At 59.4% G+C, this 54,761-nt stretch carries 63 protein-coding genes (1 of these 63 running past the window's edge); 32 read left to right on the top strand and 31 right to left on the bottom strand.

Annotated features, from left to right (window positions below; all coding sequences use genetic code 11):
* Positions 1–791: the 5' portion of a LysR substrate-binding domain-containing protein gene (locus HX818_RS30415; protein WP_087692926.1), read on the bottom strand. The gene continues 133 nt to the left of window position 1, outside the view; only the first 791 of its 924 coding nucleotides appear in the window; its start codon is at positions 789–791; its stop codon lies off the left edge, out of view.
* A 196-nt stretch (positions 792–987) separates the two neighbouring features.
* Between HX818_RS30415 and HX818_RS30410 the strand changes: the two genes are divergently transcribed.
* From HX818_RS30410 to HX818_RS30390, 5 genes are all read left to right on the top strand, one after another.
* Positions 988–1,908 (top strand): ABC transporter permease, encoded by a 921-nt coding sequence (locus tag HX818_RS30410; protein WP_003207915.1) that lies wholly within the window; start codon positions 988–990, stop codon positions 1,906–1,908.
* Between the two features lie 7 nt (positions 1,909–1,915).
* Positions 1,916–2,779 (top strand): ABC transporter permease, encoded by an 864-nt coding sequence (locus HX818_RS30405; RefSeq protein ID WP_008433279.1) that lies wholly within the window; start codon positions 1,916–1,918, stop codon positions 2,777–2,779.
* Between the two features lie 62 nt (positions 2,780–2,841).
* Positions 2,842–4,422 (top strand): ABC transporter substrate-binding protein, encoded by a 1,581-nt coding sequence (locus tag HX818_RS30400; protein WP_003207917.1) that lies wholly within the window; start codon positions 2,842–2,844, stop codon positions 4,420–4,422.
* Positions 4,423–4,427: 5 nt separating this feature from the next.
* On the top strand, positions 4,428–5,933 hold the full coding sequence (gene argH / locus HX818_RS30395; protein ID WP_023659030.1) for an argininosuccinate lyase: 1,506 nt from the start codon (positions 4,428–4,430) through the stop codon (positions 5,931–5,933).
* Between the two features lie 11 nt (positions 5,934–5,944).
* On the top strand, positions 5,945–7,768 hold the full coding sequence (locus HX818_RS30390; RefSeq protein ID WP_003207919.1) for an ABC transporter ATP-binding protein: 1,824 nt from the start codon (positions 5,945–5,947) through the stop codon (positions 7,766–7,768).
* A 44-nt stretch (positions 7,769–7,812) separates the two neighbouring features.
* Here HX818_RS30390 and HX818_RS30385 read toward each other — a convergent pair whose 3' ends face one another.
* The 6 genes from HX818_RS30385 to HX818_RS30360 all read right to left on the bottom strand — a co-directional run bounded on the left by HX818_RS30385 (position 7,813) and on the right by HX818_RS30360 (position 13,147).
* Positions 7,813–8,109, bottom strand: a complete 297-nt coding sequence (locus tag HX818_RS30385; protein ID WP_003207921.1) for a DUF3144 domain-containing protein — start codon at positions 8,107–8,109, stop codon at positions 7,813–7,815.
* An 82-nt stretch (positions 8,110–8,191) separates the two neighbouring features.
* Entirely contained in the window at positions 8,192–9,484 is a 1,293-nt protein-coding gene (locus HX818_RS30380; RefSeq protein ID WP_177021317.1) for a sorbosone dehydrogenase family protein, read from the bottom strand.
* Positions 9,481–9,909, bottom strand: coding sequence for a DUF2231 domain-containing protein (locus tag HX818_RS30375; protein WP_177021316.1), 429 nt, complete (start codon positions 9,907–9,909; stop codon positions 9,481–9,483). The genes HX818_RS30380 and HX818_RS30375 overlap by 4 nt, the downstream gene beginning before the upstream one ends.
* A 123-nt stretch (positions 9,910–10,032) precedes the next feature.
* Complete coding sequence (gene proP, locus HX818_RS30370) at positions 10,033–11,535, bottom strand: glycine betaine/L-proline transporter ProP (protein ID WP_003207926.1); 1,503 nt, start codon at positions 11,533–11,535, stop codon at positions 10,033–10,035.
* A gap of 128 nt (positions 11,536–11,663) precedes the next feature.
* The gene (locus HX818_RS30365) at positions 11,664–12,554 is read right to left on the bottom strand and encodes a bestrophin family protein (protein ID WP_087692921.1); all 891 of its coding nucleotides are present in this window, start codon (positions 12,552–12,554) and stop codon (positions 11,664–11,666) included.
* An 86-nt stretch (positions 12,555–12,640) separates the two neighbouring features.
* Positions 12,641–13,147: a GNAT family N-acetyltransferase gene (locus HX818_RS30360; RefSeq protein ID WP_102605056.1), complete on the bottom strand. Its 507-nt coding sequence runs from the start codon at positions 13,145–13,147 to the stop codon at positions 12,641–12,643.
* Between the two features lie 101 nt (positions 13,148–13,248).
* On the opposite strand from HX818_RS30360, the gene HX818_RS30355 reads away from it, so the two are divergent.
* Together HX818_RS30355 and HX818_RS30350 are read left to right on the top strand one after the other, a co-directional pair.
* Positions 13,249–14,157, top strand: coding sequence for a bifunctional oligoribonuclease/PAP phosphatase NrnA (locus tag HX818_RS30355; RefSeq protein WP_177021315.1), 909 nt, complete (start codon positions 13,249–13,251; stop codon positions 14,155–14,157).
* 78 nt (positions 14,158–14,235) lie between these two features.
* The gene (locus HX818_RS30350) at positions 14,236–14,931 is read left to right on the top strand and encodes a tRNA (adenine(22)-N(1))-methyltransferase TrmK (protein WP_177021325.1); all 696 of its coding nucleotides are present in this window, start codon (positions 14,236–14,238) and stop codon (positions 14,929–14,931) included.
* 3 nt (positions 14,932–14,934) lie between these two features.
* On the opposite strand, the gene HX818_RS30345 is transcribed toward HX818_RS30350, so the two are convergent.
* Positions 14,935–15,789, bottom strand: a complete 855-nt coding sequence (locus HX818_RS30345; RefSeq protein ID WP_177021314.1) for an aldo/keto reductase family oxidoreductase — start codon at positions 15,787–15,789, stop codon at positions 14,935–14,937.
* A 71-nt stretch (positions 15,790–15,860) separates the two neighbouring features.
* Between HX818_RS30345 and HX818_RS30340 the strand changes: the two genes are divergently transcribed.
* Together HX818_RS30340 and HX818_RS30335 are read left to right on the top strand one after the other, a co-directional pair.
* Complete coding sequence (locus HX818_RS30340; RefSeq protein WP_023659027.1) at positions 15,861–16,493, top strand: TetR/AcrR family transcriptional regulator; 633 nt, start codon at positions 15,861–15,863, stop codon at positions 16,491–16,493.
* A 92-nt stretch (positions 16,494–16,585) separates the two neighbouring features.
* A complete protein-coding gene (locus HX818_RS30335) occupies positions 16,586–17,449 on the top strand; it encodes a DNA/RNA non-specific endonuclease (protein WP_008433300.1) in 864 nt (287 codons plus the stop codon).
* Positions 17,450–17,468: 19 nt separating this feature from the next.
* Here the strand turns inward: HX818_RS30335 and HX818_RS30330 are convergent, their stop codons facing one another.
* The 6 genes from HX818_RS30330 to HX818_RS30305 all read right to left on the bottom strand — a co-directional run bounded on the left by HX818_RS30330 (position 17,469) and on the right by HX818_RS30305 (position 20,982).
* Positions 17,469–17,648 carry a DUF1289 domain-containing protein gene (locus HX818_RS30330; protein WP_003207939.1) on the bottom strand — a complete coding sequence of 60 codons (180 nt, stop codon included), beginning with the start codon at positions 17,646–17,648 and terminating at the stop codon, positions 17,469–17,471.
* Between the two features lie 4 nt (positions 17,649–17,652).
* Positions 17,653–18,024, bottom strand: coding sequence for a hypothetical protein (locus HX818_RS30325; RefSeq protein WP_008433303.1), 372 nt, complete (start codon positions 18,022–18,024; stop codon positions 17,653–17,655).
* 366 nt (positions 18,025–18,390) lie between these two features.
* Complete coding sequence (locus HX818_RS30320) at positions 18,391–19,605, bottom strand: MFS transporter (protein WP_008438863.1); 1,215 nt, start codon at positions 19,603–19,605, stop codon at positions 18,391–18,393.
* Between the two features lie 5 nt (positions 19,606–19,610).
* The gene (locus HX818_RS30315; protein ID WP_008438861.1) at positions 19,611–19,940 is read right to left on the bottom strand and encodes a hypothetical protein; all 330 of its coding nucleotides are present in this window, start codon (positions 19,938–19,940) and stop codon (positions 19,611–19,613) included.
* Between the two features lie 2 nt (positions 19,941–19,942).
* The gene (locus HX818_RS30310; protein ID WP_177021313.1) at positions 19,943–20,506 is read right to left on the bottom strand and encodes an isochorismatase family protein; all 564 of its coding nucleotides are present in this window, start codon (positions 20,504–20,506) and stop codon (positions 19,943–19,945) included.
* Positions 20,507–20,532: 26 nt separating this feature from the next.
* The gene (locus HX818_RS30305) at positions 20,533–20,982 is read right to left on the bottom strand and encodes a MarR family winged helix-turn-helix transcriptional regulator (RefSeq protein ID WP_003214523.1); all 450 of its coding nucleotides are present in this window, start codon (positions 20,980–20,982) and stop codon (positions 20,533–20,535) included.
* Positions 20,983–21,081: 99 nt separating this feature from the next.
* Here HX818_RS30305 and HX818_RS30300 point away from each other — a divergent pair, with 99 nt between their 5' ends.
* Both HX818_RS30300 and HX818_RS30295 read left to right on the top strand, forming a co-directional pair.
* Positions 21,082–21,324 carry a hypothetical protein gene (locus HX818_RS30300; protein WP_177021312.1) on the top strand — a complete coding sequence of 81 codons (243 nt, stop codon included), beginning with the start codon at positions 21,082–21,084 and terminating at the stop codon, positions 21,322–21,324.
* A gap of 58 nt (positions 21,325–21,382) precedes the next feature.
* Entirely contained in the window at positions 21,383–22,492 is a 1,110-nt protein-coding gene (locus HX818_RS30295; protein ID WP_177021311.1) for a beta-eliminating lyase-related protein, read from the top strand.
* A gap of 13 nt (positions 22,493–22,505) precedes the next feature.
* Here the strand turns inward: HX818_RS30295 and HX818_RS30290 are convergent, their stop codons facing one another.
* The gene (locus HX818_RS30290) at positions 22,506–23,501 is read right to left on the bottom strand and encodes an AraC family transcriptional regulator (protein WP_177021310.1); all 996 of its coding nucleotides are present in this window, start codon (positions 23,499–23,501) and stop codon (positions 22,506–22,508) included.
* Positions 23,502–23,566: 65 nt separating this feature from the next.
* Between HX818_RS30290 and HX818_RS30285 the strand changes: the two genes are divergently transcribed.
* The 3 genes from HX818_RS30285 (at position 23,567) to HX818_RS30275 (ending at position 25,995) form a co-directional block, all read left to right on the top strand.
* Positions 23,567–24,799 (top strand): MFS transporter, encoded by a 1,233-nt coding sequence (locus HX818_RS30285; protein WP_102368492.1) that lies wholly within the window; start codon positions 23,567–23,569, stop codon positions 24,797–24,799.
* Positions 24,800–25,093: 294 nt separating this feature from the next.
* On the top strand, positions 25,094–25,492 hold the full coding sequence (locus tag HX818_RS30280; protein WP_087693746.1) for a glyoxalase/bleomycin resistance/extradiol dioxygenase family protein: 399 nt from the start codon (positions 25,094–25,096) through the stop codon (positions 25,490–25,492).
* On the top strand, positions 25,492–25,995 hold the full coding sequence (locus tag HX818_RS30275) for a DUF2867 domain-containing protein (protein ID WP_177021309.1): 504 nt from the start codon (positions 25,492–25,494) through the stop codon (positions 25,993–25,995). The genes HX818_RS30280 and HX818_RS30275 overlap by 1 nt, the downstream gene beginning before the upstream one ends.
* A gap of 28 nt (positions 25,996–26,023) precedes the next feature.
* On the opposite strand, the gene HX818_RS30270 is transcribed toward HX818_RS30275, so the two are convergent.
* Both HX818_RS30270 and HX818_RS30265 read right to left on the bottom strand, forming a co-directional pair.
* Positions 26,024–26,242 carry a DUF4287 domain-containing protein gene (locus HX818_RS30270; protein WP_177021308.1) on the bottom strand — a complete coding sequence of 73 codons (219 nt, stop codon included), beginning with the start codon at positions 26,240–26,242 and terminating at the stop codon, positions 26,024–26,026.
* Positions 26,243–26,327: 85 nt separating this feature from the next.
* The gene (locus HX818_RS30265) at positions 26,328–28,001 is read right to left on the bottom strand and encodes a M24 family metallopeptidase (RefSeq protein WP_177009652.1); all 1,674 of its coding nucleotides are present in this window, start codon (positions 27,999–28,001) and stop codon (positions 26,328–26,330) included.
* A gap of 77 nt (positions 28,002–28,078) precedes the next feature.
* Here HX818_RS30265 and HX818_RS30260 point away from each other — a divergent pair, with 77 nt between their 5' ends.
* Both HX818_RS30260 and HX818_RS30255 read left to right on the top strand, forming a co-directional pair.
* Positions 28,079–29,578, top strand: coding sequence for a PLP-dependent aminotransferase family protein (locus tag HX818_RS30260; protein WP_177021307.1), 1,500 nt, complete (start codon positions 28,079–28,081; stop codon positions 29,576–29,578).
* A gap of 77 nt (positions 29,579–29,655) precedes the next feature.
* Complete coding sequence (locus HX818_RS30255; RefSeq protein WP_177021306.1) at positions 29,656–30,870, top strand: MFS transporter; 1,215 nt, start codon at positions 29,656–29,658, stop codon at positions 30,868–30,870.
* Positions 30,871–30,882: 12 nt separating this feature from the next.
* Here the strand turns inward: HX818_RS30255 and HX818_RS30250 are convergent, their stop codons facing one another.
* The 3 genes from HX818_RS30250 to HX818_RS30240 form a co-directional block, all read right to left on the bottom strand.
* A complete protein-coding gene (locus tag HX818_RS30250) occupies positions 30,883–31,293 on the bottom strand; it encodes a hypothetical protein (protein WP_177021305.1) in 411 nt (136 codons plus the stop codon).
* A 178-nt stretch (positions 31,294–31,471) separates the two neighbouring features.
* A complete protein-coding gene (locus tag HX818_RS30245; protein WP_177021304.1) occupies positions 31,472–32,347 on the bottom strand; it encodes an HNH endonuclease in 876 nt (291 codons plus the stop codon).
* A 221-nt stretch (positions 32,348–32,568) separates the two neighbouring features.
* Positions 32,569–33,123: a GNAT family N-acetyltransferase gene (locus HX818_RS30240; protein ID WP_218173956.1), complete on the bottom strand. Its 555-nt coding sequence runs from the start codon at positions 33,121–33,123 to the stop codon at positions 32,569–32,571.
* A gap of 119 nt (positions 33,124–33,242) precedes the next feature.
* Here HX818_RS30240 and HX818_RS30235 point away from each other — a divergent pair, with 119 nt between their 5' ends.
* Genes HX818_RS30235 through HX818_RS30225 form a run of 3 tightly spaced genes read left to right on the top strand, consistent with a single transcriptional unit; the run spans position 33,243 to position 35,228 of the window.
* Positions 33,243–34,370, top strand: a complete 1,128-nt coding sequence (locus tag HX818_RS30235) for a saccharopine dehydrogenase NADP-binding domain-containing protein (protein ID WP_177021303.1) — start codon at positions 33,243–33,245, stop codon at positions 34,368–34,370.
* Between the two features lie 3 nt (positions 34,371–34,373).
* On the top strand, positions 34,374–34,847 hold the full coding sequence (locus tag HX818_RS30230) for a DUF2269 domain-containing protein (RefSeq protein ID WP_177021302.1): 474 nt from the start codon (positions 34,374–34,376) through the stop codon (positions 34,845–34,847).
* A 33-nt stretch (positions 34,848–34,880) separates the two neighbouring features.
* Positions 34,881–35,228 carry a hypothetical protein gene (locus HX818_RS30225; RefSeq protein ID WP_177021301.1) on the top strand — a complete coding sequence of 116 codons (348 nt, stop codon included), beginning with the start codon at positions 34,881–34,883 and terminating at the stop codon, positions 35,226–35,228.
* 8 nt (positions 35,229–35,236) lie between these two features.
* Here HX818_RS30225 and HX818_RS30220 read toward each other — a convergent pair whose 3' ends face one another.
* From HX818_RS30220 to HX818_RS30205, 4 genes are read right to left on the bottom strand one after another with little or no spacing between them, the layout of a single operon-like run.
* The gene (locus HX818_RS30220; RefSeq protein ID WP_177021300.1) at positions 35,237–35,605 is read right to left on the bottom strand and encodes a DoxX-like family protein; all 369 of its coding nucleotides are present in this window, start codon (positions 35,603–35,605) and stop codon (positions 35,237–35,239) included.
* Entirely contained in the window at positions 35,602–36,054 is a 453-nt protein-coding gene (locus tag HX818_RS30215) for a thiol-disulfide oxidoreductase DCC family protein (RefSeq protein ID WP_177021299.1), read from the bottom strand. Before HX818_RS30215 ends, HX818_RS30220 begins: the two co-directional genes overlap by 4 nt.
* A 24-nt stretch (positions 36,055–36,078) precedes the next feature.
* The gene (locus HX818_RS30210; protein WP_102368498.1) at positions 36,079–36,738 is read right to left on the bottom strand and encodes an aspartate/glutamate racemase family protein; all 660 of its coding nucleotides are present in this window, start codon (positions 36,736–36,738) and stop codon (positions 36,079–36,081) included.
* A 37-nt stretch (positions 36,739–36,775) separates the two neighbouring features.
* Complete coding sequence (locus tag HX818_RS30205) at positions 36,776–38,113, bottom strand: MFS transporter (protein WP_177009656.1); 1,338 nt, start codon at positions 38,111–38,113, stop codon at positions 36,776–36,778.
* A 366-nt stretch (positions 38,114–38,479) separates the two neighbouring features.
* Here HX818_RS30205 and HX818_RS30200 point away from each other — a divergent pair, with 366 nt between their 5' ends.
* Entirely contained in the window at positions 38,480–39,121 is a 642-nt protein-coding gene (locus HX818_RS30200) for a hypothetical protein (protein WP_256344133.1), read from the top strand.
* Between the two features lie 112 nt (positions 39,122–39,233).
* Here HX818_RS30200 and HX818_RS30195 read toward each other — a convergent pair whose 3' ends face one another.
* On the bottom strand, positions 39,234–39,476 hold the full coding sequence (locus HX818_RS30195; RefSeq protein ID WP_177021298.1) for a hypothetical protein: 243 nt from the start codon (positions 39,474–39,476) through the stop codon (positions 39,234–39,236).
* 609 nt (positions 39,477–40,085) lie between these two features.
* Between HX818_RS30195 and HX818_RS30190 the strand changes: the two genes are divergently transcribed.
* The 5 genes from HX818_RS30190 to HX818_RS30170 all read left to right on the top strand — a co-directional run bounded on the left by HX818_RS30190 (position 40,086) and on the right by HX818_RS30170 (position 44,221).
* Complete coding sequence (locus tag HX818_RS30190; protein WP_371315758.1) at positions 40,086–41,129, top strand: helix-turn-helix domain-containing protein; 1,044 nt, start codon at positions 40,086–40,088, stop codon at positions 41,127–41,129.
* A 111-nt stretch (positions 41,130–41,240) separates the two neighbouring features.
* A complete protein-coding gene (locus tag HX818_RS30185) occupies positions 41,241–41,696 on the top strand; it encodes a hypothetical protein (RefSeq protein ID WP_218173958.1) in 456 nt (151 codons plus the stop codon).
* Positions 41,697–42,017: 321 nt separating this feature from the next.
* A complete protein-coding gene (locus HX818_RS30180) occupies positions 42,018–42,668 on the top strand; it encodes an FMN-dependent NADH-azoreductase (RefSeq protein WP_177021296.1) in 651 nt (216 codons plus the stop codon).
* Between the two features lie 185 nt (positions 42,669–42,853).
* The gene (locus tag HX818_RS30175) at positions 42,854–43,282 is read left to right on the top strand and encodes a hypothetical protein (protein ID WP_177021295.1); all 429 of its coding nucleotides are present in this window, start codon (positions 42,854–42,856) and stop codon (positions 43,280–43,282) included.
* 705 nt (positions 43,283–43,987) lie between these two features.
* Complete coding sequence (locus tag HX818_RS30170; RefSeq protein ID WP_003214497.1) at positions 43,988–44,221, top strand: hypothetical protein; 234 nt, start codon at positions 43,988–43,990, stop codon at positions 44,219–44,221.
* A gap of 22 nt (positions 44,222–44,243) precedes the next feature.
* Here the strand turns inward: HX818_RS30170 and HX818_RS30165 are convergent, their stop codons facing one another.
* Positions 44,244–44,576, bottom strand: a complete 333-nt coding sequence (locus HX818_RS30165) for a DUF6124 family protein (protein WP_177021294.1) — start codon at positions 44,574–44,576, stop codon at positions 44,244–44,246.
* A 326-nt stretch (positions 44,577–44,902) separates the two neighbouring features.
* The gene (locus HX818_RS31360; RefSeq protein ID WP_256346389.1) at positions 44,903–45,031 is read right to left on the bottom strand and encodes a hypothetical protein; all 129 of its coding nucleotides are present in this window, start codon (positions 45,029–45,031) and stop codon (positions 44,903–44,905) included.
* A gap of 114 nt (positions 45,032–45,145) precedes the next feature.
* On the opposite strand from HX818_RS31360, the gene HX818_RS30160 reads away from it, so the two are divergent.
* From HX818_RS30160 to HX818_RS30140, 5 genes are all read left to right on the top strand, one after another.
* Entirely contained in the window at positions 45,146–45,745 is a 600-nt protein-coding gene (locus HX818_RS30160; RefSeq protein WP_177021293.1) for a hypothetical protein, read from the top strand.
* Positions 45,746–45,793: 48 nt separating this feature from the next.
* Positions 45,794–46,186 carry a hypothetical protein gene (locus HX818_RS30155; RefSeq protein WP_008438809.1) on the top strand — a complete coding sequence of 131 codons (393 nt, stop codon included), beginning with the start codon at positions 45,794–45,796 and terminating at the stop codon, positions 46,184–46,186.
* A 124-nt stretch (positions 46,187–46,310) separates the two neighbouring features.
* Complete coding sequence (locus tag HX818_RS30150) at positions 46,311–46,751, top strand: TspO/MBR family protein (protein ID WP_076016149.1); 441 nt, start codon at positions 46,311–46,313, stop codon at positions 46,749–46,751.
* A 147-nt stretch (positions 46,752–46,898) separates the two neighbouring features.
* A complete protein-coding gene (locus tag HX818_RS30145) occupies positions 46,899–47,798 on the top strand; it encodes an alpha/beta hydrolase (RefSeq protein ID WP_177021322.1) in 900 nt (299 codons plus the stop codon).
* A 33-nt stretch (positions 47,799–47,831) separates the two neighbouring features.
* Complete coding sequence (locus tag HX818_RS30140) at positions 47,832–48,215, top strand: cytochrome c (RefSeq protein ID WP_008438795.1); 384 nt, start codon at positions 47,832–47,834, stop codon at positions 48,213–48,215.
* Between the two features lie 115 nt (positions 48,216–48,330).
* Here the strand turns inward: HX818_RS30140 and HX818_RS30135 are convergent, their stop codons facing one another.
* Genes HX818_RS30135 through HX818_RS30125 form a run of 3 tightly spaced genes read right to left on the bottom strand, consistent with a single transcriptional unit; the run spans position 48,331 to position 51,449 of the window.
* On the bottom strand, positions 48,331–49,542 hold the full coding sequence (locus HX818_RS30135) for a YeeE/YedE family protein (RefSeq protein WP_177009663.1): 1,212 nt from the start codon (positions 49,540–49,542) through the stop codon (positions 48,331–48,333).
* A gap of 22 nt (positions 49,543–49,564) precedes the next feature.
* On the bottom strand, positions 49,565–50,770 hold the full coding sequence (locus HX818_RS30130; protein WP_177021292.1) for an arabinose transporter: 1,206 nt from the start codon (positions 50,768–50,770) through the stop codon (positions 49,565–49,567).
* A gap of 22 nt (positions 50,771–50,792) precedes the next feature.
* Positions 50,793–51,449 carry an O-methyltransferase gene (locus HX818_RS30125; protein WP_102368514.1) on the bottom strand — a complete coding sequence of 219 codons (657 nt, stop codon included), beginning with the start codon at positions 51,447–51,449 and terminating at the stop codon, positions 50,793–50,795.
* A 129-nt stretch (positions 51,450–51,578) separates the two neighbouring features.
* Here HX818_RS30125 and HX818_RS30120 point away from each other — a divergent pair, with 129 nt between their 5' ends.
* A complete protein-coding gene (locus tag HX818_RS30120) occupies positions 51,579–52,217 on the top strand; it encodes a TetR family transcriptional regulator (RefSeq protein WP_177021291.1) in 639 nt (212 codons plus the stop codon).
* 34 nt (positions 52,218–52,251) lie between these two features.
* On the opposite strand, the gene HX818_RS30115 is transcribed toward HX818_RS30120, so the two are convergent.
* Positions 52,252–53,643, bottom strand: a complete 1,392-nt coding sequence (locus HX818_RS30115; RefSeq protein WP_177021290.1) for an aldehyde dehydrogenase family protein — start codon at positions 53,641–53,643, stop codon at positions 52,252–52,254.
* A 104-nt stretch (positions 53,644–53,747) separates the two neighbouring features.
* Between HX818_RS30115 and HX818_RS30110 the strand changes: the two genes are divergently transcribed.
* A complete protein-coding gene (locus HX818_RS30110) occupies positions 53,748–54,623 on the top strand; it encodes a LysR family transcriptional regulator (RefSeq protein ID WP_003214475.1) in 876 nt (291 codons plus the stop codon).
* The last annotated feature ends 138 nt before the right edge of the window (positions 54,624–54,761 follow it).

Below are 54,761 nucleotides of genomic sequence, written 5' to 3'. Positions count from 1 at the left end.
TCCTGGTCCAGCGGTCTGAACGTAAGGCCCGGGTATTTCGAGTAGGAGGCGGTGAATGGATCACACACGGTGATGCCGAGCCCCCCGGACACCATTCCGCAGGCGGAGTGCGCGGCGGTGGTTTCAACGCTGGAGACGCCTGCAACACCCCGAGCCTCCATGGCTGATGTGATGCGTCGCTGCAAAGGATTGTTGGCGTTCAGGGTAATCAGGCGTCGCCCGTGCAAATCCTCCAGGGTCACCACGTCTTTGGTGGCCAACATATCGTTGGCCGGCATCACGCACACCGCGCTGATGGGTGGCAGGTTGATCACCTGGATCCCGGGATATTCCCCTGAAGGAATCTGCACAAAACCAATATCGATCTGGTTGGCAGACGTCAGTTCCAGGATGCCCACCGAGTTGCGCACATCCAACGAGGTTCTGACCTCGGGGTGCTTTCGCGCGAATCGGCATACCCCCTCAGCCACCACACTGAGCCCCAGCGTGCTCATTGAACTGATCCTCAATGTGCCGGTGCGTAGCGTCACAAGGTCCTCTGCAACCCGCTCGATGCGTTCTATGCCTTGATAAAACTTGTCCACCTCCGCGTACAACACCTGTGCTTCCGCCCCGGGAATGAGGCGATTGCCTTCACGGCGAAACAGTCGAAGGGAAAGGACAATTTCGAGGTCGCGGATGAGCCGGCTGATGGCCGGTTGACTGACCTGAAGTGCCTCGGCGGCGATAGTCATGCTTCCGGTGAGCATGACCGCCCTGAAAGCTTCCAATTGGCGAGGATTGAGTTTCATTGTGGCTCTCGATCGAATGTTGGAGGGCGCATTTTTGCGAGCGTATAACATTTTGTTATGTGCGTCCAACCTGTTACCGGTTTGCTATAAGCATGTAACGGCGCGATGATTTAGTTGCGTGGTTTTACCAAAGAAAAGCAGTTCCCGTTATTAATATCGGGTGCCGTTTAAGTAAAAATAAAAAAGAGGATAGCGCGTGCTGAATTATACCGTCCGCAGGTTGTTACTTCTGCTTCCGATGCTGCTGGGAGTCTCCATTGTGGTCTTCCTGGTCATGCACTTTATTCCGGGAGATCCTGCGCAGCTGGCAGCAGGTCCGGATGCAACAGCGGAAGATGTTGCGCAAATAAGGCAAAACTACGGATTGGATAAGCCGCTAATCAATCAATACCTTATTTATGTCAGGAAAGTTGTCGTGGGTGATTTTGGCGAGTCATTCCAGACATTCACGCCCGTGCTCGAAGGTATAGCCAGAACTCTTCCCGCCACGATTGAACTGACCGCTGCCGGAATGTTGCTTGCCGTCATCATTGGCGTTCCCCTCGGTATTGCGGCCGCTTTGAAGCCCAGAGGCTTCCTTGATAGTTCGCTGACCACCGTTGCAGTTCTGGGCATATCAATGCCTGGCTTCTTTCTGGGACTGATATTGATGCTGATCTTTTCAGCCAACCTCGGATGGTTGCCGCCGACCGGCAGAGGCGGGCTGCAACACCTGATATTACCGGCCTTGACACTTGGTTTGCCGTATGTTGCAACTTTTTCACGGCTGGCCCGATCCACCATGATGGATGTGCTGAGGGAAGATTATATTCGTACTGCCTATGCGAAAGGTGTACCGAGTTACAAGGTAGTACTCAAGCATGCACTTTCCAATGCGGCCATTCCATTGGTGACAGTATTCGGTATGGACTTCGGCCGGTTACTGGGTGGCGCGGTTATTGTCGAGACAGTATTTGCCTGGCCGGGAATGGGGCGGCTCTTGATTGATGCAATCATGGCTCGGGATATTTATGTCGTCCAAGGCACAGTTCTTGTGTTTGCCGCGGTGGTGGTAATTATCAACTTAATGGTGGATTTGGTTTATGGCGTCCTCGACCCTCGCGTCACTTACAACTGAGGCCGATATGAAACTTCCGAAAAAATATCGGTTGGGCTTTGTCAGTTTCCTTATTTCCAATAAGCGCTGGTTCGCGTTTGCTTCATTGATCGTGATCCTGGTGATGGTTGCTGCGGCGATAGCTGCCCCTTTGTTGTTTGATTGGGATTCGGTCACCAAGATCAACTTATCAACGTCCCTTGTCGAGCCCGGTGCAAGTTCCTGGCTCGGCACGGACCAATTGGGCCGTGACTTGTTGGGTCGAGTCGTGTGGGGGGCACGAATTACGCTCACCGTCGCAGTTTCAAGTGTCAGCATTGCGATGGTCATTGGCATCGCTTTAGGTGCGGCGTGTGGCTATTACAACGGCGCCATCGCCGGGGTGGTGATGCGGGTCATGGACTCGATGATTGCATTTCCCCGGACACTGGTTGCCATTCTGGTCATCACGGTGGCGGGCAACAGCATAGTAAGCCTGACACTGGCCATCGCCATTTCAACGATCCCGATTTACGTGCGTTTCTTTGCCGGGCCGGTCATGGCATTGAGAAACCGCGAGTTTGTATTGGCCTCCAAGTCGATTGGCGTCAGCGATCTGCGGCTGCTGCTGATACATATCCTGCCGAATATCGGTTCGCTGGTCATTATCCAGGCCACCGTCTCGCTGGCTGAAGCAATCCTCATTGGTTCCGGGCTCAGCTTTCTGGGGCTTGGCCCGCCGCCGCCCACCCCGGAGTGGGGCTCGATGATTGCCGAGTCGCGGCCGTTATTGACCACCCATCCCTACGTATTGATTGCGCCCGGATTTGCACTGGTTTTGACCATATTGAGTTTCAACATTGTGGGGGATGCGTTGCGAGACTACATCGACCCGAAATCACGTAACGCATAAATGAGTTCGGCGCGGTTAAACACGCCCTGTGTGTCCACCAGAATTATCAAGCGAGAAAGATTATGCGGCGTCTGAATTGCCTGGAAGTATTGATACGGAGTTTCGCTGTTGTCGGCATCCTTGGACTGTCGGCGGGCCTATCGTTTGTTGCCAACGCCAAAGACCTGAAGAAGCTGACATTCGTTCAAGGCGCTGATATCGATACCCTGGACCCAGCGATTTCGCGCAGTGTGCCTTCCTATAACGTGATTAATCACCTGTTTAATCGGTTGGTCGCATGGGACGGTCACGGGCATAACACGTTTGTAGCTGATTTGGCGCAGTCATGGTCAAGGTCCGAGGATGGACGGCAATGGATTTTTATCCTGAAACCGGGAATTACCTTTCATGACGGCACGGCGTTTGATGCTGCAGCGGTGAAGTTTAACCTGGACCGAATCATGAACCCCAAGCTCGGTTCTCCGCACCGGTCCTACTATGCGGATATAGCTTCGGTGGATGCGCTAGCGCCGAATGAGTTACGCATCACCACAAAAAATCCGTCACCCACAATGTTGGAGTTACTGGCAAAAGAATCTTCGTCAATCAGCAGTCCGGCCGCTGTCGTTAAATATGGACGGGCTTATGGGCACCATCCCGTCGGTACCGGGCCCTACGTATTTGATAGTTGGATACCCAACGACCAGGCCGTTATTCATAAGAACAACGCTTTTTATGGAACAACGGCAAAACCGGAAACCATCGTGTTCCGTCCGGTCAGGGAAGATTCTTCCCGAGTCATAGAGCTGCGAACGAACAATGCGGATATCGCGGCAAATTTATCGCCCGAGGCGGCTATTGAATTAAAGGAACTGAATAAATCCACCTTGCTGCGGGTACCCAGCACATTCCAGGTGTTCTTTGAAATGAACCTGACCAAACCGCCCTTTGATGACCCGCGCATACGGAGGGCGGTGAGTATGGCGATTGATCGCCAGGCATTGGTCGACAAAGTGTTGTTGGGATATGGAAAAGTACCCACTGGCCCATTTCCGGAGGGTACGCAAGCCCGACGTGAATTCCCTCCGGTGAAGTACGACCCTGATGCGGCAAGAAAAATAATTAACGAGGTATATCCAGGCGGTTATCCAGGCACCGTAGTTATATGGACCCCGGCGGGACGCTATACCAAAGATCGCCAGGTCTCGGAAGTTGTCCAAGGCTATCTTAACGCCGTGGGGCTGAAGACCGAGTTTAAGGTATGGGAATGGGCAACGTATCAAAAGAACTTGTATCGCCCCGAGCCGGGCAAGGGCACGGGCAAAGGTAGCAATGACGCAAACATGTGGTTACTGGGAACGGGCATATCTGACGCGGATATTCGTTTGCGTCGAAAGTTGTCCAGCGGCGACCCGCAGAATCTCACGGGTTACAGCAACCCTCAGGTAGACAAATTACTTCAGTTGGCCTCGCGTGAACTGGATGAAAAAACACGCATGTCCTATTACGGCCAGATTCAGCAGATTCTATGGGAACAAGACCCGGACAATCTGCCGCTGTTTGACCAGGAGCAAATAATTGGTGTGCGTAAAGCGTTGAATGGCCTGGATGTCGATTATGAAGGGACCATCGATTTGACGAATGTAGAACTTATTGAGCGGTGATTTAAATGTCGAATTTACATGCCAACGAAACACTGTTAACCGACGCTCGCCTGAGTGCTCCTCCCGCTGAACGCATGGTCAAGTACCATGATATTCCGGCACTTGAGACCGAGAAACGTCAGTTTCACGAGTTTGTCGAAGTGGACCTGGCGCACACCGTGATGCTGGTTGAACAGCAGATTCTTTCTGTGTCGGTCGGGCAAGCCATCCTCGCGGAGCTGCGGTTGATTCGGGACATGGTTCCCGCCGACTTCCCGTTTGATGTAAAGAAAGGCAGCTTCCTGCTTCAGGTTGAATCGTACCTTTTCTCCCGGATCGGCGAAGACTCGGCCGGGCAGATGCACACCGGCCGCAGCCGGATAGACCAAGGGGCAACGGTACGCCGCCTGTACGACCGCAAGCGCATCCTGGCGGTGCTGGACCGTATCAATGAGTTCCAGGTGGCGTTGATTCAGAAGGCCTCCACGCATTCGGGCACCATCATGCCCGGCTACACCCATATGCAGCATGCCCAGCCCTGGGTGTTCGGCCACTACCTTTTGAGTTTTACGTCGAGGCTGCACGACAGCTTCAGCCGCTTGATGCACGCTTACACCCGGGTCAATCGCAACCCCCTTGGTGCCGTCGGCTTGGCCGGCACGTCCTGGCCGCTGGACCGTGGGCGCACCACGCACCTGTTGGGGTTCGACAGCCTGGTAGAAAACTCCAAGCTGGGCCGCGAAGCATGGTACGCAGCAGAGACGATTGGCGCATTGTCCTTTGTCATGGCCGACCTGAACGATCTGGCAACCGACCTGCATATCTGGTCGAGCGTCGAATTTGGAACGGTGGAAAGCCACGACGGCTATTGCGGCACCAGCAGTATTTTCCCGCAGAAGAAAAACCCCAGCGGCTTGGAAACCATCAAGAAAGCTGCAGGTGGATCGGTGACCTGGCTCAGCACGGCCCTGGCCACTTTCCGGTCCGAAGGCACCGGCGACCAGGCGATGCGCGACCTGCCGTTGATCCATGATGCGCTGGCCACCACCGAAGGCATGTTGGACCTGTTTACCGGCATCATTGAAACCCTGGTGGTGCATGAGGACCGGATGACAGCCCTGCTCTCCGGGAGTTGGTGCACCGCCAGCAACCTCGCCGATGTGATCGTTCGGGACCGGGGCATCTCTTTCCGCCAGGTCCACCACATCGTGGCCCGCCTGGTGCGTAACTGCCTGTACGAGGGCGTGGCTCCTGCCGGGGTGACCGGCGCCGCACTGGATCAAGCCAGCGTGGAAACTGTCGGCTCAACCCTGGGCTACTCGGATGCCCAGGTCCGCGATGCTTTGAACCCGCGCCGTTTTGTCGAGACCCGCACTTCCGCGGGCGGCGTCGGCCCGGACGAGGTCCGGCGATTATTGTCGATCGCCCAGAACGAGCTGGAGCAGGACCGTGAGTGGGTTGCGCAGAGCCGGCGCAAGGTCGATCAATCCCGTGCCGACCTTGACGCGGCCATCTCGGCGATCGTCGATTAAAGGAGCGCCTCATGAACGAGAATTTGGTAGCCCGGGTGAAAAACCTGAGTGTCGGCTTCGGCACCAGAGGGCGCGAGACGCCGGTGGTGCGCGATGTGTCCTTCGAGGTGATGCGCGGTCAGACGCTGGCGATCGTGGGTGAGTCCGGCTCCGGCAAATCCGTCACCTCAATGGCGATGATGGGCCTGATCAAGCGCGCCGGCGGACGGGTGCTTTCGGGCTCGATGGAGCTGCAAACCAGGAATAACCAGATTGTCGACCTGGTGGCGGCGCCCGAGTCTGTCATGCGCACACTGCGGGGTTCGTCCATGTCGATGATCTTTCAGGAGCCCATGACTTCGCTGAATCCGGTCTTCAAGATCAGCGCGCAACTCATCGAAGGCATCTTGCTGCATCAGCGGTGCAGCCGTGCGCAAGCCGAAGCCCAGGCATTACGCATGCTGGACCTGGTGCGTATTCCGGATGCGAAGCAGGTCATGAACCGGTTTCCCCATGAGCTTTCCGGCGGCATGCGCCAACGGATCATGATTGCGATGTCGCTGGTCTGCGAGCCCACACTGCTGATCGCCGACGAGCCGACCACAGCGTTGGATGTGACGGTGCAGGCGCAGATCCTGCGGATTATCAAGGAGCTGCAAGATAGCCTGGCCATGGGCGTGATCTTTATCACCCACGATATGGGCGTGGTGGCGGAAGTCGCAGACCATGTGATGGTGATGAAGAAAGGCGAGACCGTTGAGCAAGGTCCGGCAAGGGCAGTGCTGCAGGAGCCCAAGCAGCCCTACACCCGGGCATTGCTGGCGGCTGTTCCAAAAATCGGCTCAATGCGTGGCACTCAACTCCCCGCAAAATTTGCCTTGATCGATGATGACGTCGCAGCGGGTGCAGAACCTGCGCCTGGCGTGGCCCCGGACTACCAGAGTCCGCCAGTGCTCAGAGTCGAGTCGTTGTCCATTCGGTACGACCTCAAAGGTGGTCTCCTCGGGAAGGTCCGGCGCCGTGTGCATGCCGTCGAAGGCATCGACTTTGATATCTACTCAGGTGAAACGCTGGCCCTGGTGGGCGAGTCCGGGTGCGGGAAATCCACCAGCGCTCGTGCGATTGCCGGGCTGATGCCGATACAGGGCGGGAATATCGTTTTCGGTGGCAAGAACCTTACGACGTTGAACAAGAGCGATATGAACTCGCTGCGCCGCGATATCCAGATGGTCTTCCAGGATCCCTATGCATCCCTGAACCCGCGTCTCACGATCGAGAACAGCCTGCTGGAGCCGCTGCATGTTCATGGCATTGCACATGGCGCGCAAGCACGAAAGCAGGTGCGAATATTGCTGGAGAAGGTGGGGCTGTCGGCGGAGCATGCACAACGCTATCCGCACGAGTTCTCGGGTGGGCAGCGACAGCGGATCTGCATCGCGCGGGCGCTGACTCTGTCTCCGAAGCTGATCATCGCCGATGAAGCCGTCTCGGCGCTGGACGTGTCCATTCAAGCCCAGGTGATTAATCTCCTGCAGGACCTGCAGCGCGAGATGGGCATTTCATTCCTGTTTATTTCCCATGACCTGGCGGTGGTCGAGCGGGTCAGCCACCGGGTGGGGGTGATGTACCACGGACGCATCGTTGAGATCGGGCCACGCCAGTCAGTGTTCGAGCAGCCTCAGCACCCTTACACCCAAAGGTTGCTGAGCGCGGTGCCCTCGGCGGACCTGAACGTGCCCAGAAAGCCGTTCAGCCTGATGGAGGAGAGCGTGCCCAGCAGGATTTACGAGGTGGGCTACAAGGCTCCGCCGATCAGTTACCGCGAGGTCGCCGCGGGCCACTTCGTTGCAATTTGAGCGCCGGGTATCACAGGTCGACACACCGCCCTGTGCGGGCGGGTTCAACTGCCCTTAACGAGCATGTACTTGCTGAAATTGTTGATGTGATCATCAAGATTATCCTCAAGCATCATCCGGTACTGATCACAGAAATACTTCAGCATCGCCTCACGCGCCTGGGCCATTTCTTCGCCGGATTTAAAGCTGCGTGCGCTGACCCAGGCATTGAAGCGTGTGGTGCCGAACATCATCGAGGCGCTGACTTTGCCCAGGTCGGCGAACGCCCTGAACTGCTCGTTGGACAGCTCGATGTGCGCGTCCGCGCGATCATAGAAGCCGTTGTCGGTGGTGTCTGGCATTGCGGTTACCTTCCTGTTCGTGAGTGCGGCGAAGGTACCGCCGCGCTCCACAGGAAGGCAACCACATCGGCCGCTTCAGGCCTTATTTATTGCGCGTCACCCTCCACACCGTGTTGGCCAGGTCATCGGCAATGATCAGCGCACCCTTCGGATCAACCGTGACCCCCACCGGCCGCCCGCGAGTCTTGCCATCGTCCCCGCGGAAACCCGTGGCGAAGTCCAGCGGCTCACCGGCAGGCCGGCCATTGCTGAACGGCACGAAGATCACCTTGTAGCCCACCGGATTGTCCCGGTTCCAGCTGCCGTGCTCGCCGACGAAGACGCCGTCGGCATATTTCTCGCCCATGGCCGGGATGGAAAAATCGACGCCCAGCGCGGCAACGTGGGAACCCAGGCTGTAATCCGGCTTGATCGCGGCGGCGACCTTGGCCGGGTTCTGCGGTTGGGCGCGGGTGTCGACGTTCTGGCCCCAATAGCTGTAGGGCCAGCCGTAGAACTCGCCTTCGCGCACCGAGGTCAGGTAATCCGGCACCAGGTCCGGCCCCAGTTCATCCCGCTCGTTGACCACCGCCCACACCTGCCCGGAGCCCGGTTGAATGGTCAATGCCGTCGGGTTGCGCAAACCGGTTGCATAAGGCTTGTGGGCACCGGTGGCGGCGTCGATCTGCCAGACCATCGCCCGGTCGATCTCGACCTCCATGCCGCGTTCGGTGATGTTGCTGTTGGACCCGATGCCCACATACAGCGAGCGGCCGTCGGGGCTGATCGCCAGGGATTTGGTCCAGTGATGATTGATCGCGGCGGGCAGCTCGGTGACGGTGGTGGGCGGGTCACCGGCCTTGGTCTGGCCGTCTTCGTAGTCGAAGCGCACCAGCGCATCCTGGTTCGCCACGTACAGCTTGCCGTCGGCAAAGGCCAGGCCGTAGGGCGCGTTGAGGTTTTCGGCGAACACGGTTTTCAACTCGTAGGTGCCGTCACCGTCGGCATCGCGCAGCAGGGTCAGGCGATTGCCGCCCTTGACCTTGGTGTTGCCCTCGGCCTTGATCACGCTGGCGATCACATCCTTGGGCTTGAGTTTCGCTGCGCTGCCGCCCCGGCCTTCGGCGACGAGAATGTCGCCGTTGGGCAGCACCAGGGTCTGGCGCGGGATCCGCAGGTCGGTGGCGATGGCCGTGATGCTGAAACCCTCGGGCACCGTAGGTTTCTGCTCGCCCCAGGCCACCGGTTCGGCGATCTTCATGCTGGGCAACAGGCCGCGCTGGGGTTCCGGCAGCTTGGGGTCGGGGCCACGAGCCTGAGTGCTGTCGGCTTCGCCACCGCAGGCGCTCAACAACATCGCCATGCTTAAAACGGTCAGCGTGCTGGAAGGCTTCATTGGGCACCTCCCGAGCGCAAGTTGGTCAGCCCGACCCACGTGGTCACGCAGGCCAGCAGGGTCACGACGGCAGACAACACCAGGCCCGAAGGCATCACGGCCCAGGCATCCTTCGCATGCTCAAAGGCATTCACCAGGCCCAGCGCCCAGGTCACCAGCAACAGCAGGAAGTACACCGTGGGGCGCCCGGCCTTGCGGTCGGCACGCAGCAGGTTGACCAGTGCAAACAACCCCGCCAGCCCGCAGAACAGCAGAGCGCCGGCGATCAGCCAGGCGGCGAAGTTGCTCCATTGGATCTGGTAGGTCTGGTAGTAGGCAATGTCGCTCAGCAGGGCGCCGAGAAACAGCGGGACGGTACCGGCCAGCAAGGTCGCGTGAAGCGGGCCAGGCGTGCAGCGGTAGGTGAGGGTGGTGGGGTCGGTCACGGGCGGCTCCTTATCGTTGAGCGGCCCTGATGAGGCTCATCAGGGCCGCGCTGACTGCGCTTAAGGAAGGAGCGTGCTGCTTGCGCGTTAGTTCACCCGCTATTCGTTTCCAAATATGTTGCGTCAGTTGATGCGTGGATGTTGCTGCACCAGGTTTTCACGCTTGGCTTCCAGCTCGGCGATTTGCGCGTCGATATCTTCGATCTTCTGCTCGATATTGTCTTCGTGCTCCTGCAGCAGCTCCTTGGCTTCCTCGATATCCGACGCCGCCGGTGCCGCGCCGCGCAGGGGTTTGTTGGCGGTTTCCTTCATGGTCAGGGCGGTGAAAAGCCCCAGCACGGCGAACACCATCAGGTAATAGGCCGGCATGTACAGGTTGTTGGTGGTCTCCACCAGCCAGGCCATGGCGGTTGGCGTGAGGCCGGCAATCAGGATCGAGATGTTGAAGGCGCTGGCCAGCGCGCTGTAGCGGATGTGGGTAGGGAACATCGCCGGCAGGGTGGACGCCATCACGCCGATAAAGAAGTTGAGCACCACCGCAATGATCAGCAGCCCCGAGAAAATCAGCCCGAGCTTGCCGCTGTTGATCAGCATGAACGCCGGAATGGCGAGAAAGAACAGCGCGATACTGCCGAACAGAATGAAGGGTTTGCGCCCGATCTTGTCGCTGACAAAGCCAATCATCGGCTGCACGAACAACATGCCGACCATGATCGCGATGATGATCAACACGCCGTGGTTTTCGCTGTAGTGCAGGTTGTGCGACAGGTAGCTCGGCATGTAGGTGAGCAGCATGTAGTACGTGACGTTGGTCACCACCACCACGCCGACACAGGTCATCAGGCTGCGCCAGTGCTTGGTGGCGACTTCCTTGAACGAGACTTTCGGGCCGCCCGCCAGGCCTTCGCGGTCACCTTGTTCGAGTTGCTCCACGTGCTGTTGAAAGGCCGGTGTTTCTTCCAGGGCATGACGCAAGTACAGCCCGATCATGCCCAGCGGCAGGGCGAGGAAGAACGGCAGGCGCCAGCCCCAGGACTGGAAGGCGTCTTCGCCGATTACCGCCGAAATCAGCACCACCACGCCCGCGCCGAGCACGAAGCCGGCGATGGAGCCGAAGTCCAGCCAACTGCCGAGGAAGCCGCGCTTGCGGTCCGGGGCGTATTCGGCGACGAAGATCGAGGCACCGGTGTACTCACCGCCCACCGAGAAGCCCTGGGCCATCTTGGCCAGCAGCAACAGGATCGGCGCCCAGATGCCGATCGAGTCATAGGAGGGGATCAGCCCGATGGCGAAGGTGCTCAGGGACATGATCACGATGGTCGCCGCCAGGACCTTTTGCCGGCCGTATTTGTCCCCCAGCCGGCCAAAGAACAGGCCGCCCAGCGGGCGAATCAGGAACGGCACCGAGAAGGTCGCCAGGGCCGCGATCATCTGTACGCTGGGAGACGCTTCGGGGAAGAACACCTTGCCCAGCACATAGGCGACAAAGCCATACACCCCGAAGTCGAACCACTCCATGGCATTGCCCAGCGCAGCGGCGGTGATCGCCTTGCGCATCTTGGCGTCGTCGACGATGGTGATGTCATCCAATCCAATCGGATTGACGGTTTTCTTGCGTGATTTCATGGGAATACTCAGCCGCAGGTCCATTTCGATGCCACTGTTTTGGTGGCATGCGCTTAATGGGTCAGATACATGCGGACACTGAATAATTCACCACTGGCTGGATTTTTTTGTTAACGGCCCGGCAAGGATTAACTGATCCGCTCGCCCCCCAGGGAATCACGCTGCATCGACTGCAGGTTTTTCTCGATGGTTTCGCAAAGGGCTTCCATCTGGATCTGGTGCTCGCTGTCGCGGAACGGGCTTTGCAAATCGGTGCCGATGCGTTCGATGGCCAGCAGCATGAAGCCCACCACCGTGGACGCCAGCGGGGTGAACCAGCCCAGGGATTCCACCAGGCCCACCGGCACGATCAGGCAGAACAGCGAGATGAACAGCCGTGGGAAATACACGTAAGGGTAGGGCAGCGGCGTATTGGCGATGCGCTCCATGCCGCCCTGGCTGTTGGACAAATCCACCAGGGTCGACTCCAACCGTGCCAGGCGAATGCTGTCCAGGCGCCCGGCCTTGTATTCCTGGGCCAGCAGGGCTGCGGAGCCGTTGATGATGTCGTTGGAAAAGTTATTGGTACTGGTGCTGCGGGCGAACTCGTCGGCCGGCAGGAAGGCGCGGATTTCTTCCGGGCAAGGCTGGCCCCGCAAGTGCGCCGCCAGGCAGTTCACATACGCCACGTGACGGCGCAGCAAGGTCGCCTTTATCGGGTTGACCTCATTGTCCGGGTCATCCAGCAGCGTCAGCACTTGCCGGGCGAAGCTGCGGGAATTGTTGACCATCGCCCCCCATAACGTGCGTGCTTCCCACCAGCGGTTGTAGGCGCTGCTGTTGCGGAAACTGATCAACACCACCAGCGCCGAGCCGAGCAGGGTGAGCGGCATCAGCGGCAGGTTGATCTTGCTGTTGAGGAACAGCATGAAGTCCACGGTGACGGCGATATCCCAGAGCAGCAGCCAGAACAGCGCCCAGCCTACATAGCCCATGGTCTTGATGATCAGGCGGTATTTTTTGATGATGGCAGCTTTCAAACGGAAACCTCGCGGCGAGCGGTAAACATCAATGCCCTAGCTCGGACGGTGTTTACCGGGTAAAGGTTCGCCGGCGGGCCGGGTCTTCAGGCCTGGAATGTCAGGACAAAGCGGTTTTCGCCCTGGGGCTTGCCGTCCGGTGCGGGCTGGTCGGGCACGAAACCGCAGCGGGTGAGGACTTTTTGTGAGCCCACATTCTCGGGGTACACGTACGCCACCAGTTGGGTCAGTGCCCAGCGCGCCTGTGCCTCGCGGATCAGATGGTTCAGCGCCAGGGTTGCCAGCCCTTGCCCGCACGAGCGCTCACCCACGCGGTAGCCGACTTCGGCAGAGCCCTTTGGCGAGTCGATGCTTTTCAGGTTGGCGCGACCGACGATTTCGCCGTTGGCGTCTTCGATCACGAACGGGTGCCATGTGCCGGTGGCCAGGCCTGATAGATAACCGTCAATATGCTCGGCGACGCCCTGCACCGAGTAAAACGATGGGTCGCGCGCCTCGATATGCGACTCGAACCAGTCACGGTTACGGGCTTCGAAGGCCAGCAATGCTTCAGTGTCCGTACTGCTCAGCTCGCGAACGCGAAATGACGTCATTGCTCGAATCTCCAGGGTTGTTCTGTCCATTTAGTCATGTTTTCGTCATAAAGGCGTGTGAAATTTGCCTGCCAAAAATATGAAATCATGGAGTTTTTTCGATGAGGGTAGTCACCTCCGGCTCGTCGTATCTGGACATCGATGCATACGCCTGCTGCATTGCGTATGCCGAGTTGTTGAATCGTCAGGGAATCGAGGCGCGTGCCGTCAGCAGTGCTCCACTGAATGCCAGCATCTCCAGGACCGTGCTCGGCTGGCTATCATCACTGGATGACTACCGGCCCGGGCCCGGCGATGAGTTTGTGATGGTGGATATCTCGGACTTCCACCACTTCGACCCGGTGGTCGTGCTCGATCAGGTGGTGGAGGTGATTGACCATCACCCGGGGTTTGAAACCTATTGGGCGCAGAGGCTGGGAAGTGCCGCAGACATCCGTTTGATCGGTGCAGCAGCGACGCAGGTTTTCCTGCGTTGGGAAGCGGCCGGTTTGTTGCCGCTGATCAGTGAGCACAGTGCCGCGCTGCTGGCCACGGCAATCCTGGACAATACCCTGAATTTTACCGGGCAGTTGACATCCGCGGCGGATATTCGGGCTTATGAAACCCTCGCGCTGCTGGCCGAACTCGCGGCAGACTGGCCTGAGCGGTATTTCTCCGAGTGCCAGGCCACTATCGAGTCAGACCTTGCAGGCGCGTTGGAGGGTGACCTGAAGTGGCTGAAAGCCGACAGCAACCTGCCGCAGGTTTTTGCGCAGATGACGGTGTGGGATGCCGGTGCGCTGGTCCGAAAGCATCGCTCGACCATCGCTGATTGGCTGGCGGCGCAGGGGGAGGACTGGCTGGTGAATCTCATCAGTATCCGCGAGTGCAAAAGTTATTTCCTGGCTGAGCCCAAGGTCAGCCAGGAAAAACTGAGCCAGTTGCTTTCCATCGACTGGCAGGCCGGGATGGCGGTGCTGGATCGTTCGCTGTTGCGCAAGGAACTGGTAAGGCTGGCGGCCACTGATTGACGGCGCTCACCAAAGTGACGTTCCTCTTTGATGAACCCGCAATACAATGGCCAGGGTATTACCGAAAAGGAACGGCAGTTGAACGAACACACATTGTCCATGCGCCTTGAGCGCGTGGCGACGCACGTCCCCGCCGGGGCGCGCCTGGCGGATATCGGCTCCGACCACGGCTACCTGCCGGTGGCATTGATGCGCCGCGGCGCCATCGTGGCGGCGGTGGCGGGCGAGGTGGCCCTGACGCCGTTTCGCGCAGCCGAGCGCACGGTGCGCGAGAACGAGCTGGAGCGACACATCACCGTACGCCTGGCCAGTGGCCTGGCGGCGATCGAGCCGGGAGACGGGATTAACGCGATCAGCATCTGCGGCATGGGCGGCGAGACCATCCGCGACATCCTCGACAGCGACAAGGCGCGCCTCAACGGCCGGGAGCGCCTGGTGCTGCAGCCCAACGGCGGCGAGCAACCGTTGCGCCAATGGTTGATGGAGAACGGCTACCGCATCGTGTGCGAAGAGCTGCTGCGGGAGAACCGCTTCTTCTACGAAATCATCGTTGCCGAGCACGCCGGGCCTGTGACCTACACCGCCGAAGAACTGTACTTCGGCCCGCTGCAAATGCAGGCCCGCAGCCCGGAATTCCTGCTCAAGTGGCAGCGCATCCTGCGCCACAAACAGCAGACCCTGAGCGACTTCGCCCAGGCGCGGCAAGCGGTGCCCGAGGACAAGGTGCAAGAGGTCGCCCAGCAGGCGCGGTGGATCGCAGAACTGCTGGCGTGAAGGTCAGCCTGCGAGGGTGTTCAGCTCTGCGAGTGCCTCGTCCGAAAGATCCAGCTCGCCCACCGCGATGTTTTCCCGTAGATGGGTGACCGAGGACGTTCCCGGGATCAGCAGGATATTCGGGGAACGGCGCAGCAGCCATGCCAGGGCCAGTTGCATCGGGGTGACGCCGAGGCGCTGTGCGACGTTCGACAACACCGCTGACTGCACTGGCGAGAACCCGCCCAGCGGGAAGAATGGCACATAGGCAATGCCGTCCCGGGCCAATTCGTCGAGCATCGCGTTATCGTGCTGGTGGGCGATGTTGTACAGGTTCTGGACGCACACGAAGCGCACGATTTTTCGCGCCTCGGCGACCTGCGTCGGGGTAACGTTGCTGATGCCGATATGGCGTATCAGGCCCTGTTGTTGCAGCTCGGCAATGGCACTCAGGGGTTCCTCGATCGAGCCTTCGGCAGTGCCCATCACGCCGTGCATGGCCCGCACATTCACCACGTCCAGCACATCCAGGCCCAGGTTGCGCAGGTTGTCGTGCACGGCCTGGGTCAGCTCGGCCTTCGACGAAGCGTTGAACCAGGCGCCATCGTCGCCACGGCGGGCGCCTACCTTGGTGACGATCGTGAGATCGTCTTTATACGGGTGCAGTGCCTCACGAATAATCTGATTGGTGACATGCGGCCCATAGAAGTCGCTGGTGTCGATATGGTTCACGCCGCAAGCGACAGCCTCGCGCAGTACGGCCAGCGCTGCATCACGGTCCTTGGGCGGGCCAAACACGCCTGGGCCGGCCAGTTGCATGGCGCCGTAGCCGATGCGGTTGACGGTGCGATCGCCGAGATTGAATGTGCTGGTGGTCATGGTCGGAGCTCTTGCTTGACGGGAGGAAGCCTATAATATGAAGGATCCTTCAGGTTTAGAATTCGCATTCCATGAGCCCTCTCAAAGCGTCGTTAAAGCCAAGAAAATCAGCGGTCCAGGCCCGGTCGGCGGCGACGGTGGAAGCGCTGCACACGGCAACCCTTCAGGTTTTGACCGCTCAGGGCCTGGTCCGCTGCACCACGACCCGCGTGGCCGAGCGGGCGGGCATGTCGGTGGGCAGTCTCTATCAGTACTATCCGAACCGCGATGCACTGCTTGCTGCGGTATTGGAGAAGCATCTGGTGCAGGTGGCCGAGACCGTCGAGCAGGCGTGCGATCAACACCAGGGCACCACGGTGGCGGAAATGGCATCGGGGTTTGTCACGGCTTTTCTCGCCGTGAAGCTGATGGACCCGACGGCGTCCAAAGCCCTGTATGCCATCGCAGGTGAGCGGGGCGGTGCGGAGCTTGTGGCGCGGATCAACAAGCGGGTGGTGGCCGCGATTGCAGCGATGTTGGCGACGGCGTCGGATGCGCGTTTTGAAGACCCATCCCTTACCGCCGCCATCTCACTCAGCGCGGTGGTGGGACCGGTGCGGGCGTTGCTTGAAGGCAATGCATCTGCGGCCTTTGAAGCCGGCCTGGAACAGCAGGTGACCCGCATGCTGCGAGCTTATCTTCAAACCTATCAGTCACTTACGTAAACCGTGTTCAGGGTATTTTGCAGCGCTGCTTCGCACTAAAGTCACATCCAAGGGTCCATAAGCCCCGCAATCGAACTTTGAAGATTTAACCCATGCACCTACGCAAAATTGCAGTTGGGCTGTCGGCCCTTGTTTTGCTCTCCACCGGGGCGCAAGCCCGTGGCCTGCTGGACCTCATCACACCACCTCAATCCCATACATCCCGCTCGGGCTCCATCAGCCAGGGCGCGGCCCTGGATCTGTATTCAAGCCAACAGAAAAAGCCATCGTTCGACAGTTGCGCCGACCTGTTCCCGGCCGCACAACCGATCAACACGGCCACCGTGCCGGCCACCATGAAACCCCTGGCGCTGTGTTCCGATAATTTCGCGGTGCTGTACTCGCAAACCAGCAAGACCCCGCTGGTGGTGGTCGAACGCCTGAATGCCGGCCAGTTGAAGGATGCCAAAGGCGAAGAACGCACCAACCAGTTCTACCCCGACCCGCGTATTCCCAAAGGCGCGCGCGCCGAGTTGAGCGACTACCGTGGCCAACACCCGGCCGTGGACCGTGGCCATCAATCCCCGGCGGCGGATGCGCCGAGCACCAACGCCATGGCCCAGTCCTTTGCGCTGTCGAACATGGTCCCGCAAGACCCGACCAACAACCGCAAGATCTGGAGCAAGGTCGAGGCGGACGTGCGCAAGTTTGCCAAGCGCGCCGACGGCAATGTGTTCGTGTTCACCGGCCCGTTGTTTGACCCGGGCTACAGCACCATTGGCGACAACAAGGTCTGGGTGCCGACTCGCCTGTTCAAGCTGGTTTACGACGTGTCGTCCAAGCGCGCCTGGGCGTATGTACTGCCCAACGCTGAAACCCGTATCGAGAAGCCGATGGACTACGCGACGTTTGTGAAAACCACCGGGCTCAAGTTGCTCGGGAATTTGCCGGTGACGGGGTCAGTCGGGCGTACTTGAAGGCCTGAAACCGGGTGCGTCACTTGCCCTTTTTCAACGTCTTCAAGCGCAACGTTGCGCGCTGCACAGCGGCCATCTTCTCTGGCCGCTTCATCTTTTTCCATTTGCGAATATCGTCCTTGGTGCGTCCACAACTCACGCACAGCTCACCACTGAGCTGGCAGGTTGAGACGCACGGGTTCTCGATATCTTTAGCCAAGGCTTTACCCCTTTACCGCATACAGTTTGAGCAGGCGCAGGCGCCAATTGCCGCCATGCTGCAGGTGGCATTCTTCCTCGGAGTCGAAGCGCACGTAGCGGTGCGAAGAAGGGCGATCCACCCCGGCATCCTCCAGCGCGGTGGCCGTCAGCTCGCGCATGCGCAGGTCCAGTCCGGTAGAAAGGGCCAGTTCCCGGTTCGCCCTGGTATCGAATACCCAGATGACCAGCAGGCTTTGGGCAAAGGCCTGGTAGTCGACTTCGTGGGTCAGCCAGTCGAAGCCGGTGATTTCGGCTTTCGCGATCTCACAGGCATCGGTCAGGGTCGCGACCAGGCGACGTTCGATGCGTGCGCTGTCGCGTTTGCTTGAAGACATGGGGATTCCTTGAGGAGCGAGGAGGGTGATGATACGCGAGAGATCCACTGTAGGAGCTGTCGAGCTTTAGCGAGGCTGCGATGGCGGACTGGCAGGCGACATCTTTATTGCCTGACAGGACCTCTTCGCAGCCTCGCTGAAGCTCGACAGCTCCCACACTGGATTCGTGTTGCCCTTCAGATATTGATCGTTCCCACGCTCTGCGTGGGAATGCCGCCTCGGACGCTCTGCGTCCAGCTGACGATGCAAGGTTCAAGTCCTGCGCAATGGTGACGCGGAGCGTCACAGGATGTATTCCCACGCAGAGCGTGGGAACGATCAACTGTGCGAGCCTGCGAAGATCAACTGTGGGAGCTGTGTTGCCCATCAGATATTTTTAGGCCGATCCAGCTTGCGCGTCATGGTGTACACCGCCACGCCGGCAGCCAGGATGCCCGAGGCCGCGCCGACCGCCAACGCCCAGCGCGGGCCAAGATGGTCGGCCACCCAGCCCACAATCGGTGCGCCAATCGGTGTGCCGCCCAGGGCCACGCCCACCCGCAGGGCGATTACCCGCCCGCGCATGGAAGGTTCGGTGGTGAGTTGCATCAGGCTGTTGGTGGTGTTGCTGAAGGTCAGCGCGCCCACGCCGATGATCACCAGCGCCCCGGCGAACAACCAATAGTTCGGGGCAATCGCCGCCAGCGTGCAGCCCACCCCGAACACCAGTGCGCCGATCAACAACGCCTTGAAGTGTGGCCGCTCGCGACCGGCTGCGAGCAGCGCCCCGGCAACGGTGCCGATGGCCAGGGTCGACGTCAGCAGGCCATAGCCGCGGGCATCGGCGTGGAACACGGTGACGGCCATGGTCGAGATGAAGATCGGAAAATTCATGCCGAAGGTGCCGATCAAGAACAGCATGATCAGGATCGCCATCAGGTCCGGCCGCGCCCACACATAGCGCAGGCCTTCAGTCAGGCTGCCCTTGGTGCGCAGCGCCCGCAGGCTGGTGTGCAGGCCGGAAACCCGCAGCAGAAACAGCGAGGCCAGCACCGCGAAAAAGCTCGCGCCATTGAGCAGGAACGCCCAGCCGGTGCCCACCGACGCGATGGTCACTCCGGCCACCGCCGGACCAATCATGCGCGCCATGTTGAACGAGGTGGAATTGAGCGCGATGGCATTGGACAGGTCCGCTTCGCCCACCAGCTCCGCCACGAATATCTGCCGCACCGGTGCATCGAAGGCCGAGGCGCAGCCGGACAAAAACGCGAACACATACACGTGCCACAGCTGCACGATGCCGGTCAGGGTAAACACCCCCAGCATCAGCGCCAGCACGCCCATCACGCCCTGGGTGACCATCAGCAGCTTGCGCTTGTCGTAGTGATCGGCGGCGAAGCCGGTCCAGGGCAGCAACAGCAATTGCGGCCCGAACTGCAACGCCATGACGATGCCGACGGCCGACGCGTTATGCGGCGTGAGCTGGGTCAGCACCAGCCAGTCCTGGGCCGTGCGTTGCATCCAGGTGCCGATATTCGACACCAGGGCGCCGGCGGCCCAAATGCGGTAGTTGACGCTGCGCAGCGAGCGGAAAATGCCCATCGAACTCACACCGGCCCTGAGGAATGACCACCGTTGAAGCGCCCGAAATGCTGCGCCAGGAAAACACTCAGGGCCAAGGCCCCGAGCCCGAGGGCGAGCACATCAGCGGTGTTTTTGAGGTCGAAGTCCCCGACCCGGCAGACCAGCACGTAGCCGATCACCAGGTTGAGAAAACCCCAGAGCACATTCAGCGTCGAGGAGGACCGCCCCTGGCCGCGCGGCTTGGCAAACGGCGTCTGGAAGGACTGGCCCATCAAGCCACTGAGGCAATGGGGCAGCGCGTTGGCGAGCAATACGCCGCCGAAGAAATAAGACACCAGCTCATGCCATTGCATCGTCACGCCCCCCTTGTTTCAAGCAAGCCGATGATCTCTTGCGCCGTGCCGGTTTCCCCCAGCTTCGGGAATACCTGGTTCAGGCTGTAGTGATGGGCCTCGGCGTTCGCGTCGGTCATGGCATCGACGGCCAGGGTCACGTTGAAGCCGGCCTCGTAGGCCTGGCGCGCGGTGGACTCCACGCCGGTTCCGGTAGCAACGCCGGTGATCACCACTTGGGTCACGCCGCGTGCTTTGAGTTGCGCCTCAAGATCGGTGCTGGCGAAGGCACCCCAGGTGCGTTTGGTCACCCCAATGTCGCCGGGTTGCTGATCGAGTTCGGGCAGCAGGTCGGCCCATCCCGGTGGAAATACATCGCTGCGCCGTGGCCGCTCGGTGCGCCCGGGGGCGAAGCCTGTGACGTTGACCAGCACCACCGGCATGCCGCGCTCGCGGAACGCGTCGAGCAGTGCACGGGAGCGTTCCACCACGCCGCCGATGGGGTGGATGAACGGGTATTCGGCGATGCCTTTTTGCAAGTCCACGATGATCAGCGCGGTGTTGGGATCCAGCAAGGTGACGGCCATGGGATGTCCTCGAACGGGTAGGGGGCTCAAAAGTCGGCGAGGCGCTCCAGCAGCTTTACCGCTGCCGCGAGTTCAGCTTGTTCTTCGGCAGACAGTTGCTCCTGCAGCGCCCGCAGCAGCCAATCGTCCTTGGCCGCCCGGCTGGCGATCAGGTGCTTACGAAAGCCGGGAGTCAGCTCGATCAGGGTTTGGCGCCCATCGCTGGGGTCGGGTTTGCCCCTGATCGCTTTCATCGTTTCCAGCCCGGCCACGGTGATGCGCATGGACTGCGGCCGCACGCTCTCCGCCCGGGCCAGGGCCGAGACGGTGCTGGGCCCGTCTCGGTCCAGGCGCAGCAGCACCGACTTCTGGGCGGAAGTGAAATCGTTCGGATGGGTTTGTTCCCGCAGCCGGCGTATCAGCTTGCCCAGGGAGATGCGCAGCTCGGCAGCCAGGGCGGCGGATTGGGTTTCGGAGGTGATGGAAGGTTTGTTCATGCCCGGACGTTAGCATGCTTGCAGAAAAACTGTACAGTTTAGCTGTATGAATTTTTTGTCATAAAAGCCCGCGTCAACGGTCCTTTTGCCGAGGCATTTGTGATCCTGGCTGCGCTGGCGTGTGCGACCGGGCAAATCCGGGTGCATTTCTCGGCCATTACCGTCGCCAGCCTGGCCTTCCAGACGGTGGTGTTCTCGTTCCTGAGCCTGCTGGTGTGGTTGCCGGACGAGACGCTGCAGTCATCGTTCATCGTGGGCTCGGTGCTGGTGCTGGTGGGGATTGTGGTGGTGAGTGGGCATGATCTTTTAAGGCTGCGCATGGCCAGCCTCGTCAAGGACTGATACGTTCACCAGGCCGGCCATTCCTGGACGTACTTCCTCCCTGCACAGGCGCTCAACCGTGACACCAGACATTGATGAAGAACGCCGCCAACTCAAGGCGGCCTGCACTGTAGAGATCAATGGGTTTGCAGAGCCCACGCCGGCCCAGTGGTTCCAGGAAATGGCGGACTGGGCACAGGCCAACCATGTGTCCCATGACAACTATGGCAGCGGTGCCTTGATCGAAGGCTTTGAAGCCAAGGTCGCCGAATTGTTGGGCAAGCCCGCGGCAGTGTTCATGCCCAGTGGCGTAATGGCGCAATTGATTGCGCTCAATATCTGGAGCGAGCGACGCCGGCTGCCGCGCTTCGGGATACATGCGTCCTCGCATTTGCAGCTGCACGAAGAGCAGGCGTTCCAGGCCTTGCTGCACTTGCATGGGGTGATGGTGGGCCACCGCTTGCGACCGATCCTGGCCGACGACCTTGCAGCGATTGCCGAGCCACTGAGCTGCCTGGTGGTGGAGCTGCCTGCCCGGGAGATCGGTGGGCAACTGCCTGAATGGCATGAACTGGAGGCCTTGAAGGCGACGGCGGCGGCCTCGAATACACCGCTGCATATGGACGGGGCCCGCCTATGGGAAACCCGCGCCTACTACCAGCGCTCTTACGCCGAAATCGCTGAAGGTTTCTCCTCCGTGTACGTCTCGGCCTACAAGGGCCTCGGCGGTATCGCCGGCTCGCTGCTGGCGGGCGACACCGACTTTATCCAGCAGGCCCGCCTGTGGCGTAAACGGCTGGGCGGCACCTTGATAAAGCAGAGCCCGATGGTGGTCTCCACGGCCATGCGCTTTGACCAACGCCTGGGGATGCTGGAGGCCTGCTATCAGCGCGCCCTGCGCCTGGCGACCTGCCTGCAAGCGATTCCCGGCATTCGCACCCTGCCGCGCACGCCTCAGGTGAATATGCTTCACCTGTATTTCGACGCAGACTGCGCGGCACTGCTCAACGCCCGCGATGAGATTGCCCGCCAGCACGGGTGTTGGCTGTTCACACACCTGCAACCCACCGAGGTGCCGGGATGGTGCAAGACCGAATGCTATGTGGGGGATCGATTGTTGGGCGTGGATGATGCGCGGGTTCTGCAACTGTTCACCGACTTGATGCGGCAAGCGACTCAAGACGACTGACGCTACCCTTTCATTAAATCGCCTGTCGCCGGCTGGCCCCCGGCGGCTGCCCGGTGACGCGCTTGAATGCCCGGCTGAACGCGGCCTGGGAGTTATAGCCAAGGCGCTGCGCCACGGTTTCAATGGGCAGCCGCTCCAGCGTCAGCCACTGGCTGGCCAGGCGCATCCGCAGTTCGGTGGCGTAGCGCAACGGTGGCGTGCCGATCGTGGTTTGAAAGTGTTGGGCGAACACCGAGCGCGAGGTATGACACTGCGCCGCGAGCTCTTCCACCGTCCAGTCGCGCCCAGGCTGTTGATGCAACGCCAGCAGGGCCTTGGCCAGGCGCGGGTCGCGTAGCGCGGCCACCAGGCCGGACGCATTCCCGCAGGCACATTCGACCCAGCCCCGAACAACCATGGCCGCCACCACGTCCGCCAGGCGCGCCAGAATGCCGGCGAAGCCGATGCGGGCGCTGCTGACTTCACGCTCCATGGCCGCCAGGATCGGCATCAGCCCCGGATAACGTTGGCCCTTGGCGTCGATCAGCATCAGGTCCGGCATCAGGCGGCCAAGGCCGTGCAAACTCCCCAGTTCAAACTCCATGCAGCCGCTGAAGAGCAGGGTGCTTTGAGCCACGCCTGCATCGGCGCGGGCATCCACGGCACACACCGCATCGCCGAGGGCTGCGGCGTTGAAGCTGTCGATGTCCTGCACCGGCACCTCCGGGCTGGAGAGCAACTGATGGGCGCCCCCGTGGGAGATGAACACGGCGTTGCCCGGCGTCAGTTCGTACAGCGTGCCGTCCTCGGAACGCAGGGTGACGCCGCCGGCGGCGACAAGGTGGAAGTACGCATGCCCGGGTTTGGCCGCAAAGCCCAGGCCAAACGCCGGCCCGGCCTGGATACGGCGGTACTCGACGCCCCGCAGGCGCATGCCGCGCAACAGCTCGTTGATGAGGTCAGAGGACACGTCGAACGGTTCTGGAGGCATCATTTTCGGGGTTTCGGTAAAGGATTCAAGATTTTGCATCATAGATCATCCTGCCCTGCGTACCTAGACTGGCGGTCGCGATAACTTTTGGAGGGTGACCAGTGATGAGCAGTTGTGTGTGTGACGCCGTAACCGGTGCAGATGTGGCGCCCGCGACACCGGCCTGGATGGCGGTGTTTTCGTTGGCGATGGGCGTGTTCGGATTACTCACGGCGGAGTACCTGCCGGCCAGTTTGTTGACGCCGATGGCGGCCGAACTCGGCGTCTCGGAAGCCTTGGCAGGGCAGGCGGTGACAGTCACGGCGGTGGTGGCGTTGTTCGCCGGGTTGCTGGTACCGGGCCTGACCCGCGGGATCGACCGGCGCGTGGTGCTGTTGTGCTTCAGCGCACTGATGATCTGCTCCAACCTGCTGGTGGCGGTCTCGTCGAGCCTCACGGTGTTGCTGCTGATGCGCGTCCTGCTGGGCATCGCCCTGGGTGGCTTCTGGAGCATGGCGGCGGCGGTGGCGATGCGGCTTGTACCGGCGGCACTGCTGCCGCGTGCTTTGTCGATCATCTTCAGCGGCATCGCGGTGGGCACTGTCGTGGCGGTGCCGCTGGGCAGCTTTTTGGGTGGGCTGTACGGCTGGCGCAGCGCGTTTCTCGCCGCCGCCGCAGTGGGCGGCGTGACCCTGGTGTTCCAGCTGTTCACCCTGCCGCCGCTCGCACCCCGCAGGACCGCCCGCTTGAGGACGGTGCTGGAAGTGCTGCTGCGCCCGGGCATTGCCGTGGGCATGTTGGGGTGCGTGCTGGTACACACCGGGCACTTTGCGCTGTTCACCTATATCCGGCCATTCCTGGAAAGCACCACTGGCGTCGATGCCGAGGGGCTGGCGTTGATGTTGCTGGGGTTTGGCGTTGCGAACTTTGCCGGCACGCTGCTGGCTGGTTGGCTGCTGGTGCGTCTGCCGCGTGGAACATTGGTGCTGATGCCCGCGCTGGTGGGCGTTGCGGCGCTCGCCCTGGCGCTGTTGCCGGCAACCGTGACCGGCCAGGTGTGGTTGTTGATGCTCTGGGGCCTGGCGTTTGGCGGGGTGCCGGTGGCCTGGTCGAACTGGGTGGCGCGGGCAGTGCCTGACCAGGCTGAAAGCGCCGGGGGCATGGTGGTGGCTTCAGTGCAGTCGGCGATTGCCGCCGGTGCGGCGGCAGGCGGCGCGATGTTCAGTTTCAGTGGTATCGGCGGGGTCTTTGTCGCGGCAGGTATCTTGATGCTGTTGGCGGCACTGTTGATTGCGCTGAAGGTGAAGGTTGAAGCGCCTCCACAAGGTGCAGAGGCGGGGCCGGCGTTTCATCTCTGAAACCGTGTTAGAGGCAGGGGGCGAGAATAAACGCATGCGCTTCGCCCCCTTTCAGTTCGCTTGATCAATCCTGCTGGTTTTGGGCTCAGGTCCGACTCCGAGCAATCGTAGATGAACGACCGCCTGCTGATCATTGCCCGGCAACGACCCTCGTATCTCTCTTTACTTCGGTAGCTACGCAAAATAACCTCTGCCTCGCAGGCACCGTCCTGCTCCTTCAGGTTTGGCAAGGCGCTTCACACTCACCAGCACCGCCTGGCAGGTGTCATGGTGCTTGCACGTTGAGGTTCTGCGATGAGCGCAGTCGTTGATCATGGCGTCCGTTTCGGACGAATTGCAGTAACGCTTCCCGTAAAGGACATGGGCAGGGCCCATGATTTTTACACCAGGGTCCTGGGGTTTACGAAAGCCTTCGAAAATGGAAACCCGATCGGCTTCATGATTCTGCAGCGCGACCAGGGCGAGCTGCATTTGACCTTGCAACCCAACCACCCAGCCGCCGCGTTCACGATTGCCCACCTGATGGTGGACGATGTCGACAGGCTGCACGCCGCTTGCGTGCAGCATGGGGCGAGGATCATCAAGCGCCTCAAGGATCAGGATTACGGGTTGCGGGCGTTTGTGTTCGAAGACCCGGACGGGAATCGTATTGATGTAGGTCAGCCGCTCCAACCGAGCAATCAGGGAAGATAATGTTGACGACTACCGATGTTGTTCACACGCTGCGTGCACCGTCAGAGCTTGATTACTACGACACCCGGTCAGCCCCGCTGCCTACTGAAATCACCGCGCTGGATGCCTGGAACATCATGACCGGCGAACCGGGGCCGTTGATGCAGGTGGCTTTCCGAATCAGGGATGCCATTTCCTCGTTGTTTGGTGTGAAGCACATCGGTGGGTTCTCCGGCACCTTGCGCGAGGCTGTGCAGGTCGGCGACCGGCTGGACTTCTTCCTGGTGGAACGCAGCGCGCCCGACATGCTGGTGCTGACCGAGCGTGACCGGCACCTGGATGTGATGATCTGCCTTTCAATCGCTGACCGTGTACTCACGATCACCTCGTCGGTTGTCACCCATAACACCTATGGGCGCCTCTACATGCTGCCAGTGGGGCCAGCGCACAAACTCATTATGAATGCTCACCTGCGACGACTTGAACGAACGCTGCAAGAGACAGCCGCAACGCCCGGCGGGTAGGCACGTTCACCGCCCGCCGGGAGGTGGATCAATTGCCTTTTTCAGCCGCCAAGAAGTACGCAACCAACGCATTGGCGTGACCATGGCCCATGTCGTGTTCAGTCTTGAGCAAGGCCACAAGCTCCATATGCTTCCTGGAACTGGCGGCCTTGAGCAGATCCAGCCAGTGGCTAATGGGTTGCCCATAGTTTTTTTCGATGGAGGGGAAGTACGACGCTGGCCCTTTTGTTTTTGTGTCGTCGGTCATGATGCAAACTCCCTTTTTGCTGAGGTGATAATGCCCGGATAACGTTACCGCTCTGGACTCACCGGGTCCACCGTACGGCCCGTCCCTACACGCCCCCGTTGGCCTCGCCAATCAGAATATCCTCGAAGAACGCCCCGACCGGTTGTGTGGGATGGCAGATCTGTATCTCCAGCACCCAGACCATCTCGCTCGGTACGATCTCGACTTCAGCCAGCTTGTCCTGCCCGAACAGGGCATGGGGGAAGTCGGCGATGCGGTGTCCGGCCAGGTTGCGCTCAAGGCGCCAGCCCTTGGAGAGGGCGCTACCCTCAGCGAAGTCGTACAGCTCGCGCCCGGTCAGCCCGCGGTGCCAGGCATCGCGGGTCTCGTCGAACACTTCATGAAGGGCCTTCGTGCAAGCGTCATGCAATGGGTGCTCGCCGAATACGAAGGTGTCGCCATAGTCGCCTTCATAGCCATCCCACACCGGGCCAAGGTCCACCACGGCGATATCGGTGGGCCGCAGCTTGCGCAGCAGGTCGATGCCTTGGCGGGGTGTGCGGACGGTGTCTTCGCCAAAGCGGATATAGGTGGGATGCCAGGTGTGAGACGCGCCCATGGCCTGCAATGTCTCACTGGCCATTGCGAGGGCTTGCGCCGTGGTCATGCCGACTTTCAATTGATCGGCGATGGCGGCCAGGGCCCTGACCGTTTGCTCGCGGGCGGCGAGCATGCCGTCCAGCGAGTAGCGCGGGCCGACTTTTTCCAGCACCGGGTGCCGCGTGTTGAGCGACTCCGCTGGCGTCAATGCACCGCTGGGGACGAAGGCTTCGGCGACAAAACGATGCGCCTGCGCACCTGCCGCCAGGCAGGCTTCGCGGGCCTGGTTGATCATCGTGCTATTGCCGCAGGCGTAGATTTGGCTCTCGGCCCAGTCATGGGGCTGTGTCAACGCGACCTGCTGTACGCGGGCGTCTGCCGACAAAACCCGATGCCAGAGAAAGCGTGGATGGGCCTGGCTGGCCCGTTCGAGAAACTCGACGTCGTAGAAGTCCGCCGGGGCCGAGTTACCCCAATACAGGGTGACCTCGGCCTGGCGGGCCAGGGCCGTCAGCAACAAGGGCTTGATACCGGCATAACCGGTCCCGGTAGCGAACAGCACAACAGGGCGCTCATCGTCGTGTTGCCAGGTGCAGGCGCCCACGGGGCCTTCGAGTTTCACGGCATCACCCACTTGCAAGGTCGGCAGGATGCGTTCGGAAAACAGGCCGCCGCTGACCTGGCGAATATGAAACACCAACCGGCCTTGGTCCTGCGCGGGTAGATTGGCCACGGAGAAACAGCGGCTGTCGCCATCGTCGAGGCGAAACCTGAGGTACTGGCCGGCCCGGACTTCGAGTGGCTGGGCAGTCAGCAACACCAGCTCGACGATGTCGGCGCTCAACGCGCGTTTGCTGATCACCTGTGCGCTGGCTTCCAGCGCGGGCGTGTCCAGTGACCAGCCGGGGATTTCCAGGCGCATGTCGCTGCAGGCATGGCTCTGGCACAGCAACATCTCGTCAGCCGCGAGCGGATAAGAAGGGGCAGGGGTGTCGGGTGTGCGCAGCTTTTCCCGGTGCTGGCCCGACACCACCTTGACCTTGCACGATCCGCAGGCGCCGCGCCGGCAGGAAAAGGGTACGGCGAGACCGCTGGCCAGCATGGCGTCGAGCAGCAATTGATCGGCAGCTTCGAAGGATTTGCCCGAGGGCAACAATTCAACGACATGGCGGTTTTGCATAAACACCTCGGGGCAATTGAGGCTCGATTGTTGCGGTAGACTAGGACCAGGAGAACCTCCAGTTTTGGATAATTCATATGGTCCAGCTTCGCAAATGGCGCCCGCTGCTCAAACTCGATGGGGAGCAGCCGCAGGCGTCCTACAGAAAGATCGTCGAGGGCCTGGTGAGCGCGATTGTCGAGGGCCGCCTGCGCCCCGGAGCGCTGTTGCCCGGCACGCGGGAGATGGCGCAACTTCTGGACGTCAACCGCAAGACGGTGATCCTTGCCTACGAGGAGGCGGTGACCAAGGGCTGGCTGGTCAGCCTTCAACGTCGCGGTACCTTCGTCAGTTCGCAGCTGGCGACAGGCGCGGTGCCGGCCACCCGCGCCCCGAAGTCGTTTGCCCCGGCATTGCGGGAGGTGCCTGCGTCGGCCTATTTCACCCCGGGCGAACAGGTGACAGCCCTGCAACACCGGCCCGGCGCGCTGTTTTTCGACAATGGCGCCTGTGACCATCGCTTGCTGCCGCAAGCCGTGCTGCACCGCTATTACCGCAATGCCTTGCGCAGCAGCTTTACCACCAACACCGTGCGCCATGGCAGCGAAGGCAGCGGCCAGTACCTGCGCAACGCCCTGGCCGAAATGTTGCGCCACAATCGCGGCCTGACGGTCGGCGCGCCGCAGATTTGCCTGACCCAAGGCGTGCAGATGTCGCTGTACCTGACCGCCAGCGCGTTGCTCAAACCCGGTGATGTGGTGGTGGTCGAACGCCTGAGTTACCCACCGGCCTGGGAGATTTTCCGCCAGTTGGGTGCGCAACTGGTCACCGTGGACCTGGACGACGAAGGTTGCCGGGTCGACCAGCTCGCCGAGCTGTGCCGCCTGCATGACGTACGGATGATGTACGTCACCCCCCATCACCAGTTTCCTACCACCGTCAGCCTGCGTGCCGGACGTCGCCAGCAGCTCCTGGAACTGGCCCGGCTGCATGACTTCTGCATCATCGAGGAAGACTACGACCACGAATACCACTTTGCCGGACGGCCCTATTTGCCTCTGGCCAGTGACAGCGCGCAGCGTCATGTGATCTACATCGGCTCGCTGTCCAAGTCCCTGGGCAGCACCTTCCGTTGCAGCTATATCGTTGCCCCGTCGAACCTCATCGAAGTGCTCGAGCGTACGGCGGCGGTGAGCCTGGGCCAGGGCGATGCCGTGATGCAGCGGATGCTCGCGGACCTGATCAATGATGGCGAATTGAAGAAGCACCTGCGGCGGGTGTCCAGGGAATACCGTCGGCGTCGGGAGACCCTGCTCAGTTGTTTGCTGGAAGCTTTTGGCGAGCAGATCTCTGTGCAGGAACCCGAAGGCGGGCTGGCGCTGTGGGTAAGGTTCGCCGACTCAATCGACGTCGACCGACTGGCTGAAAAAGCGCTGGAGCTGGACCTGGTGGTGCGCAGCGGTCGCCTGTTTTCACCGTTTGATCATCCTGAAAATGCCTTGCGCCTGGGCTTCGCCTCGCTCAATTCGGAGGAGATCCGCGTCGCCACGCAGCGCTTGGCTGAGGCAGCACGGGCGATTGGGCAAGCGGCTAAATAATTACGCCGGCTCAAAGGTGGATGTGTAAGGATATGTTACTTAGCCTTTGCTACTGCCAATAACAGGAACCGACGCTGATGCTCGCTGCCTTCAGACACTACCCGTTTTCGGTCAATCTGCTGCTGTCGTCTGCGTTGTTCCTGACCCTGGGGCGCGCCATTACCCTGCCGTATATGGTGATTTATCTTTCATCCAACTTCACGTTGGGCATCAGCGAAATCGGCCTGGTGGTGGGCGGTGCAATGCTCGTCGGTTCGTTGCTGAGCCTTTACGGCGGCTACCTGACTGACAAAATCTCCAGCTACCGATTGATCCTCAGCTTCACGGGGTTTTTCACCGTCGGCTTCATTGGCATGTGCGTCACGTCGCACCTGTGGCTGTTTTTCCTGTTTCTGGTGTCGTTCAACTTCGCCTATTCAGTGATCGATATCGTGGTCAAGGCCGCGTTTGGCAAACTGCTGCCGGAAGCCGAACGCGGCAAAGTGTTTTCGGTGCGCTACACCCTGATCAACATTGGTTACGCAGTGGGGCCGTTCATTGGCGCCGGGCTCGCGCACATGGATATGAAACTGCCGTTCCTGGTGTCGGCGATCCTGGGCATGGGCTTCTTCCTGACCTATATGGTGTGGGGCGACAGGAGCCTCAGCTCCGCCGACCCGGCCAATGCCCCGGTGTCGTTCGTCGCGGTGGGGCGCATTCTGCTCAAGGACTATCGCCTGGTCTGCTTCACGGTGGGCGGCGCGTTGAGCGCCGTGGCGTTCGGCCAGTTCACCGGCTACATCTCGCAATACCTGGTGACCACAAGCACGCCGGAATTTACCTACCGGGTCATCAGCTCGGTGGTGGCGGTCAATGCGACCGTGGTGATCTGCCTGCAGTACATCGTGGGCAAGCGCATTACCAACGAGCATCTGAATCAATGGCTGACGGCGGGCTTCAGCCTGTTTCTGCTGGGCGTCGTCGGTTTTGCGCTGTCCACCACCGTGCTGCATTGGGCGTTGGCCGTGGCGATATTCACCGTGGGCGAAATCATCGTGTTCCCGGCCGAGTACATGTTTATCGACCGCATCGCACCGGAGCACCTGCGCGGCATGTATTACGGCGCGCAAAACCTGTCCAGCCTCGGCGGTGCGCTGGGGCCGGTGCTGTGCGGGTTTGCCCTGGCAACGCAGTCGGCGCATTTCATGTTCTACATGCTCGCGGCGTTTATCGTGGCGGGCGGGTGCTTCTATCTGATGGGCGCCTCGTATTCCAAACGCTACGACACAGGACGCGGTGATCGTGGGCAATAAGAAAAATAGGGATCATAAAAACGAGAATGAGAGAGTGGCGCCTAACCGAGCAATGGCAGCTAGCGTAGAGGGAGGCAGAAAACCGCCTTCCTGGTCCTCGGAGTACTTGACCGGCAGTACCAAATTGATCTCGAAGAAGTCTGGATTGATCTTCTGTTTAGCCTCACTTAAATGATCGACACCACCCAAGCTATCTAAAAGTTTCGGGATCATTTCATCCAGCCGACAGCCTTCAATAAAATTTACCTCATAGCTGGCGAATGACCGTTTTAGCAACGTCGAGACGCCGTGTTTGGCAGGTTTTCCACGGATTCCAGAGAGGCCAGAAGGAGCTCCAATGATGGACTCTACGTCCTCAAGAGTGAGAGCAAAACCTCGAAAAGTTAATGATGCAGACCTGATTACATGTCTCGACTTCGTCATAGGGTTTCCGCTCAATAGTGAAACGCGTCTGAAATCAGTGTAGAGAAAACTAGGGGGCAGACCACATCTAAAATAATGTTGGTATCACCCCGACTTTACAATTTAGAAGACATGTCCTCATTTGGCGTCTAAAGTGAACCAGCCGCCCGAATATGGGGTGAAGGTTTCCAATTATGGGCTAACATTTGAATTCACTGTTTTGCAGCTGCAGCGGATGGCTCGCATCCAACAGTTGCTTCAGTTCATGCCTTTCTAGCCATGGTCTGCGCCGATGCAACATCCTATGGCAGTTGGAACACACCATGGCTAGATCCTCAACCTGTGTATTCTCCCCGTCCTCGTGTAGCGTGCTAATGGGTTTGATGTGATGCGCCTCAATAAAGTCAGCACCAATCCGACCGTATACACTTTGAAAGTCCATCCCGCAGCACTCGCATATCAGGCGACCATACGTCTTCAAGGCAAGCAGCTTTGCTTGTCGAACAAGTTCCGTATTTCGCTCTCTCAAGAAGTGCAGCGTTTGCTTCATCTTTCCCTCTGGAAAACCATCACGCGTACTGGGTTTGTCTGGGTCAAGTGAGTCCGCTTTTTGCCTACTATTAGCGAGGGAGAACAGTTCGTTAATAAAATCATCAACCTCTTCCGGTCCAGATGGTATGGATATGGCGACGACATCTGACAGAAATGCTTCTATGAAGTATTGCTTTCTCTCCCAGTTCCTACTGTCATGCTTGGTTGGGGAGTATTTCCAACTCAAAACAACTTCGTCCCCTTCGCCTTGGGTCTTATGTATCTCTGCTATGGGGCCAGCTCTAGATTCGGGGAAAATAACAACATAAAAGTTGCCGTTCACTTTCCAATCTATAAGCACTATCCACATCCCAACACTCTGCTGGTTTATGAATAGAAAGGCGCCTTCACACGGCTTGCCATCGGCCCATTGGTGGAAATCAATCAAATCGCCTGAAGCATATGATTGCTCGAGCTTATATCTACTTCTACCTTCTGCGATAAACAAAAGATTAGAAATGCTTTTCGCGATACTTTGATCCATAAATCCGTCCCTGATAGCCAAGTAGATGATGTATTTAGGTCTGCGACCACTCAGGCATAGGTAAAAACAAGCCAACGGGGCGCATTAAATCTACCTCCCTGTAGTTTTCTTAGCTCTCGAGTGTTTAGAACATCGCAAGACTAACCACGGAAAGATTCGCTATCAACCTGGTTCTACATAGCTATGACGACCTGCTGCTCTCGGCCGATCGCTGTCCATCTTTAGAGAATTGGCAACGCCCCATCACTCAGAGGCCTATGCATCCGATGCCGGTAGATCAGGTCATCAAAAAACTGCCCATTAATTTGATAAGCATCGCCCTCACGCCGCTCAAACACGAAACCGCACTTCTCCAGCAGGCGGCAAGAAGCGGCATTACCCTCGGTCACAACAGCTTTCAGCACCTTCAACCCAAGTATGTCGTGGGCATAATCCATAACCCGTCGCAGCGATTCAACACCGTAACCCTTCCCGTGTTGCCCGCTGAGGAACAAGTAGCCGACTTCTGCCGTCGCTTGTTCATCCGGCTCCAGCTTCAATCCCGTGACCCCAACGGCACAACCACTTTGCCGGTCGAACACGACCAGGCACAACCAATGCCTGGAGCCTGGCAACCAGTGCGGTAACCGGGATTCAAATCTCTCGCGGGTTTCGGTTTCGGACGGGGCGTCGCAGACGTACTGGATCACCGTCGGGTCGGTGTGCAACGCGAGGAATAAATCCCAATCGCCGGCTTCCAGTTGCCGCAGGTAAAGCCGCTCGGTGTATAGCTCCATTATTTGACGCCCCCTGTTGATCCTGGCTCAAGCGGTTAAACAAATCGGGTATCTTTAGCCGCCTCAGCCGCAGTCTGCCTCAGGCTCAGCGCATGATCGATAGTTTAGGGAAAAATGGAATGACACTCAGGGTGATGGTGGTCGGTGGCTACGGCAATTTCGGCAGCATCGTTTGCCGGCATTTGGTGGCGGCGCCGGGCATTGAACTGGTGATCTCCGGCCGCGACCCACACAAGTTGCAGCGTAAAGTGGATGAGCTGAAAAGCCAGTCGGGCACCGGCTGCGAAGGCTGGTGCGGCGATGCCATGGGCTCCGGGTTCGCGTCCGTGTTGCGGTCGATGAACATCCAGTTGGTGATCCACACCGGCGGGCCGTTCCAGGGGCAATCCTATGCGGTCGCCCAGAGTTGCATCGACGCGGGCGTGAACTACTGCGACCTGTCCGACTGCCGCACGTTCGTCAATGGCGTGAGCGTGCTGGATGCACAAGCCCGGCAGGCATGCGTGGCGATCCTCAGTGGTTGCAGCTCCGTGCCGACGTTGTCGTCCGCCATCATCGATCAGTACCGCTACCGCTTTACCCGCATCGACGCGATCGAGCACGGCATTTCTTCCTCGGCCAAGATGCCGGGCCTGTCCACCGTCGAAGGCGTGCTGGCTTATGCGGGCAAACCGATCAAGCAACTCCGGCATGGCCAGGTGCATGAAGTGCTGGGCTGGCAGGACCTGACGCTGCGCAAGATGCCTAAGCTCGGCACGCGGGTGTTGGCCAATGTGGACGTGCCCGACATGGACATCTTCGCCAGTCGCTATGGCGCCCACACGTTGAGCTTCAAGGCTGGCGCGGGGCTCAAGCTGGGTGGTGTCGCCAACTACCTGCTGGCCCAGGCGCTGCGCACGGGAATCGTGCGTGACCATGTCGCCTGGGCCGCGCGCCTGCATCGGCTGGGCACCTGGTTCGAGCGCTTTGGCGATGGCAAAAGCGCGATGTACATCGACGTGATGGGCCTCGGCACTGAAGGGCAGCCGCTGTCCCTGGCGGTGCAACTGACGGCCCTGAATGACAAAGGCCCGGAAATTCCCAGCTGCGCCACCGTTGCCCTGGCCCTTAAAATCGCCCAAGGCTACGTGCCTGAACCCGGTGCGCGGCCGTGCGTTGGCGAAATCACCGTCGACGAATACATGGCTGCCATCAACGACCCGGCGAACCTCAGCCTGGCCGTGCATTTCTCTGACGGGCAGGGCTGACCCATGCTCTATCTGGGCCTGAAGTACATTCACATCATCGCGGCGATTTTCCTGTTCGGCTTCGGCATGGGCTCGTACCTGTACCTGATCGCCGCAAGCCGTTCGGCCAACCCGCAAGTGATCGCCCAGGTGGCGCGGATGGTGGTGCAGTTTGATACCTGGATTACCACGCCGGCGGGCTTTATCCAGATCATCACCGGCTTTCTGCTGATCAAGCTAGCCGGGCTGCCGTTGACCACTGAATGGGTGCTGACGTCGCTGATCATCTTCCTGTGCGTGGGCGCGCTTTGGCTGCCGGTGCTGGTGCTGCAGAAGCGTTTGCAGCAGATGGCGCTCAGTGCGGCCGAGACGGGCAGCGCGCTGGATGAGGGATACCGTAGCGTTTACCGGAAATGGTTCTGGATGGGCGTTTTCGGGTTTTCGGGGATGTTTGTGATCGTGCTGATCATGGTGACGAAGATCACGCCGTGGCAGTAGATTGGGCTGTGTTGCTGATAAAAGGAACTGCCAATGAGTGAAACCGAAATCCAATCCACCTCACCGGATGATCACTACCGGGTCGAGGTGACGCCCTGGGAGGCGCGGAATACGCAGTGGGTGTGTTCACCGCGGATTGTGGATACGTGGCAGGGGAGCTGTGTTTTTCAGTTTGAGGACGCTCGTTGGTCGGCGGATCAGTCGGTGTGGCTAAACCCGACCACAGTGGAGCTCAAGTTGCGCAGGTTCCCGGGAGATAAAACAGGGCAGGGCGTGTGTGTGGTGATTGATTGTGCGGGGCTTGTCGCACGTTTGGGCGATGGCAGCGTGGTTGAGTTATCAGTGCTGGAAGCTGCGCTTGACGCCATTGAGCTGAAATAAACCCCCGTTCAGGGCTTGGTATTCCAAGCCACTGCACACAACGCCAACCCCGCCACATTCAGCGACACTGGATTGAACGCCTCCCTGAGCATTGCCGGGCTGAACACCGCCACATCCACCAGCAGCCCCGCCAGCGCCGCCGCAGCCACTGCAATCGGCCAGGCGCTGCGTGGTGAAAGCAGTATCCATAGCGCCAGGACAATTTCCCCAACCCCCGCCAGCGTGGCGAACACCTGCACTTGCTGGATCCCGTGAGCCTGGATCATTGTCCGCTCGCCCCGGCTCAACCACAGCAGCTTCGGCACCAGCCCATGGTAGGCAAACATGAACGCCAGGCTGCCTCGGGCGATCCAGTTGATGCGCACCAAGGTATTCATGGCTGTTCCTTCAAAAAACGCAGCGCATGATCCGGATCCGGCAACAGGCAGGTGTCGTATTTCCCGAAGAGCCGATAGCGATTACGCGCGATGCGATCATAAGCCCAATCCCGAAGGAAGCGCGGGATGGCGCGCAGCACCAGCAATGGGCGCCAGCGGGCAGGCAGTTGCGCAATGATTTCAAACACCGCCTCCGAACGCTCCCAATACTGCCGGTCGCGGATCACGGCGAGGGTGTCGAACTGATCCAGCGGCAACCCGGCCCAGGCCAGTAGCGCCTGACCTTCGGGCGACTGAACGGCCGCCAACCGCACACGTTGGTCGTGGTCGTGGCGAATCAGGAACCTCGCCCAGCCGTTGCACAGCTTGCACACACCGTCGAACAGCACCACGGTTTCGCCGGGCTTGAGGAGTGGTGCGGGAGTAGGCCGGGTGTGGGAGGCGGGCATCAGCGTGGGTCCAGTCGGGCCGGGTTAGCCTGGATCATACCCGCGTTCGGCACGACTCAGTGCAGCCCTCAGCCCCGTCGATGCACTGGTGAGTGGAGCAGGGCCCGTCGTTACAAGCGAAGAGGCTTCGCTCATGGACGCTTGCGCCAGTGCCACGATAGACGCGCCATCCCCATAGGCACGGTCCGCAGCCTTGGCGATGGTCGCGAGATAACCGTGCAGGTCGCCCGCCTTGAACATCGCCCATGCCCCCGGAACCAGTTGCACCTCCACCGACGCCCCGGTGTGCTGGGCCATCTGGTAAAACAAGCGAGCAGTCGGCTCGAGTGTGGTTTCGACAGCGCACAACACCACCACCTTCCCGCCAGCTTGAACCGCCGCGAATGCCAGCGCTTCATCTGCCCGCAAAATCGGCACCGGGGTGTGAGTACCGGCAAGTTCAACCACCGGGCCCAGGGTCGAACAGGTGAGCACCACTGCATCGCAGTGCTGAGCCAGGGCAACCAGCGCCAGCTGCGTTTCCTCGGCTATGCCTGCGGTCAGCTTACCCGCGCATTCGACCGCTGCCAGAAGATCGGCCCGGACTGCATGGTGCAAAACCCGTGACCTGATCCCCAGCGCTGCTGCGGCAGCGTCAAACACGGCAATGTTGCTCTCGGCGGTATGCAGGCAGGTAATACGCATCGCTCGGGTCTCCGGCACTTTTGAACACCCGCCGACTTTAACGCGACAACACCGGCGCTGCGCCTTTTTCCTCCACGCCCACCTCATGCAGCGAAATCCGCGACGTCTCCGGCAACGCCAACCCGCCCGCCAACGCCAGCACCGCCACCGCAATCAGATAAAACGCCGGCGACAGGTTGCTGCCCGTGGTACTGATCAACCACGTCGCCACCAACGGCGCCGTACCGCCAAAGATCGTGTACGCCATGTTGTAGGTAATCGCCGAAGCCGTATACCGAGTGCGTGTCGGAAAGGTCTCCGACAACAACGCCGCCGTCACCACTCCACACAGCACCGCGCCCACCGCCAGCAACATCACCCCTACCACCGATGCCGCGAACGACCCGGAACTGGCCATCAGGAACGACGGGTACACCACCACAATCAACAACACACACGCCGTCATCACCGTGACCCGACGCCCCACCCGATCCGAATACAACCCTGCCAGCGGGCAGATCGCCGCCGCGAAAATCAGCGCAATCAGCGACACCAGCAACGCCACCGCCCGACTCAAGCCACCCGCCACCTGCAGATACGTCGCGAAGTAGGTGGTGAACATATAAAACGACAACGCCGTGAGCGACACAAAAGCGCCCAGGCAACAGATCGCCGCACCATGGTTGCGCAAGGTTTCCCTGAGGGGAGAGTGCGCGACCGCGTGCTCCTGCTTCACCGCCTGGAAGGCCGGCGTCTCATCCAGCTTCCAGCGCAGGTAAAGCCCCACCAGCCCCAGCGGCGCAGCGATAAGGAACGGCAAGCGCCAGCCCCAGCTGCCCATCGCCTCGGCGGACAGCGAAGCCTCCAGTGCGTACGCCACCACGGCCGCCGCAGCGAACGCAGAAAACGTCGACACCGGCACAAAACTGCCATACCAGGCGCGCTTGTCACTGGGCGCGTGCTCCATCAGATAGGCACAGGCCCCGGCGTATTCGCCCCCGGCGGAAAAGCCCTGGGCGCAGCGAATCAACGACAACAGAATCGGTGCCGCTACACCGATGGCGGCATAGGTGGGCAGCAGGCCGATCAGCGTGGTGGCGCCCGCCATCAGCAAAATCGTCATGGCCAGCGTGCGTTTGCGCCCGATCCGGTCGCCGAGCATGCCAAAGAAAATCCCGCCCAGGGGCCGGAAGGCGAAGGCCACCGCGAACACCGCAAAGGTCTTGAGCAACGCTGCGCTGGCGTCACCGCTGGGGAAGAATTGCTGGGCGATGGTGGTGGCGAGAAAGCCGTAGACGGCGAAGTCGAACCACTCCACGAAGTTACCGATACCGGCGGCGATGATCACTCTGCGCAGGGTTTGGGGGCTGACCTGTTCGGTGGATGGGCTCGTCATGGGGGAAGGCCTCGGCGGTGGTAAGGGGATGCTTGATTATCGGGGGCGGGGATTGGGCGGCGGGGCTCAAAAGAGTCGTCCGCGTAGTCAGTAGCGACTGGGTGGGAGTGATGCAGGCAGGATTTGGGCCAGGTAAGGCGGGGAGCTATCCAGGCAGGGGGTGGGTGATTTCTACGCAAGGACCACAACGGAAAAGGGGTCAGACCACGTTTTCACTATCTGCCAGATGTAAAAGACAGTTCGCCGAGAGAAGTTTCGTGTGCCTTGATTCCCGAATGAGGATGAAGAAGACTCCATCAATTATCTGAGGTCGAACCAACGACCGAAGTTGTCGAAGTGGGATTACTTTTGAGCATGGGGCCGCCGATGCAGGGAAAAACGTTCGAGATAGTGCGAATAGATCAAATCCACGAAATTGTTTCGCCAACCATAGAGTCACTTTTACAGCCGTTAGGATTCGAAGTTCAGGGCCCGCTGTCCTGGCTTCGTAGCGTCGATGCTCCCATTCGCCAACTCTTTCGCCTTGAGCAGTGGAAAGGCGGCGCGCTAGCGCCGTCATGGGCTCTGTCACTGGACTTCGTTCCCCATCTTTCCGGCAATGAAATCAAATGGCACAGGACGTCAAAATCAGCACGACCTGATCTGACTTTCGATGTGCGCGATCGAGCGTTTGATATCTCATGCAGCTACGGACCTGATGCCATAGCAACCAGCGCACCCAATATCCTCCGGGCTGCCATTCCAAAAGCTGAATCGTTTTGGGACGAGGCTCGTTCGATAGCCGACCTGCCTGGTGCTTTCGAGCGGGTCAAGCAGCATTTGTCGACGGGTGGCCTGGGTTTCTACAACTACATACAACATCCTCTTGCATACGCGTTTGTATTGGCCATGAACGGCAAGCCCGATACAGCCGAAGAAGAGTTTCAACGCTATTCACAGCGTCTTTCAGAGGCGGCTCGAAAAAAACTCCGCAAGCTATTCATTGATGCAGGCGGTCACCTTGGCTAAGCGAGTACGGCTTTTTCAACAGAATCGGCCAGAAGCGGCCGCTCATGACCGACCGCTTCCGACCCAAAGCAGACGTCGAGGGCGGGCTTCTGAGAATGGTCGCTAAGACGATTTACGTGGAAAAGGTAAGTACTCTTGCCTCTTGAGTATCTGCTATGAACGCATTGACTTGCTCTTGCGGATGTGGGGAAAGCTCTGGGTATTCATCCGCAAGGTATTCGGTGACCGCATCTTCTTCCCAAGGGCCGAGCGAAGTCATGTAGTCAGGGTACTGATTTTGAATTTCTCTCCATGATTGGTAAGGATGCTTGGAGAGCAACATGACTGTTCGGGTGTAGATAATATGAATCTGCACGAATCTAATTCCGTATGTTGACGTCTGGGGCACCGCCAGGCGAGTTTAAATCCTTTTCAAGACTGTCTTCCTGTCAGCAGCTTCTGCCTGAAGAAAAGTGGTTGGCTGGACGTCCTCCTCTGGCCGCTTGCTGCCCCTCACGACAGGCAGAAATCGGCCAAACGCGGACAGCCTCACTGGGACTGGGCTGGTATCCCTGAGGCTCGAAAGCACCTATGAAACTCGGGGCGATTCAGATATACCTTGGTTAGGCGGATCGCGCGCAGTCCGCTCACGACGAGATGCACCAGCACAAGATTAGGTGGCCACAACGCTAGGTACCCGCATAGATTAATTAGCGGAAGGTCAACAAAGTGATTGATCCCTCCACTGATGCCTGTGTCATGCTACGACCGTAGCGTGAATATGGCGATCTCGTCGCTTTTGCGATATCGATTACTTGGCTGTGTTCTACGACACAAAAGGCCGCCATGGCTTCAGCTATCTGCTGCCACGATAGGATTTGAACAGCGTTACGCAATAAATACGTAATCGGCCTGGAGAGTCCAATCTGATTCAGACGTGAATTTTTCATTTTTGAATGTCCGACCACTATAAATGGTACTTCTTGTGCAGAACTCCCTTTATTCCTTCAGTACCGAACCCTACTCACCTCAAGAGCGGTTTGAAGCCTGGAGGGAGGAAGTCAACGCAATCTTCGATATCAACATCGGTGAACTGCAGTCGTCAGCTTTCAACTACCGCCTGCTGACACGTTATCTGGGTTCGTTGCTGATGGGCTGCGGCACTTGGAATGGTACTGGGGAGCCAGTTCACTACAAGGTCAAGCGCACTGCGCAGATGATCCGCCGCGATGGCATGGACCACTACTATATATGTTTGGGACTCTCCCACTCGATCAATGGTTCTGCCGGGCGAACATCACTGGTGGCCGGGTATACGCAGGTATATGTGCTGGACCTAGCACGCGAGCTTGACTGCGTTATCACGGCGGGAGATACGATTATCCTTACTATTCCGCGAGATATGTTGACTAGTCGTTTGGGCAACAAGAACCTTCACGGTCTAGTACTGCAAAGAGGTATGAGTAACCTGCTTGCAGACCATATGCGTGCCTTGCGGCATCGTTTGCCCAGCTTTGACGACGACGACATCCCTCATGTGCAAGAGGCGACGCTTGCTATGGTGTCCGCCGCAATAGCGCCCTCCATGGTCAATCTTGAAAACGCAGAACCTGAGATTGATCGCACACTGCTCACTCGCGCCAGGCATTTGGTCGAACAGCACCTACAAAACCCTGCCCTGTCGCCGGAGTTCATATGCCGGCACTTGGGGGTCTCCAGAGCTCAGCTCTATCGAATATTCACCCAGCATGAGGGAGTTGCTGCATATATCCAGCTTAGGCGATTGAATAAGGCAAGGCTCATAATCCAAAGTGATTACAGAGCGCAGCACAAAATTTCAGGACTAGCGTTCCAGTTTGGCTTTAAAAGTGACGCACACTTCAGCCGTACCTTCAAGAAGGCGTTTGGTTATTCGCCGAAGGATGCCCGGGAATGGGCAGCTGCGAACCCGCCTAAGGAAAATACCAGCTACAGTGCCCGGCAGCCCGGATTTTCGCTGCGCACCATACTGGACCAAATGAAGCAATAGTGAGACACCCAGACAAGTAGTTGAGACGTAGGGACAACAACATTTCCTCCAGGCCTTCAGCGCCGTTTTATAATCAGCTCTCGTTTGAAACCCTGAGTAATGGAGAATGTTATGGGAAAACGAGTGCTCAATCGAAGCCTCATCGGAGCTGTGGCGACTATTATTTTGTTGTCGGGATGTGCGGATGGCGTTAACCATTTGTCGCTTCCAGGAATAGAAGGCAAACCGGGACCGGATATATCATTATTTGACTCGGCCTACGTAAAAAGCCATGTCATCGTTGGTAAAACCACTGCCCAGGAATTGACAGCACTCTACGGTGAGCCGGGAGATCGGTCGATATCTTCAGACGGAGGCGAGCAATGGGACTACCATCCCTCCTCTACGATGAACGAATCCATGCGCAAAGTGTTGGGGCTCGTTGCCAACCGTATGCCTACCTCTGACTACGAAAACGCTTTGAATACGAAGAGCACAGCGATCGATAATATTGCTCCGAAACAGAAAAACACTCGCCTGAGCATCCACCTAAAAAACGGGGTGGTGTCGTATTACTCCCTCTCATGATCTGAATGCTTGCGACCCTATGAGAGCATAAATAACGACTCCACGCCATCAGGGCCTTTAATGCTTCCAACCATATAGCGCAAGAAATCCCTGGCAAAAGTTTCCATGACAAAGAGTTTTTGGATATTCCAAATATCGACTTATTTGTATCTCATGCGACCCATTATGATTATAGGCATGGTGATATTAAAACCATTCAAGAGGCCGCCTCAACACTGTACACCCTTGGTATTCAAGACGAGACATGAGCGCGCACTATATATGGCGACCTCCCCATAACTATATGTCTTTAATGATAATCGCCTTTGCGAGTAAAGGAATATGACAACGCTTTTGCATATTGATGTCAGCAATCGTGGTGATCGATCGTTGAGCCGAAGCCTTTCTGAAGCCTTCGTCCGAGCTTGGATAGAAGTTGACTCTGCTGTTCAAGTGATTGTGCGCGATATCGGTGTTAACCCGCCGCCATTTATTACGGACGCTTGGCTTGGAGCCGTATTCACAGCCCCAAGCCAGCTCACCGTTGATCAGGTAGAGCAGCTTAAGCTTTCCGACATGCTAATCGAGGAAATCGATAGGGCTGACGTGATTGTCATCGGTAGTCCCATGCACAATTACGGCATGCCTGCCGCGCTCAAAGCTTGGTTCGACCAAGTGATTCGTGCAGGCAAAACCTTCACCTTCGACCTGGCTCGAGGTGACTTTCCGGTGCAGCCAATCATGCATGGCAAGACGTTGGTGTTCCTGAGTTCAAGAGGAGAGTTCGGTTTTAACCCCGGCGGAATCCGGGAAAAAATGAATCACTTGGATCCACATGTGAAAACCTGCGCTGATTACCTTGGGGTGGATAAGACATATATCATTAATGTTGAATTCCAAGGATTTGGTGATGCACGTCATACCGCTTCGAAGGACAATGCTTTTAAGACGATTAACAGTTTAGCTGCCGAACTGGTTAAAAACTTTCGGTGACGAGTTAAACCTCAGCAGACTCGATATATCGATAAAAAAACAACCTTAAAAATCTATTTTCACAATCTCAACTTGCGCTTTAATTTTTTAGGCCGCAGACGTATTCCACCCCAATATATTGTCCGACACTTGGTGCGCGCAGCCATAGGAGTGTCAGCCTGTACACCTCAGATCCTGGAGAAACAATGAAAAACTTAAAAGCCGCTCGCATCTTTATCATACTCTCCGGCGGGATATTGCTGTCAGGTTGCGAAATAATGGCAAACGGAGTGCCAACCGTTCCCGACTTGATAGTCAAGAGCCAGCTAGAGGGTTCCAATATAAATGATGCATTCAAAAAATATGGAAAACCTCAGTCAATTACAAAAACGCCTGACGGTCAGTCGATAGCAAAGTGGGATTATATTGATACATGGAATGTGAATACCAGCTCTAACACTCTTGGCCCAGGCCCCGGGGGAGCAGTAGTAGTCACACCAACCTATTCGTCATCAACTCGAAGTTCAGAATGCATAATGGAGCTACAGTTCAACAACCAAAACATTATTACAAGCTTTAAAACATGGAAGAGCGATCGACTCGCATGCAATAATTTTTACTATAAAAACAAGTAGCTTCATACTATTATTTTTCAGAGCCACCAAAGGTTCAGTAGCGTTACAAGCGGGCCGGCAGGCTCATAAAATCTCATTAACCTACGCCCGTATAATGCTGCACAACCCAATAACTCGAGGCCCTTTGAGGTGTTATGTAAGCTCGAGTGAGTTATCGCACGCCCTCCGTCAGCTCTCACTAAAAGTTTACTTATAGCCACGAGATCACATACACCAGAACGATTCAGTAGATGTAGCACTTTTCATGATGTAAGAGACATCGCAGAACTCGGCCTGGTACCAAAATGATCCTCAAAAAGGATTAGCTCAGATCCAGCGAATTTCTCACGGGTTTTCATCGAATTATCCACATTTAGAACCCGTGTAGACCTGCGGCATTCAAGCTCACCCCACTCATCCACTCATCCTCATCGGTCAGGGCAATACGCCTGGTCGTACGACGCAACAACGATGTCGATAGTGCGGCTTCAGAGCCAACAGCAGCCAGAGGGATGAACGGTTCTGGATCGGTTTGCCGACGATGAGTCGAAAGCGGTCACTTTCGAGCGGCTGCTTTTGGCCGAAACCGGCCCTTTAATTCCCATACCGGTCTACCATGGCCCCCCCGGCAGTGGTTCCACGCGCTACCGACCTCAATCTCAAGGTATCGCCCATGACCTTTTCACCCCGCATCACCCCATCCCGCACCTCATCCGAGGTATCCCAATGAGCATCGACCAAATCAGCCTCCCAAAAGGCGTAGGCCCGCAGGCCATCAAACTCCTCGACGCCATCACCGGTGCTGACACCAAAGAAGACCTGAACCGCGCAGGCGGCAAGGCCGAAGGTTTTGTATTGGGTCTGGAAAGCGCCAAGGCCATCAAAAGCCAAATCGCCGAGTCGTTGTATGTGGCATACGACGACGCGGCGAGTAATCGGTTGGGTGAGTTGAAGGGCTAGTCCCGCAGGACCTCGTTGGGCTTCACGCCCGAGGTGTTTCGCGGTCCATCAGTTTGCCGATCAGCAGTACGCTCAATTCGCTCAGTTGGTGTATGGCCAATGCCACGTCGCGGTCTTTGCCGGTCAGTTCGTCGGACAGGTCGAGCAGCAGGGCGCTGACGGAGGTAACGGTTTCATAGCTGTTGGCGATCAGGATTTCGCTGCTGACGCCGGAGGTGACGCTGAAGAGGGCGGTTGCCTCTGGGGCTTTCTCGGCATCAGTGCCGGGATTGAGGTAGTGATCAATGGCGCGCTGGGCAGCCTGGTGGAGTTTTAGATCCGGTTTCTTCGGAGGATTCGGGGTTACTTTGAACATTCACGCAATTCCTGACTTGGGGCTGACCCCATTCGCTACTAAACGAAAAGGGTGGCAGCTGCACGCAGGTTAGTAGACCGGGGAATTACGCAAAGCCGGCGCGCCCGAAGGCGCCCTACGCACAGCCACCATCAAGCACAGACAGGAACGTCTGATTGATGAAGCTCATGCACTAAGCGCAATTCAACTAAGGGCTACTAAACCCGATCACTGAGTTTTCAGCGACCGAGCAACCTTAGAGATGACCAACCAGGTGCACAAGCCGGCGGATTCTGACGTAAGCGTAGGCAATGGAGCAAGGTGCTACGGCCTACGCAAAGTCTCCTTTATCCCGCAAATGCAACCACCAGCCCGTCGGCCTTTACGGTCCATTCACCGTTCAAACCGTGCTCCAGCACTTCGGCTGTGGCCGCGAACAATTGCCAGTCGGACGTTTCCGAAATCTGTATTTCCATAAAGTTTCGCCAAGAGGTACTTGTCGTAGAATGTGACAAAACCTGCGCAGCTTTCAAAGGAATGGCCCCCTGGCAACCCGCGCAACGACCTGCCGTGCCCGTTATGGAAAACCTATGCGCTCTTATCGCCTGTTGTACGTGTTACTGGCCCTGATCCTCAGCGGCTGCAGCATTCCGTATCAAACACCCGAAGCCCGGCAGCAAATCGAGCACGACCTGCAGATTCCCCCCGGTTCGGTGCGGGCCCTGAGCCGGACCAACTGGTGCTACTTGCCCTACGGCTCGGAGAATGGCGGCGATGGCCAGTGCCGTGCCACTCAGGGGCTGGGCGTTCTGGTGGACGATGGCTTGATTCTGAGCACCTATTCCAGTGGTCGTTATCAGCGCTTTATCACGCTGCGTACCCGCGATGTGTTGTGCGTGAAAACCTTCCGCAGCCGTGAAGCCGCCGCGGCGTTTTTCGCGTTCACTCGGGCGGGGGCTGCTCAGATAATTCCGCTGACGGCCGAGGGGCAGTTCAATACGCCGGTGAAAATCCAGTTTCTGGATTACCTGCTCGGTGAGAACCAGCCGGGCGATCTGACCACCGACAAGACCTATGTGCGTGACACCGGCAAAAATGCCTACTCCGTCGGGATCATTCCAGGTACGAAAATTCCGTATGTGTCTGCGGTGGCGGCGACGGAAGTGTTCAATCCCTGTCCGGAAAAGTAGTCGCCGGCAGTAACCCAGCGCGTATGAATCACTATCAAGGAGAGCGACATGGCGGGTGGCGAGATTGGGTGTGGTTCGTTTCAGGGCAGCGACAAGTCGGGATCGGCCTTTGAGGCGGTGCTGGACGCGCTGCCGTTGCAGGCGCGGGACTGGGTCGAGGCGGCCAGGCAGCAACTGGACTCGGCTGACGTTGTGCTGCTGGAGGTTGATCATGCGCAGGGCTTGCTTCCCTTTTTGAAGGACTACCAAACACGCTTGATCGCCGATATCGGGCACGATGATTGGGAGCGGGCCGCGCGGGATGAAGCGGCGTCGTTTGATGATGTGGCTGCCAAGTGGGGCGCGGGCAAGGGCTGGCGACTTTATTGTGTACGGGATCTGGTCCGTGCTTGTGAGCAGTCGGCGGTGGAGCAGCAGCCTGTTTACATCGCGTTCAGCTAGGGCATCTGTGGCGGGGCACGGAGCAAAGAAAAATACACTTTTTGCTGCGTGGGGCGTCCAACCCTGAAACCGCCGTCAAGGCTTTCATCTCCAGGCAGCTGCTCTCAGCTAAGGACCGATCATGGTGACGTTGTTTATTTTTCTTCTGGCCTGCGGTGCTGCTGCGAGCACCGGCATTATCTTCAAACCGGGCGACTGGTACGCCACCCTGGTCAAACCCAGCTTCACCCCTCCCAACTGGCTGTTCCCGGTCGCCTGGACCATCATCTACCTGCTGCTGGCTTGGGCTGGCTATCGCTTGACCCTGATTCCCGGCAGCGAAATCGTGCTGGCTCTATGGGCCGCACAGATCGCACTCAACACCCTGTGGACGCCCGTGTTCTTCGGTGCCCACCGGATTTTCGCCGGGATGGTGATCATCACGCTGCTGTGGCTGGTAGTGGCCGCCATGGTGCTGCTGACGGTGCGGCTGGATTTGATCACCGGGCTGATCCTGTTCCCGTACCTGGTGTGGCTCAGCGTTGCGGCTGCGTTGAATTTCTCCATCCTGCGCAATAACCGCTGAGCCTGGCGGCGTGGGCAGAGAGCGGAAACATCATTGCCATGATGCCCACGCACACTGGCCAAGGTGAACATCTCTTTTAGAGATAGAGGGAATATCGAATTGGGAACTCACACGCTGTGGCCTGCTGAAGAACATGAACTGGCGCAAATGCAGCGCTTTAACCAGAAGCTCGCCTGGATGCCGCGCTTTCGCATCCGCAACCGCGTGACGCCCCGGGTGATCCAGGCGCTGTTGCGCTCCAGTCAGATGGTGGCCGGCAACAAGTTGCTCAAGCATGGCCTGCAGGCTGAAAGCCGGCGGGTGGGCTCGGTGCCGGTGCGCATCATCCGGCCGAAGGGCAAGGCCAGGGGCGTGGTGCTGGATATCCATGGCGGCGGCTGGGTGATCGGCAATGCGCAGATGAATGACGACCTCAACGTGGCCATGGTGAATGCGTGCGAGGTGGCGGTGGTGTCGGTGGATTACCGGCTGGCGGTGAATACACCGGTCGAAGGGATTCTGGAAGACTGTCTGGCCACGGCGCGCTGGTTGCTCGGGGACTGTGAGGAGTTCGCCGGCCTGCCGGTGATCGTTGTCGGCGAGTCTGCCGGGGGGCACCTGGCGGCGGCCACGCTGCTGGCGCTGAAGCAATCGCCCGAATTGCTGGCGCGGGTGAGCGGGGCGGTGCTGTATTACGGCGTCTACGATTTGACCGGTACGCCGAGCGTGCGCACGGCAGGACGCGAAACGCTGCTGCTGGACGGGCCGGGCATGGTGGAGGCGCTGCGTTTGCTGACGCCGGGCCTGAGTGACGAGCAGCGCCGGCAGCCGCCGTTGTCACCGTTGTATGGCGACCTTGCCGGGCTGCCGCCAGCGCTGATGTTTGTGGGGGAGCTGGACCCGTTGCTGGACGACACGCTGCAGATGGCCGAGCGATGGGCGGGGTCCGAAGTGTTTTTGTTACCGCAGGCGGCTCATGGGTTTATTCATTTTCCGACGGCGATGTCGGGCCGCGTGCTGGCTTACAGTCGCGAGTGGATAACGGGTCGTTTACGCTCGGTTGGTTGATATTGGATTTTTACAACAAGGCCACATGGAAAGATGAAAATAAGAAAGTCGTTCATCGCGTCGCTGGGGATTTTATCGCTGGTTCAAACGTCACTGTCCTTTGCGGACAACGCTAACGGTAAAAACATTTATCTGCAGCGCTGCGCCATGTGCCACGGCGCGGATATCAAAGGCACGGGACCCTTGGCGAATAAAAGCAATCCGCCTACGCCTGACCTGACAACGGCTACTTTCAAAAAACGCTTGAGTGATTATCCGGGCGTTATCGTGTCGTCCGTCATTCTTCGTCCAAATGGCGACCTGATTCCCAGAACGTTGCGGGAGAACGGTGTGAAGTTGTCACCGTTCACCTGGAAAGTTCAGGACTTCCGCGACTTGAATCAGTACATGAGCGGAGTGATTTCAAAAAGCCGATGATGCTGCTCGTTCCCACGCTCTGCGTGGGAATGCATACCGTGACGCTCCGCGTCACCAACAGCGGGACGCAGAGCGTCCCTGGCGGCATTCCCACGCGGAGCGTGGGAACGATCAGTCAGCAACCGCTCAACGCTACCTGCGGACGCTCACCTGCAAAGAAGAACGGCCGCAACCGCACGCCCACGCTATTGCCGATAAACGCCGCCACCAACCACACCCAGCCATGCAGGCTACCCGAGGCAATCCCGCTGAAGTACGCGCCGATGTTGCAGCCGTACGCCAGTCGCGAGCCGTAACCCAGCAGCAACCCACCGATCACCGCGGCGAACAGCGAGCGTGCCGGAATCTTCAGGCTTGGAGCGAAACGCCCGGCCAATCCCGCAGCCAACAGCGCACCGAGGATGATGCCGACGTCCATCACGCTGGTGACGTCTTCCCACACCGGCGCCGCCAGGGCCTTGGCATTGCCCGGCATTTGCCAGAACGCCCAGCTGCCTACGTCTACGCCCAACCCGCCGGCAACCTTGGCGCCCCACAGGGCGAACGCCGAAGTGATACCCCATGGCCGCCCGGCCAGTGCCAGGGTGGCGTAGTTGAGCAGGGCCAGGCCAATTGCGCCCCACACCAATGGCCATGGCCCGCGCAGGAAGCGGCGCAGGCCCTGGTGTTCGCTGGTGACGCCGGCTTCGAGTTGCCCGTGACGACCTTTTTCCAGGCGCACGGTGACTGCCGCGATGATGCCAAATACGGCCAGGCTCAGCAGCAAGGCCGGCACCACGCCGAAGCTTTTGACGATGGAAACCGCCGGGAACGAAGGCAGCGAGAACCACCAGTCGACGTGGTGAGTCGCAATCAACGAACCACAGATAAAGAAGAACAGCGTCACCAGCATGCGCGCGTTACCACCGCCCACAGTGAACAGGGTGCCGGACGCACAACCGCCGCCCAGCTGCATGCCGATGCCGAAAATGAATGCCCCGAACACCACCGAAACCCCGGCCGGTGCCACCAGCCCGACCACGGGCTGGCCGAACAGGGTGCCGGCCCCCAGCGCGGGGAAGAACAGCACCACGGCAATCGCCAGCATCACCATCTGCGCACGCAAGCCCGCGCCACGCCGGTCGGTGATGAACACTCGCCAGGCCGAGGTAAAGCCGAAGGCAGCGTGGTACAGCGTCAGGCCCAGTGCGGCGCCGACCACCAGCAACAGCACCTGGCGCGAGCCGACGCTGTTTTGCAGGAAGACGGCGCCGAACAGCAGGATGGCAAACGCCAGCAATGGCGCGACCGGCTTGCGCGCTGGGGTTGTGGACAGGGAAAGGCTCATCGGGAATCTCGGGTGATGTGGGTTAAGGGCGAGGTGGCGAAGTATAAACCTCGTGCTCCGCCACTGGCGCCTTGAAAAGCAACGCCAGCGCCACGATCACCGACAGCGCCACGGCCACTGCGCCCGCCAGGTACACCGATGCCACTCCGGCCATGCCGGCCAAGGCGCCGATCAGCGGGGTGCTGACCCCCAGCGAAATATCCAGGAACGCCACATACGCACCCATCGCCAGGCTGCGGGATTGGGGCGGCGCGCGCTTTATCGCCTCCACCCCAAAGCCGGGAAACGCCAGGGAGTAGCCGAAACCGGTCAGCGCCGCGCCCAGGTAGGCGGTCAAGGCGCTGTCTGCGCCCCAGATCAACAGCTGCCCGGCGGCTTCGATTATCACGCACACCAGCGCGACCTTGGCACCACCGATCTTGTCGGGCAGGTGCCCGAAGAAAATCCGCGCGCCGATAAACGCCAGACCAAAGGAGGTAAACGCCAATGACGCATTGCCCCAGGCCTTGGTGGCAAACAGCAGCGCGATAAACGCGGTAATCACGCCAAACCCGACGCTTGCAAAAGCCAGGCCCAACCCCGGTACCCACACCGAGCGCAGCACCTTGAAAAACGAGGTGCGCCGCTGGCTGGTGGGCGCAACGCCTTGCGCTCCGGCGACGATGGCCAGTGCCAGCAGCGGAATCACCATGGTCCCGACGGCGATCCCGCTGAAACCCCACTGGCTATTCACCGCCACCCCGAGGGGCGCGCCCAGGGCAAACGCGGCGTAGATTGCGATGCCGATCCAGGCCATGACCTTGCCGGTATTTTGCGGCCCCACCAACCCGACACCCCAGCCCATCGAGCCGGTCACGATCAGGCTTTCCCCCAGCGCCAGCACCACGCGCCCGGCGAGCAACACCCACACCGAGACCACCGGCGACGCCACAAACGCCAGGGACGCGAGGTAGATCAAGCCGGAGCTGGCCGCCACCAGCATGCCCACGAGCATGGCGCGCTTGGGGCCGCGCATATCGGCAAAATTGCCGGCCCAGGACCGCGACAACAATGCCCCGGCAAACTGCGCACCGATCACCACGCCCACCACCAGCGTGTCCATGCCCAAGGTGTTGTGCAGGTGCAGCGGCAGCACCGGCAGTTGCATGCCGATGATCAGGAACCCGACAAACACCGCCAGGGTGATGGGCAGTAATTTCAGTACCACAGGGCTTACCAATCCAGACATGAGTTGAATCCTCTGACGGGCATCAGCCCAGGCGAACGGAAAGCTCGACGTCGTCACCGATCGGCACCGACAGGTAGCCGTTTGCTGGCGAACGCACCCGGGCCAGGTAGTCGGGGCAGTAGTCGGTGTTGTCGGCGATGATCAGCGCGCCGGGCTTGAGGCGGCTTTCCACCAGGTTCAACACGTCGCCATACAGCGCCTTGGCGCCGTCGAGCAGCAGCAGGTCGACGCTGTCGGGCAGGCCGGTGGCCAGGGTAACCAGGGCATCGCCTTGGCGGATCTCCACGAGGTCGCTCACGCCGCCTTGTTCCAGGTGTTGCCGGGCGAGGGCGATCTTCGAGGGCTCGAACTCGCTGCTGATCAGCGCGCCGCCGCCGTTGTCCCGCAGGGCGGCCGCCAGGTGCAGGGTGGACAGGCCGAACGAAGTACCGAACTCGACGATGGCCTGCGCTTTGCTGCTGCGTGCGAGCATGTACAGCAGGGTGCCGGTGTCGCGGGAGACGGGCAACCACAGGTCTTTCAGCATTCCGTAGAGTGCCAGGTAGTCGGTCTTGCTGCGCATCAGGCGGTCGCGTTCTTCGTGGGTCACTGTGTTGATGATGGGGCTGGTGGCGGCATCGGCCTGTGTGTACAGCCGTTCAATCAGGGCCGCCATCGGGGCCGAGGTAAGCGTATTCATGGGGGTGTCCTGCTGCAGGTTGAGCGCCGTGAGGCGCCGGGCTAGTATGCGAATGATTCGTCGCATTTAAAGTATGCGAACAATTCGTCACATTCGCTATTCGCATTCCAACGGCAGCAGGAAGGCCCCATGACCGACCGCCAGACCTCGCAGATTTCCTCACGTAAAGAGCCCAAACAGGCGCGATCCACCGGGTTGGTGACGGCCATTCTCGAAGCGGCTATTCAGGTTTTGGCCAAGGAAGGCGCCAGCCGTTTCACCACCGCACGGGTCGCGGAAAAGGCCGGTGTCAGCGTGGGGTCGGTGTACCAGTACTTTCCCAACAAGGCGGCCATCCTGTTTCGGCTGCAGACGGATGAGTGGCAGCAAACCTCGCAGATGCTCAGCCGCATTCTGCAGGACGTAAGCCAGCCGGCCCTTGAGCGGTTGCGGGCGTTGGTGCATGCGTTTATTCGTTCGGAATGTGAGGAGGCGCAGATGCGGGTCGCCCTGAGCGACGCCGCGCCGCTGTACCGTGATGCGCCCGAAGCCCATGAGGTTCGCGCAGAAGGGCAACAGATTTTCCAGGCGTTCATGCTGGAGCTGCTGCCGCAGGTGCCTGAAGTCACCCGCGCTTTGGCTTGCGATTTGATCGCCACCACCTTCAGTTCGGTGGCAAAGGAATTCTCGGGAAGCCCGCGCACCGAGGCGCAAATAACCGCCTATGCGGACGCCATGGCGGATATGTTCGGTGCCTACGTGACGGTGCTGAACCAGACAGCACGATGACCCGCAGGGCGGGCCATCGTTTGCAGCGCTTGCCTTAGCGGCGGTTCAGCCACACGGTCTGCGCGTTGCAGAATTCCCGCACACCGAAGTGCGACAACTCCCGCCCGAAGCCGCTCTTTTTCACACCACCAAACGAGACCCGGGGATCGGACACGCTGTAGGCGTTGATAAAGATCCCGCCGGTTTCCAGTTGGTTGGCGATGCTGCGTGCCTTCTCTGGGTCGGTGGTGAACACACTGGCGGTCAGGCCGAACTCACTGTCGTTGGCGAGGGCCACGGCGTGCTCCGCATCGCGGGCGGTGATGATGGAGGCGACCGGGCCGAACAGTTCCTGTTTGAACGAGGTCATCTGGTTGGTGACGTTGGCCAGCACGGTGGGGGCGTAGTAGTTGCCCGCGCCTTCGACTTTGCTGCCGCCCAGCAGCAGGGTGGCGCCTTCGGCCAGGGTGGCCTGGACCTGGCCGTCGAGTTCGTCCCGCAGGTCGAAGCGGGCCATCGGGCCGATGTAGGTTTCGCTGGCGGTCGGGTCGCCCATCACCAGGTTGCGGCTGGCTTCGAGGAATTTGGCGGTGAAGGCTTCCACTACGCCTTCTTCGATGATCAGGCGCTTGGCGGCGGCGCACACCTGGCCGGAGTTCTGGAAACGGCCAATCAGGGCGGCTTGCACGGCTTCGTCGAGGTTGGCGTCGTTGAGCACGATGAACGGGTCGGAACCGCCCAGCTCCAGTACGCATTTTTTCAGCGCGGCCCCGGCCTGGGAACCGATGGCCATGCCGGCGCGCACGCTGCCGGTGAGGGTCACGGCGGCGATGCGCGGGTCGGCGATGGCTTTGGATACGCCGTCCTGGGTGACATTGATCACTTCGAACAGGCCATCGGCGAAGCCGGCGCGCTGGAAGGCTTGTTTCATCAGGTACGCGCTGCCCATCACGTTAGGCGCGTGCTTGAGCACGTAGGTGTTGCCGCTGAGCATGGTTGGCACCGCGCCGCGCAGCACTTGCCACACCGGGAAGTTCCACGGCATTACAGCGAGGATCGGGCCCAGCGGGCGGTATTCGATCTGGGCAGTGCCGTTGTCCACCAGGGTGGCTTCCGGGGCCAGCATGGCTGGGCCGTGGGCGGCGTACCACTCGGCGAGTTGCGCGCATTTTTCGATTTCGCCACGGGCCTGGGCGATGGGTTTACCCATTTCCAGGGTGATCATCTGGGCCATTTCTTCGGCCTGGTCGCGCAGGGTGCTGGCCAGGGCCAGCAGCAATTCGGCGCGCTGGGCGACGGGGGTATTGCGCCCGTTGCGGAAGGCGTTGATCGAGCGGGTGAGGGCGGCATCCAGCTGCGCCTCGGTTTCGTACGGGTAGCTGGCGACCGTTTCACCGTTGGCGGGGTTGATCGACAACGCGTGGGTCTGGGAGGAAATGGAGTTCATGGCACCGTCCTGCGCAGTGAATGGGATGGAGGCCAGCGTACGGGGCTGTATCTTTTTCGGAAACTGAATAATATTAAGCAATACGTTCACGTTTGGAGAATGACTTGGATCTGGTCCAGCTGGAAATTTTCAAAGCCGTTGCCGAGCAAGGCAGCATCAGCGCCGCCGCGCAGCTGATCCATCGGGTGCCGTCGAACCTGACCACGCGGATCAAGCAATTGGAGCAGGACCTGGGCGTGGACCTTTTTATTCGCGAGAAGAGCCGGCTGCGGTTATCGCCGGCCGGGTGGAATTTTCTCGGCTATGCGCGGCGCATTCTTGACCTGGTGCAAGAGGCCCGGGCGACGGTGGCGGGGGAGGAGCCCCAGGGCGCGTTTGCGTTGGGCTCGCTGGAGAGTACGGCGGCGGTGCGCATCCCGGCATTGCTCGCGGCGTATAACCAGAAGCACGCCAAGGTCGAGCTGGACCTGACCACCGGGCCGTCCGGGACCATGATCGAGGGTGTGTTGTCGGGGCGGCTGGCAGCGGCGTTTGTCGATGGGCCGGTGTTGCACGCGACGCTGGAGGGCGTGGCGGTGTTCGAGGAGGAGATGGTGGTGATTGCGCCGTTGCATCACGCGCCGATCACCCGGGGGCGGGATGTGAGCGGGGAGAGCATCTACACGTTTCGTTCGAACTGTTCGTACCGGCATCACTTCGAGCGCTGGTTTTCACAGGATGGCGCGGTGCCGGGGAAGATCTTCGAGATGGAGTCGTACCACGGGATGCTCGCCTGTGTGAGTGCCGGTGCCGGGTTGGCGCTGATGCCGCGGAGCATGCTGGAGAGCATGCCGGGGTTTACGGCGGTGAGTGTGTGGCCGCTGACCGATACGTTCCGGATTCTGAATACCTGGCTGATCTGGCGCCGGGGTACGGTGTCGCAGAGTCTGAACAGTTTTGTGCAGTTGCTGGAAGAGCGTGGCCTGGCCCTGGCATCGTAGCCGTAGCAGCTGTCGAGCCCCGGCGAGGCTGCGATGGCGTCGGCACAGTCGACATTTATGGTGCCTGACCCACCGCTATCGCGGCCTCGCTGAAGCTCGACGGCTCCCACATTTGGTCTTTGTCAGCCGCCAAATTGC

This window comes from Pseudomonas sp. F9001, assembly GCF_013385435.1.
Lineage (GTDB): Bacteria > Pseudomonadota > Gammaproteobacteria > Pseudomonadales > Pseudomonadaceae > Aquipseudomonas.
Note: the sequence above shows the minus strand (reverse complement) of the source record. Positions and strands in the feature narration are given on the sequence as shown.

Excerpts from the sequence above, each read along its gene's own strand:
- HX818_RS30405 (WP_008433279.1), top strand. The coding sequence starts at position 1,916 with ATGAAACTTCCGAAAAAATATCGGTTGGGCTTTGTCAGTTTCCTTATT.
- HX818_RS30205 (WP_177009656.1), bottom strand. The coding sequence starts at position 38,113 with ATGACGAGCCCATCCACCGAACAGGTCAGCCCCCAAACCCTGCGCAGA.
- HX818_RS30310 (WP_177021313.1), bottom strand. The coding sequence starts at position 20,506 with ATGGCCGTCACCTTGCTGGATCCCAACACCGCGCTGATCATCGTGGAC.
- HX818_RS30315 (WP_008438861.1), bottom strand. The coding sequence starts at position 19,940 with ATGCAATGGCATGAGCTGGTGTCTTATTTCTTCGGCGGCGTATTGCTC.
- HX818_RS30240 (WP_218173956.1), bottom strand. The coding sequence starts at position 33,123 with ATGGAGCTATACACCGAGCGGCTTTACCTGCGGCAACTGGAAGCCGGC.
- HX818_RS30290 (WP_177021310.1), bottom strand. The coding sequence starts at position 23,501 with ATGCAAAATCTTGAATCCTTTACCGAAACCCCGAAAATGATGCCTCCA.
- HX818_RS30280 (WP_087693746.1), top strand. The coding sequence starts at position 25,094 with ATGAGCGCAGTCGTTGATCATGGCGTCCGTTTCGGACGAATTGCAGTA.
- HX818_RS30390 (WP_003207919.1), top strand. The coding sequence starts at position 5,945 with ATGAACGAGAATTTGGTAGCCCGGGTGAAAAACCTGAGTGTCGGCTTC.
- HX818_RS30360 (WP_102605056.1), bottom strand. The coding sequence starts at position 13,147 with ATGACGTCATTTCGCGTTCGCGAGCTGAGCAGTACGGACACTGAAGCA.
- HX818_RS30175 (WP_177021295.1), top strand. The coding sequence starts at position 42,854 with ATGAAAAACTTAAAAGCCGCTCGCATCTTTATCATACTCTCCGGCGGG.
- HX818_RS30140 (WP_008438795.1), top strand. The coding sequence starts at position 47,832 with ATGAAAATAAGAAAGTCGTTCATCGCGTCGCTGGGGATTTTATCGCTG.
- HX818_RS30275 (WP_177021309.1), top strand. The coding sequence starts at position 25,492 with ATGTTGACGACTACCGATGTTGTTCACACGCTGCGTGCACCGTCAGAG.
- HX818_RS30160 (WP_177021293.1), top strand. The coding sequence starts at position 45,146 with ATGCGCTCTTATCGCCTGTTGTACGTGTTACTGGCCCTGATCCTCAGC.
- HX818_RS30115 (WP_177021290.1), bottom strand. The coding sequence starts at position 53,643 with ATGAACTCCATTTCCTCCCAGACCCACGCGTTGTCGATCAACCCCGCC.
- HX818_RS30270 (WP_177021308.1), bottom strand. The coding sequence starts at position 26,242 with ATGACCGACGACACAAAAACAAAAGGGCCAGCGTCGTACTTCCCCTCC.
- HX818_RS30230 (WP_177021302.1), top strand. The coding sequence starts at position 34,374 with ATGCTCTATCTGGGCCTGAAGTACATTCACATCATCGCGGCGATTTTC.
- HX818_RS30305 (WP_003214523.1), bottom strand. The coding sequence starts at position 20,982 with ATGAACAAACCTTCCATCACCTCCGAAACCCAATCCGCCGCCCTGGCT.
- proP (WP_003207926.1), bottom strand. The coding sequence starts at position 11,535 with ATGAAATCACGCAAGAAAACCGTCAATCCGATTGGATTGGATGACATC.
- HX818_RS30255 (WP_177021306.1), top strand. The coding sequence starts at position 29,656 with ATGCTCGCTGCCTTCAGACACTACCCGTTTTCGGTCAATCTGCTGCTG.
- HX818_RS30340 (WP_023659027.1), top strand. The coding sequence starts at position 15,861 with ATGAGCCCTCTCAAAGCGTCGTTAAAGCCAAGAAAATCAGCGGTCCAG.
- HX818_RS30165 (WP_177021294.1), bottom strand. The coding sequence starts at position 44,576 with ATGTTCAAAGTAACCCCGAATCCTCCGAAGAAACCGGATCTAAAACTC.
- HX818_RS30155 (WP_008438809.1), top strand. The coding sequence starts at position 45,794 with ATGGCGGGTGGCGAGATTGGGTGTGGTTCGTTTCAGGGCAGCGACAAG.
- HX818_RS30130 (WP_177021292.1), bottom strand. The coding sequence starts at position 50,770 with ATGTCTGGATTGGTAAGCCCTGTGGTACTGAAATTACTGCCCATCACC.
- HX818_RS30325 (WP_008433303.1), bottom strand. The coding sequence starts at position 18,024 with ATGTCTTCAAGCAAACGCGACAGCGCACGCATCGAACGTCGCCTGGTC.
- HX818_RS30170 (WP_003214497.1), top strand. The coding sequence starts at position 43,988 with ATGAGCATCGACCAAATCAGCCTCCCAAAAGGCGTAGGCCCGCAGGCC.
- HX818_RS30225 (WP_177021301.1), top strand. The coding sequence starts at position 34,881 with ATGAGTGAAACCGAAATCCAATCCACCTCACCGGATGATCACTACCGG.
- HX818_RS30250 (WP_177021305.1), bottom strand. The coding sequence starts at position 31,293 with ATGACGAAGTCGAGACATGTAATCAGGTCTGCATCATTAACTTTTCGA.
- HX818_RS30215 (WP_177021299.1), bottom strand. The coding sequence starts at position 36,054 with ATGCCCGCCTCCCACACCCGGCCTACTCCCGCACCACTCCTCAAGCCC.
- HX818_RS30145 (WP_177021322.1), top strand. The coding sequence starts at position 46,899 with ATGCAGCGCTTTAACCAGAAGCTCGCCTGGATGCCGCGCTTTCGCATC.
- HX818_RS30285 (WP_102368492.1), top strand. The coding sequence starts at position 23,567 with ATGAGCAGTTGTGTGTGTGACGCCGTAACCGGTGCAGATGTGGCGCCC.
- HX818_RS30265 (WP_177009652.1), bottom strand. The coding sequence starts at position 28,001 with ATGCAAAACCGCCATGTCGTTGAATTGTTGCCCTCGGGCAAATCCTTC.
- HX818_RS30220 (WP_177021300.1), bottom strand. The coding sequence starts at position 35,605 with ATGAATACCTTGGTGCGCATCAACTGGATCGCCCGAGGCAGCCTGGCG.
- HX818_RS30380 (WP_177021317.1), bottom strand. The coding sequence starts at position 9,484 with ATGAAGCCTTCCAGCACGCTGACCGTTTTAAGCATGGCGATGTTGTTG.
- HX818_RS30200 (WP_256344133.1), top strand. The coding sequence starts at position 38,480 with ATGCAGGGAAAAACGTTCGAGATAGTGCGAATAGATCAAATCCACGAA.
- argH (WP_023659030.1), top strand. The coding sequence starts at position 4,428 with ATGTCGAATTTACATGCCAACGAAACACTGTTAACCGACGCTCGCCTG.
- HX818_RS30335 (WP_008433300.1), top strand. The coding sequence starts at position 16,586 with ATGCACCTACGCAAAATTGCAGTTGGGCTGTCGGCCCTTGTTTTGCTC.
- HX818_RS30320 (WP_008438863.1), bottom strand. The coding sequence starts at position 19,605 with ATGGGCATTTTCCGCTCGCTGCGCAGCGTCAACTACCGCATTTGGGCC.
- HX818_RS30345 (WP_177021314.1), bottom strand. The coding sequence starts at position 15,789 with ATGACCACCAGCACATTCAATCTCGGCGATCGCACCGTCAACCGCATC.
- HX818_RS30260 (WP_177021307.1), top strand. The coding sequence starts at position 28,079 with ATGGTCCAGCTTCGCAAATGGCGCCCGCTGCTCAAACTCGATGGGGAG.
- HX818_RS30210 (WP_102368498.1), bottom strand. The coding sequence starts at position 36,738 with ATGCGTATTACCTGCCTGCATACCGCCGAGAGCAACATTGCCGTGTTT.
- HX818_RS30185 (WP_218173958.1), top strand. The coding sequence starts at position 41,241 with ATGGGAAAACGAGTGCTCAATCGAAGCCTCATCGGAGCTGTGGCGACT.
- HX818_RS31360 (WP_256346389.1), bottom strand. The coding sequence starts at position 45,031 with ATGGAAATACAGATTTCGGAAACGTCCGACTGGCAATTGTTCGCGGCC.
- HX818_RS30180 (WP_177021296.1), top strand. The coding sequence starts at position 42,018 with ATGACAACGCTTTTGCATATTGATGTCAGCAATCGTGGTGATCGATCG.
- HX818_RS30125 (WP_102368514.1), bottom strand. The coding sequence starts at position 51,449 with ATGAATACGCTTACCTCGGCCCCGATGGCGGCCCTGATTGAACGGCTG.
- HX818_RS30245 (WP_177021304.1), bottom strand. The coding sequence starts at position 32,347 with ATGGATCAAAGTATCGCGAAAAGCATTTCTAATCTTTTGTTTATCGCA.
- HX818_RS30235 (WP_177021303.1), top strand. The coding sequence starts at position 33,243 with ATGACACTCAGGGTGATGGTGGTCGGTGGCTACGGCAATTTCGGCAGC.
- HX818_RS30355 (WP_177021315.1), top strand. The coding sequence starts at position 13,249 with ATGAGGGTAGTCACCTCCGGCTCGTCGTATCTGGACATCGATGCATAC.
- HX818_RS30400 (WP_003207917.1), top strand. The coding sequence starts at position 2,842 with ATGCGGCGTCTGAATTGCCTGGAAGTATTGATACGGAGTTTCGCTGTT.
- HX818_RS30385 (WP_003207921.1), bottom strand. The coding sequence starts at position 8,109 with ATGCCAGACACCACCGACAACGGCTTCTATGATCGCGCGGACGCGCAC.
- HX818_RS30120 (WP_177021291.1), top strand. The coding sequence starts at position 51,579 with ATGACCGACCGCCAGACCTCGCAGATTTCCTCACGTAAAGAGCCCAAA.
- HX818_RS30135 (WP_177009663.1), bottom strand. The coding sequence starts at position 49,542 with ATGAGCCTTTCCCTGTCCACAACCCCAGCGCGCAAGCCGGTCGCGCCA.